Below are 54,916 nucleotides of genomic sequence, written 5' to 3'. Positions count from 1 at the left end.
GATCGCAGTGGCCCCGGCAGCCGCCCCCGTGGGCCGAAGGGTCCGCGCCGGGGCGAGTAAGGCCGCGAACACGTCTCGCGACGGAGAGCCTTCGGGCTCCCGGTCGTCTACGGGGCAGGTCTGGTGACGGAGAGCCCTCAGCCTCCCGTTGCGCCGTCAGAACATCGCCCGTGCCTATCGCCCGCGACAGGCGGGCGGCACACCAGCCGCCCGGCCTGTCTTGACGCGGGGCGGCGCTCCCGCGATCTTCGGGGAAAGGCAGCGGGAGGGGAAAGTCACGGATGTCTGAACGCTTCACCCGCGAAGAACTGCTGGAAGCTGCGGCGCTTGTGCAGCGTCAGCTTTCTCCCACCCCGCAGATCGGCTGGCCCCTTCTGTCGCAGGCGACCGGCGTGGAGGTCGTGGTCAAGCATGAAAACCACCTGCCGACCGGCGCCTTCAAGGTCAGGGGCGGCATCACGTACGTGGACTGGTTGCGCCGCACCCAGCCCACCGTGCCGGGTCTTTGCACCGCGACGCGCGGAAACCATGGCCAGAGTCAGGCCCGCGCCGCGACAGCGGCCGGCCTGCGGGCGCTGATCTACGTCCCGCACGGCAATTCACGCGAAAAGAATGCCGCCATGCGAGCCTATGGCGCGGAGGTGGTGGAGTTCGGACGGGATTTTGACGAGGCGCGGGAGGAAGCCTATCGCGTGGCCGCGCGCGACGGGTTGGCGGTCGTGCCGCCCTTTCACAGGGAGCTGGTGCGCGGCGTGGCCACGGCGGGGCTTGAGTTGCTGACGGCCTGCCCCGACCTGCACACCATCTATGTTCCCATCGGCGCAGGCTCGGGCATCGCCGGGATGATCGCGGCGCGGGATGCGCTCGGCCTTGGCACGCGGATCGTCGGCGTGGTCGCTGCGGGCGCGCCCACGGTGAAACTGTCGCTGGACGCCGGCAGGCCGGTGGCGACCAACCGGGCAGAGACGATGGCAGACGGACTTGCAGTGCGGGTTCCCGTCCCCGAGGCGCTGGCCATCATCGCGGAAGGCGCAGAGAGGGTCGTGTCCGTGACGGATGACGAAATCGCGCAAGCGATGCGGCTTTACTTCCGCACGATCCATTCCGTCGCCGAGGGGGCGGGCGCCGCGCCGCTGGCCGCGTTGCTTGCGGAGCGGGAGCGGATGGCAGGGCACCGCGTGGGAGTGGTCCTGTCGGGCGGAAATGTGGACAGCGACCGCTTCGCCACGATTCTCGAAGGCGGCGTTCCACCACCCTGAGGCGGCTTGATTTCGCCGCTGGAATCCATAGGTGTGACAGGTTCACGACGGAATGACCCCATGATCCGCTACACGCTGAAATGCGACCGGGACCATGCCTTTGAAAGCTGGTTCCAGTCCGCGGGAGCCTTTGATGCGCTGGAAAAGGCGGGGCAGCTCGCTTGCCCGAGTTGTGGGTCGTCCGCGATCGGCAAGGCGCTGATGGCCCCTGCCGTGAAACCGGCGGAGCAGGAGGCCCGCCCCCTCACCCCGCAGACGGAGCAGGAGAAACTTCTGGCGGAGGTTCGGCGGCATCTGGAGGAGAACTCCGAATATGTCGGCATGAATTTTGCGAGCGAAGCACGTGCCATCCACGCGGGCGATGCGCCGGATCGCGCGATCTATGGTGAGGCACGGGCCGACGAGGCGCGCAGCCTGATCGAAGACGGCGTGCCCGTGGCGCCCCTGCCCTTCCTTCCCACGCGCAAGGCCAACTGACCCGGGGCCGGAGCAACGGCTCCCTGCAAGACGGCATCCGGCTCGCAGGAAGCCCAGCCATCAAGCAAGTCATCGGCCAATCCCGGAGCGCGCCCCTGTCCTTCCTGCCCAAGCGTAAGGCCAACTGACGCCCGTCCGAAGCCACCGGAACAAGACCCACGGGCACGACGACCTGCGTCGGGCTCGCAGGGAGCCAAGCCATCGGGCAAGTTAGGCAGTCCCCCGGCTCCACACCTGGCAGAGACGCGATCCTGCCCCGGCTGCAAGGATCGCCACGTTTGGCAACGGCAACGGCAACGGCAACGGCAACGGCAACGGCAAGGTCTGGCAAGGCGGGAAACCGGACACCATCGGAATCTCGCGCCAGTGGCTGTCATTGCCTGACCGCCCGGAAGGAAACCGTGCCGGAGAAGGCCCGCAGCGACTTTCGCCCGCCTTTGCAGAAGGGCCGATGGATCGCAGCGCAGGCTCCTCCCCCCAATGGTCCCTTGCCCTTGCTCCGCCGCTCACTTATGACCCCCGGCTGACGGGCGCGGGAAGACGAACGGGGGGCAGGATGCCGCTTCTGGTGATGAAATTCGGGGGAACCTCGGTCGCGGATCTCGCGCGGATCAGGAATGCCGCCGAAAAGGTCAAGCGCGAGGTGGAGCGGGGCTATGACGTGATCGTCATCGTCTCCGCCATGTCGGGCAAGACCAACGAGCTGGTCGGCTGGGTGGAGCAGACCTCCCCGCTGTTCGACGCGCGGGAATACGACGCCGTCGTCTCCTCCGGCGAGAACGTGACGGCGGGCCTGATGGCGCTGACGCTGCAGGAGATGGACGTTCCGGCACGCTCCTGGCAGGGCTGGCAGGTGCCGATCAACACGACCTCCGCCCATTCCGCCGCACGGTTCGTGGACATTCCGCGCCGCAACATCGACCAGAAATTCGCCGAAGGCATGAAGGTCGCCGTGGTCGCGGGTTTTCAGGGGCTGTCGCCCGAAGGGCGGATCACCACGCTGGGCCGGGGCGGCTCCGACACGACCGCCGTTGCCTTTGCCGCGGCCTTCGACGCGGAGCGCTCCGACATCTATACCGATGTGGACGGGATCTACACGACCGACCCGCGGATCACGTCTAAGGCACGCAAGCTCGACAGGATCGCGTTCGAGGAGATGCTGGAACTCGCCTCGCTCGGCGCGAAGGTGCTCCAGACCCGTTCGGTCGAACTGGCGATGCGCTACAAGGTGAAGCTGCGGGTGCTCTCCAGCTTCGAGGATACTGAAAGCTCCGGCACCCTGGTCTGCGACGAGGAGGATATCATGGAATCGCAAGTCGTCTCTGGCGTGGCCTACAGCCGCGACGAAGCCAAGATCACCCTCTTCACCATCGAGGACCGCCCCGGCATCGCCGCAGCGATCTTCGGCCCGCTGGCGGATGCGGGCGTGAACGTGGACATGATCGTTCAGAACATCTCCGAAAAGGACTATGACGAGGCGCATCCGGGCGCGGTTACCGACATGACCTTCTCCGTCCCGGTGAACCAGGTCGCACGGGCGCGCAAGGCGATGGAGGATGCCCAGACGAGCAGCCTCATCAACTACGACGAACTCATCATCGACGACGAGGTGGCCAAGGTCTCCGTCGTCGGCATCGGGATGCGGAGCCATGCGGGCGTGGCGGCGAAGATGTTCGAGGCGCTGTCGGCGCATGGCGTGAACATCAAGGTCATCTCCACCTCGGAGATCAAGATTTCGGTGCTTATCGACCGGAAATACATGGAACTTGCGGTTCAGGCGCTGCATGATGCCTTCGAGCTGGAAAAGGCCTGAGCCGCGACCGGAGTGCGATGCCCGACCTGAGCGAGAGTGATAGCCGCAAGCTGTTGCGGCGCCTTCGCGATACCCTGGCGCTTCCTGCGGCGGGGCAGGAACGGCTGGACCGGGTGACGAGCCTCATCGCCTCCTCCCTCAAGACGGAGGTCTGCTCGGTCTATCTCTTCCGGGATGACGACACGCTGGAGCTTTGCGCCACGCAGGGCCTCCGCCCGGAAGCGGTTCACCAGACGCGGATGCGCCTTGGCGAAGGGCTTGTCGGCCGCGTCGCCAAGACGGGCAAGTTCATCAACACCGCCAATGCGCCCGCCGAGAAGGGCTTCCGCTACATGCCGGAGACGGGGGAGGAGATCTACTCCTCCTTCCTCGGCGTGCCGCTGCAACGGCTGGGCGACCGGCTGGGCGTGCTGGTCGTGCAGTCGAAACGCGCGCGCGAATTCTCGGAGGATGAGCTCTACGCGCTGGAAGTCGTGGCGATGGTTCTGGCGGAGATGTCCGAACTCGGCGCCTTCATCGGTGAGGGGGAGGCGCTTCAGGCCCCGCATCAGGGGCCGGAAGTGTTCCGCGGCGCCACCGGGCAGGAAGGCGCGGCCGAGGGGCGGGTCTGGCTTCACGAACCCCGCGTGGTTATCACCAACCCGGTCAATGACGATCCCCGCCGGGAAAAGGCCCGCCTGCGCGCCGGGGTGGACCGGCTGTCTGCAGATGTGGACCGGATGATGCAGGCCATCGGCGCGGCGGACAAGGAACAGCAGCAGGTGCTGGAGGCCTATCGCCTCTTTGCCAATTCCCGCGGCTGGCGGCGCCGGATGGAGGAGGACATCGACCGCGGCCTTTCCGCCGAGGCCGCGGTGGAGAAGGAGCAATCCACCATCCGCGCGCGGCTCCAGCAGTCGCAGGACCAGTATCTGCGCGAGCGGCTGGACGACATAGACGACCTCTCCAACCGGCTTTTGCGCATCCTGACCGGACAGGGACAGGAGACCGGCGCCGAGATGCCGGAAAACCCGGTGCTCATCGCGCGCAACATCGGTCCGGGCGAGCTTCTGGAATATGACCGCAAGCTGAGAGCGGTCGTGCTGGAAGAAGGCTCGGTCGGCAGCCATGCCGCTATCGTCGCGCGCGCTTGGGGCATCCCGCTCGTCATCCGCGCCGAAGGCATCGTCACGGAGGCGCTGAACGGCGACCCGATCCTTGTGGACGGCGACTCGGGCGTGGTCCACCTCCGCCCGGAGGAGACGATCGCCGCCGCCTTCCGTGACAAGATCGCCATGCAGGCAAAGGCGCTCGAACGCTATGCCGACCTGCGCCCCCTGCCCGCGCTGACCAAGGATGGCAGGCGGATCGCACTGCACATGAATGCGGGTCTGATGGCCGACCTGCCCTCCCTCACCCATTCCGGCGCCGAAGGGGTGGGGCTGTTCCGCACGGAGTTGCAGTTCCTGATCCGCAGCCATGTACCGGGACGGGAGCAACTGGCCCGGCTCTACTCCCGCGTGATGGATGCGGCGAAGGGCAAGCGCGTGGTGTTCCGCACGCTCGACATCGGGTCGGACAAGGTACTGCCCTACATGAAGCCGCAGGACGAGCCGAACCCCGCGCTCGGCTGGCGGGCGATCCGTGTCGGGCTGGACAAGCCGGGCGTGCTCAGGATGCAGTTGCAGGCGCTGATCCGCGCGGCGGCGGGGCGTCCGCTCAGCATCATGTTCCCCTTCATCGCGGATCCGCGCGAATTCTATGAAGCGCGCGAGCTTCTGATGCGGGAGATGGCGCGGGAGGCGCGGCTGAACCGCGTCCTGCCCGCGCGGCTGGAAATCGGCGCGATGCTGGAAACACCGAGCCTCGCCTTCGCCCCACGGCAATTCTTCGAGCAGGTGGATTTCCTGTCCATTGGCGGCAACGATCTGAAGCAGTTCTTCTTCGCCGCCGACCGGGAGAATGAGCGGGTGCGCCGCCGCTATGACACGCTGTCCAGCGAGTTTCTGGGGTTCATCGCCCGGATCGTGGAGCGCTGCCGCGAGATCGACACACCGCTGTCCTTCTGCGGTGAGGATGCGGGACGGCCGGTGGAGGCTGCGTGCCTCGCCGCCATGGGGCTGGACATGCTGTCCATGCGCCCCGCCTCCATCGGGCCGGTGAAGCATCTGCTGCGCCGCACCAACCTCACCGACCTCGCCGGTGTGATCGCAGAGGCGCAGGCGGAGGGCGCGCAGAGCGTGCGGCCCATGGTGATGAGCTACCTTGCCGGGCTGAAGGACTAGCACGGGGCGGGAGGTGCCCTGTCGCTGAAATGCTGCTTGGGGGGAGCCGCCCGCGGAGCGAGCGGCCTGTGCGGCCATCCCCAGATTGTTGAGCCGCCGCTTTCGGGGCCAGCGCCCCCAAGATCCCCGCCACCTGCCGGTCACCGGAGGCAAACCTCCCCGCGACCCGTCAGGATAGCCGCTTCGGCTCCATCGCGGCGGCAAACGCGGCGGCGACCGCCACCGGGTCGTTGTCCCGTGCAAGACGTTTCAGGCCAAAGCGCACGCGGGCCATCTCCTGATAATAACCGACAAAGGCGAAGTTGATCGAAGCGCCCGCCGCAGCCCCGATCAGCGGCACGCTCTGCGCCGCGATCTTCTGGCCGAGCACCACGGAGAACGGGGCCGCCGCGCTGGCGATGAGGCGCTGCACCGTCGGCCCCGTGATGGTGAACCGCGCGGTGAGAAATGCGGTATTCACACCGTCATCGAGCTTCAGCGGCCCGCCGCTGGCAAACACCTGAAGGCAGTCGAGCAGCGTGCGCTCATCGCCGGGATCGAAGCCGTTCTCCGCCGCGATCCGCTGCAGGCCCCGGAAGATCACGGTGATGGTGACGGGCAGTTCCATGATGGACGTGCCGATGCCGCCCATGCCACCCACCGCGCCGGAGAGCGTCGCAGCCGCCCGGTGCGCGCCCGCCCCGAACGGACCCTTTCCACCGCCGGTGCGCGCGGCAAGCCTGTAGGCGCGCTCCAACCCCTTGCGGGTGATCTTTTCGATGCGATCCTTCACCCCGTCGGGAAGGCGTTCCAGCCCGTTCTCCACAACGCCGCCGGCTGCGTTGACGAGGCTCAGGAGGAGCGAACCCGCCTCCTGCTGGCGGCGAGCCAGCGCCTCGATCTCCGCCTTCACATGCGGGGGGAGATCATAAATGCGATCCCCCGGAAGGTCTTCCACGGGAGAGGCGGATTTCACGGAGTCGTCGTCGCGCGCGTGTGTCATGGCTGGGAATCTGGCCCGCCGCCGCCCCGCTTTCAAGGGCGGATCACTCGGGAATGACGGGGCCTTCATGCCGCGTGACTTCTCCGCCGACGCCGTTCCAGCCGCTGCGTGCGAGGTCAAAGCCCAGCACGCGCTCCGGGTTGGTCGGAGGCGGCATCACCACATCGGCGCGGCGGGAAAAGCCGAAACGGCGGTAATAGGGCGCGTCCCCCACCAGCAGAATGCGGCTCCAGCCCATGCGGCGCGCCTCGCCCATGCTCTCGCGCATCAGAAACCCGCCCAATCCCTCCGATTGCCGCGTGGGGTGGACCGCGACGGGGCCAAGCAGCAGCGTTGGGCGCCCGCCCACCAGCACCGGCCAGTAGCGGATCGCGGCCGATACGTTCTCCACCTCGTCCCGCAGCAACAGGCAGAGCGGCGCCACCGGCTGAACCCCGTCGCGCAGCCGGTAGGAGGACAGCGCCGTCCGCCCCGGCGCGAAGCACAGGTCATAGAGCGCTTCCACCTCCCACAGATCGTCCGGGGTTTCCTCCGTCAGCCTGAACATGCGCGCTGCCCCTTCCCGCCGCCCGCCGATTTCGGGCTGGCAATCGTTTCCCGACGCTCTAGGAAGGATCCACGCTGAACGCAACGGAGACTCTATGTTCTATACCCCCGCCGAAGGCCATGGCCTGCCGCATAATCCGTTGAACGCCATCGTCACCCCGCGCCCGATCGGCTGGATTTCCACCCGTGGCGCGGACGGGTCCGAGAACCTCGCGCCTTATTCGTTCTTCAACCTCGTGGCCTATGTCCCCCCGCAGGTCATGTTCGCCTCCACCGGCCGCAAGCCCGACCGGGAGGAAGGCAAGGACACGCTGTCCAACATCCGCGAAACCGGTGTCTTTTGTGTGAACATCACCGGTGAGGCGCAGCTCGACGCCGTCAGCGCCTCCTCCGCCGCCTTCGGGCGTGAGGTGGACGAATTCGCCGCGACCGGCGTCGCGCGGGAGGATTGCGTGACGATCCCCTGCTCCCGCGTGGTCGGCACGCCCGCAACTCTGGAATGCCGGATGACGGAGATCGTGCCCCTCCGCGGCCAGAACAACTTTCTGGTTCTGGGCGAGGTGACCGGCATCCACCTGAACGACGCCTGCCTGATCGGCGGACGTTTCTCGCCCGAGGTGTTCCATCCCCTCGCCCGCATGGGCTATCGCGATTACGCCGTGGTGCGGGAAGTGTTCGAGAAACTCCGGCCCGGCGAGAGCTGAAAACGTCGGAAACGCGGGCCGCAGCGCGCCCATCCGGGCTTGCACAGCCGGCGCGCTTGGGTCTTTCTGGCGCGCATGGACGGCGCTGACGAATCCCTCCCGCATTTCCGGCTTGAACTCCGCCTCATCGCGCAGGGCACCTTGCGTGTCGCGGGCGTGGACGAGGTCGGGCGCGGGCCGCTCTGCGGGCCGGTGACGGCAGCCGCCGTGCGCCTCAAGCCCGATTGCATTCCGCCGGGGCTGAACGACTCCAAGAAGTTGACGCGGGACAAGCGGGAGGAGCTGGCCCTCCGCATCATCGACTGCGCCGACGTGGCCATCGCCCATGCGACGGTGGAGGAGATCGACACCCACAACATCCTTCGCGCCAGCCACATCGCGATGTGCCGGGCGCTGGCGGCCCTGCCGGGCGGCTGTGATCACGCCCTGATCGACGGCAACATGCTGCCCCGTGACCTTGCCGTCCGGGGGGAGGCGATCATCGGCGGCGATGCGATATCGCTCTCCATCGCCGCGGCCTCCATCGTGGCAAAGGTGGAGCGGGACAGGATCATGGTGGATTTGGCGCAACAGCATCCGGGCTATGGATGGGAAAGAAACGCCGGATACTCCACTGCCGCGCATCTGGAGGCGCTCCGAACACTGGGGCCGACCCCACATCATCGGCGTTCCTTCAGGCCAGTCCACAACATCCTGTATCAAGACCTTTCAGCAACGCCTTGACTCAATAAACAAATTGACGGCGATTCGCTGATTCGCCATTTTTTGCCTAACGGAACGGCCCCAAGAAGGCCGTCGTACAAGAGGCAAGAGTAATGACGAAGACCGCCAGCCGACAGGCCGCCAGCCTGCCGCTCAATGAGATCATCGCCGGGGACTGCATCGAGGCGATGAATGCCCTCCCCGCAGGGTCCATTGATCTGGTCTTTGCCGATCCGCCCTACAACCTGCAACTCCGCGGCGACCTGCACCGGCCCGACAACAGCCGCGTCGATGCGGTGGACGACGCCTGGGACAAGTTCTCCAGTTTCGAGACCTACGACCGTTTCACGCGGGAGTGGCTCTCCGCCGCCCGGCGGTTGCTGAAGCCCAACGGGTCGATCTGGGTCATCGGCTCCTATCACAACATCTTCCGCGTCGGCACCGCCCTTCAGGATGCCGGGTACTGGGTGCTGAACGATGTCGTCTGGCGCAAGACGAACCCGATGCCGAACTTCCGCGGCAAACGCTTCACCAATGCCCATGAGACGCTGATCTGGGCGTCCCGGTCGGAAGGCGCGAAATACACGTTCAATTACGAGGCGCTGAAGGCGCTGAACGAAGGCGTCCAGATGCGGTCGGACTGGGTCATCCCGATCTGCACCGGCGGCGAGCGGCTGAAGGACGATACCGGTGCCAAGGCCCACCCCACGCAGAAGCCGGAGGCGCTGCTCCACCGGGTGCTGATTGGCACGACCAATCCCGGCGATGTGGTGCTGGACCCGTTCTTCGGCACCGGCACGACGGGCGCCGTGGCAAAGATGCTGGGGCGCGATTTCATCGGCATCGAGCGGGAGGCCGCCTATATCGAAGCGGCGAAGGCGCGGCTCGACCGCGTCCGCCCGCTGGAAAGCGCCGCGCTGGAAGTGTCCGGCTCCAAGCGGGCGGAACCGCGTGTGCCCTTCGGGCAACTGGTGGAGCGCGGCATGCTCCGCCCGGGCGAACAGCTCTATTCGGCGAACGGCCGTTCGGCCAAGGTGAGGGCAGATGGCACCCTCATTGGAAACGATGTGAAAGGCTCGATCCATCAGGTCGGCGCGGCGCTGGAAGGCGCGCCCTCCTGCAACGGTTGGACCTACTGGCACTTCAAGCGCGAAGGCCAGATGATCCCGATCGACCTCCTTCGCCAGCAGATCCGCGCGGAGATGATCAGCGACCGCTGACCCTCCGTCCCCTGTCGCCAGTGCCGCCGGCGGACCGATCGCCGTGGCACAACTGCCCCGCCATGCTGCCATGGCGGGGTCTTTTCATTGACCCTCCGCCTTCCCATGTCTGAACTCTCACCGGTCGGGAGAGATCAGCCATGTTCACTGCAACAACCTATTTCAGCCTGCCGCGCGCCGCGGAACGCCTGCCGGAAATCGCCATGCTGTTCGCCGGAGCCGGAGAGGTCAGCCATGACCGCAGCCGCGCCGATGCCCTGATGCCCTTCGGACACCTGACCTTCCGCGCTGCCGAAGGGGGGCTGGATGTCGCCCTCGTCTCGCCTGACCCGCGCGCGCTGGCGCAGGGGCGAAAGATGGTGGAGCATCACCTGCGCCGGGTTGTCTTTCCGCTCCGGTTCGAGGGGCTCGCCTGGACCTCTCCCGTGGCGCTTGCCTGATCCGCGCGGATCAGGTCATAGGCCTTGCGCATCACCGTGGGCAGATGCGCGGGGCTGAGCAGCACGAAGCGCCCGCGCATCGGCTCCGTCGCCTCGGGCAGTTCCGCCACGCGCAGGGAGAGGCGCAGGTGGAAATGCGTGAAGGTATGCAGCACCTCTCCGCCGGGATCGCGCCATTCCGCAGCAATAGGGGGCGCGTCCTGCGGCTCCTCCACCGTCCAGTCCGTACCGGGAAACCCCAGCATACCGCCCAGCAGCCCGCTTTCCGGCCGGGTCTCCAGAAGCCATGCTCCGTCCGCCCGCCGTGCGAGATAGAGTATACCCCGCCGCACCGGCTTTGCCGCTTTCGGCAGCTTGCGCGGCAGTTCGGCCTGCACCCCCTCCGCACGGGCCACGCATGGCTCCCGCCACGGGCAGATGCCGCAGGCAGGGCTTCGCGGAGTGCAGATCGTGGCGCCCAGATCCATCACCGCCTGGGCATAGTCACCCGGCCGCTTCCCCGGTGTGAGCCGCGCGGCCAGCGCCGTCAGCTCGGGCTTCGCGGAGGGCAGCGGCGTTTCCACCCGGAACAGCCGCGCCATCACCCGCTCCACATTGCCGTCCACCACCACCTCCGGCGCGTCGAATGCGATGGAGGCGACGGCGGCAGCGGTATAGGGGCCGACACCGGGAAGCGTCAGAAGGCCCTCCCGCGTTTCAGGGAAGCGCCCGGCATGATCCGCCACGACGGCCCGCGCGCCCTTCAGCAGGTTCCGGGCGCGGGCGTAGTAGCCAAGTCCGGCCCATTCCGCCATCACCGCCGCATCCTCCGCCACCGCCAGCGCGGCAACATCCGGCCAGCGGTCGGTGAAGCGCCGAAAGTAGTCGCGCACGGCCACCACTGTCGTCTGCTGGAGCATCACCTCGGACAGCCAGATGCGATAGGGATCGGGCCGGACGCCTGCCTTCCTCTCGGCCGGTCCGATGCGCCAGGGCATGACGCGGGCATGACGGTCATACCACTCCAGAAGCGCTGCCGAGAGATCGCTTGATGTCCAGTCCTGTCTCACGTCACGCAAAATTCCGTCAACTCCGTCGCTTCCACTGGTGCGTCGCTGCTTCGCTGCCTTAGAATAGGGTTCAGACCCGGAAAACAAAGATGCCGCGCAAGACGAAACCGCCCTTCTCTTCCCCCTCCCGCCGGATGCGCGGGTTCGAGCCTGCCGCGGGCCTTCTGGGCGAACGCATCCGGCAGGCGGGGGAGAAGCGTGGCTTCGCTGTCGCGCGGCTTCTCACCCATTGGGCGGAAATCGTCGGGCCGGAGATCGCCGGAATGGCGCGGCCCGTCAAGATGTCCTACGGCCAGCAGGGCCTCGGCGCAACGCTGACGCTGCTGACGACGGGAGCACAGGCGCAGATGCTCCAGATGCAGCTGCCCTCGATCATTGCGCGGGTGAATGCCTGCTACGGCTACTCCGCCGTGTCGCGCATCACGATCACCCAGACGGCACCCACCGGTTTCGCCGATGGACATGCCGCTTTTACCACCCCCCAACTCCCGCAAAAGCCCCAGCCCGCGCCGGAGATCACGCGCCGCGCAGCGGAGGCCACGGGCGGCGTGCGGGACGAGGGGCTTCGCGCCGCGCTGGAGCGGCTCGGGCAGAACGTGATCGCCCGCGCTCCCGCCAAAGACAGCACATTCGGAAAATGAGGAAGACGATGAAGACCACCCTTTCCGCCCTTGCGATGGCAACCCTCGCCGGTGCCTTCTGGTTCGGCGCGGCGGCGCTTCCCGATACGGGCGCTGCCCGTGCGCAGCCTGCCGACACCGCCGCCCCGGCCCCGGCGGCGGATCCCGCCCGCGACATCGTCATGGGCAACGAAGATGCGCCGGTGACGATCATCGAATACGCCTCCTTCACCTGCCCGCACTGTGCGGCCTTCTCCAACGACGTGTTCCCGGAGATCAAGAAGGAGTATATCGACACCGGCAAGGTGAAGTTCATCCAGCGCGAGGTCTATTTCAACCGCTACGATCTCTGGGCCGCGATGGTGGCGCGCTGCGGCGGAGACATGCGCTATTACGGCTTCTCCAAGACCTATTTCGCCAAGCAGCGCGATTGGGCCGGGTCGGACGATCCCGCGGTCGTCGCCGAAAACCTGCGCGGGATCGCGCGGGCGGGCGGGCTGAACGACGAGCAGGTCAATGCCTGCCTGAACGATCAGGCGACGGCAGAGGCGCTGGTGAAGGCCTATTCGGAGCGGTCGCAGGCGGATGGCATCAACTCCACCCCGACCTTCATCATCAATGGCGAGAAGCACTCCAACATGTCCCTTGCCGACATGAAGGCGGTTCTGGACAAGGCCGTGGCGGAATAAGACTGCCCGCCGCTTGACAGTCAGGGGGCGCCGGGCTTAGGGCCGTTACGGAACCGTTACAAGCCCTGCACCCATGCCCCCTGAAGTCTTCGGCCTCGTTCTTGTCGCCGCGTTGATGCACGCGGCGTGGAACGCCATCGTCAAGGCTTCGGGCGACAAGACACTCACGGCCGTGATGGTCGCCGCCGCGGCTGCGATCATTTCCCTGCCCGTCATGCCGTTCCTTGCCGTTCCGGCGCGGGAAAGCTGGCCGTTCCTGGCCCTCTCCGTGACATTGCAGGTCGCCTATTACTTCCTCGTGGCGCGAGCCTATACGGTGGCCGACATGAGCCAGACCTACCCCGTCATGCGCGGCACCGCGCCGCTCATCGTGACCCTCGTCGGCATGGTCCTGCTCGGGGAGCATCTGGGCGGAATCGCGCTGTCCGGCATCCTCGTGATCGCGGGCGGCATCCTCAGCATGGCGCTGTGGTCCGGCGGATCGACCAACCGGGCGGGGCTGCGCTATGCGCTGATGAACGCCTTCGTCATCGCGGGATACACGCTTTCGGATGGCTATGGGGCGCGGCTTTCAGGGGCACCCGTCGCCTATACGATGTGGGAATTCGTCCTTACCGCCGCACCGATGCTCGCTTGGGCGTTGCTGCGTCGCCGCTCCTCCTTCTTGCGTCAGGTGAGAGAGGGATGGCACTGGGGCCTGCTGGCGGGGTTTGGGACGCTCGTCTCCTATGCCGTGGCGCTCTGGGCAATGACGCTTGCACCGGTGGCGGTCGTGGCAGCCCTCCGCGAGACGTCGATCCTGTTCGGAACCGCGATAGCAGCCCTCGTCCTGCGTGAGAGGATCGGCCCGCAACGCCTTGTTGCGGCTTGCATGATCGCCGTTGGGGCCGGTCTGCTCCGCCTCGCCTGATTACGCCAGAAGCCGCACCAGATCATCACTGTGCAAGGGCTCTATCTCATCGGGCGCCCAGTCCGCAGGGGGGGCTTCCGTGGCAAGGGTGGAGAATTTGTACTCGCAGATCAGCTCCCCGCTTGCGGAGATGGAAGCCACGATCAGGCAATGCCGAACGAGCTTGTGACCCTCATACAGATCGACCGCGCCCCGCAGGTGGACAACCCCCTCCGCCGCGATCGAAAATCCGCCTTCCCACGTGTGCAATACCGGATAGATGCGTCCGGCCACCTTGGCGCGGAGGCGGCTCTTGACCCTCCGCTCCATCGGGGTGGGCATGTCCCGCAGGTTTCTTGCAAGTTCGCTTGGCAGCAGATCCATGAGCATCCCTCCACAGACATGAAATAATGTGAAGCATTTCCCGTGAGCTTCAAGTTACTGTCCCATGAAGTTTTCACGACGGGAGACACTGAATGGGACAGCTTGTTGACGGCATATGGCAGCCGGGCTGGTATGATACCAAGTCAACGGGAGGCGCGTTCAAAAGGTCCACCTCCGGTTTCCGCAACTGGATCACACCGGACGGCAGTCCCGGACCAAGCGGAGAGGGCGGATTTCCTGCCGAAAGCGGGCGCTACCACCTTTATGTGTCCTATGCCTGCCCCTGGGCGCACCGCGCGCTGATCTATCGCGCGCTGAAGGGCCTGACGGAGCATATTGGCGTTTCCGTCGTGCATCCCGACATGCTGGACGACGGCTGGACCTTCGCCACCGACTTTCCAGGCGCCACCGGGGATACGCTCTATGGTCTTCCCTTCCTGCGCGACATCTACACCAAGGCGAAACCGGATGTATCGGGGCGCGTGACGGTGCCGGTGCTCTGGGACAAGCAGCGGGAGACGATTGTCTCCAACGAATCCTCCGAAATCATCCGCATGTTCAATTCCGCCTTCGACGCGATCACCGGCAATACGACAGACTACTGCCCGGCGTCCCTGCGGAACGAAATCGACGATCTGAACGCGGTCATCTATGACGGGCTCAACAACGGCGTCTACAAGGCCGGTTTTGCCACCAGCCAGCAGGCCTATGATCCGGCAGTTAAGGGCGTTTTCGAGACGATGGACGCGATGGAGGAGCTGCTTTCGCTCCGCCGCTTTCTGACCGGATCGCAATCGACGGAGACGGACTGGCGGGCCTTCACCACGCTCATCCGGTTCGACCTCGTCTATCACCTGCATTTCAAGTGCAACCGTCGGCGGCTGGCGGATTATGCCAACCTCTGGCCCTACACGCGTGAGCTGTATCAGGTGCCGGGCGTGCGGGAGACGGTGCGCTTCGACCATATCGTGCGCCACTATCACTACAGCCACGACACGATTAATCCCTATCGCATCCTGCCGATCAACCCGGTGCTGGATTTCGACCGCCCCCCGGAACGGGAGCAGGTCGGGCGCTAAGCTTCAGCCCTCGCCCAGCCAGTGCTTGCGGAGCCAGCGCGTCGGCAGGACGCGCTTGCCCAGCCCCCCCGCCGTATAGCCCTGCATGGCCTCCTCGATCTTGGGGCGGCCGTGGAAGGCGACGATCCGCGCATCCCGTGGCAGACGCGGCTCAAGGACCAGGTTCAGCGGCCGCGGCGGGCGGCAGGCGCGCTTGAAGCTGACGATCCATTGATCCGGGAAGGGCGCGAAATAGCCCGCTTCCCATGCCGTGCCGGACGTATAGCTCTGCTCCGACCCGACATAGCGCCGGATCTCCCCCTCCGGGTCGCGGGCCATGGCCTCGTAAAGCGCGGGGTGGATCGCCGGATCCATGCGGAGCACCGAGCCATGCCCGCGTGAGGCGCGCGAGCCGGTCGTGGTCCATTCCCGCCGCATGCAGACCTTGCCCGGCTCCCATGTCATCAGATCGTCGAGCGACCCCGTCACCACCACGTCGATGTCCAGGATGAGCAAAGGCCCGCTCAACCCCGGCACAGCCCCTTCCCGAAACAGCGACAGCTTGCGGAGCGCGCCATGATAGCCGTGCTTGCGCATCTCCGCGAACATGGCGGGAAAAAACGGCTCCTCCGCCAGTGGCAGGACCTCGATCGCCGCATCCAACCCGATGGCATCATCCGTCATGCAGAAGAACCTGAGCGGTCCCGTGACATTGCGGCGGACGCCCGCATACAGGCGGTTCACATACTCCGGCCCATAGGCAGTGCCCCATTTCATGCAGGCGACATGGGTCGGCGTGACCGGAGCGGAAGGGGTTTCGGACATGGACTACCTGTAAAGACGGGGCTACCTGCAAAAACGGGCAGCCATCAGCGGGCCGGACCTACCCCTACCCGCTCGGCCAGTGGTTGGCCACCGCGGATCAGGCCGGGAAGGGCTTCTCGAAATACACGCGGTCGAAGCCATCCTCCTGCCGCCGCCCGGTTTCGACATAGCCGAGCCGGGGATAGATCGCCAGATTCTCGGCCATCTTCGCGTTTGTATAAAGGCGCACCCCCGCCATCCCCGCCGCCTGCGCCTCGCAAAAGGCGATGAGCGCCCTGCCCACTCCCTGCCCCGCAGCTTCCGGCGAGACCGCCACATTCTCCAGCAGCATGTGGTCCCACTGCGGGTAGAAGACGATGAAGCCCAGCGGCCCGCGCTCCCCGAGCGCCACATGCACCTGTCCTGCCGCGATCTGACTGCCGAAATCGGCGGTCATCGGCGCGGGTTTTCGCCCGATCGACGGCACATAGCGCGCATAGGCCCGCTCCGCACAAACCCGGATCCACGGCTCATCGTCGATCTCAGCGCGCCGGATGACAAGGCGCGTCACGGGATCACTCCTCCCAATAGACCGCCGTCAGGTCATTAGCGGGGGTGGGCGAGTTTTCCCAAAGGCCGTGGATCTTCGCATTCGCGACACCTGCCTTGGGAAGCTGGAACAGGAAGCCGTTGACGAAATCCTCCGCGATCATCGTCTCTGCCTTTTTAAGAAGGGCAGAGCGCGCCTCCCGCCCGGTGGTTGCGGCGAGCGTATCCATCAGCGTCACGAATTCCGGCTTGGCATAACCGAAGTAGTAGTCGGGGCGGGCATAGATGTTGATGTCCATCGGCTCGACATGGGCGACGATGGTCATGTCGAAATCCTTGCCCTTGAACACCTGTTCCAGCCATTGCGCCCATTCGACGTTGGTGATCTCCGTCTCGATCCCCACCGCGCGGAGTTCGGCGGCGATGATCTCTCCCGAGCGGCGGGCATAGGCGGGCGGCGGCAGCGCGAGCCTGAGGTGCAGCCCCTCCACCCCGGCCTCCTTCAGCAGGGCCCGGGATTTCTCCGGGTCATAGGCCGAAAGCCCGGTGAGATCGACATAGTCGGGATTGTGCGGGGCGAAATGCGTGCCGATCGGAACACCGTAGCCGAACATCGCGCCGTCGATCAGCTCCTGGCGGTTGATGGCATGGGCAATCGCCTCCCGCACGCGGATATCGTCCAGCGGCGCCTTGCGATTGTTGAGGCCAAGGATGACCTCCCCCTCCGTCGTGCCAACCAGCACCTTGAAACGGGGGTCGCTTTCGAACTGCACCAGCGTCTCGGGCGCGGGGAAGTTCGGGAAGGCATCGACATCGCCGGACATCACGGCGGCAAAGGCCGCGGTCGGATCGGCGATGAACTTGAACGTCGCGGATGACAGCTTGGCGGGCGTTCCCCAGTAGTCCACGTTGCGTTCGATGGTCACATGGTCGCCCTTCGCCCATTCGACGAATTTGAACGGACCGGTGCCCACGGGATGCGTGGCGTTGGTGGCCGCGGTTTCCTCCCCCACCATGACGGCATCGCCCCAGGCGAGGTTGAAGGGGAAGTTGCCGTCCGGGGACTTCAGCGTGATACGGACAAGAAACGGCTCCGGCGCCTCCACCTTGTCGATATTCGTGAACAGCTGCTTCTGCGCGTTGGTCGAATCCGGCCCCCTCGCTCTGTCGAGGCTGAACACCACATCCGCGGCGTTGAAATCCGTCCCGTCATGAAACTTCACGTTGTGGTTGAGTGTAAAGGTGTACACCTTCCCGTCGTCGGAGACTTCCCATTTTTCCGCCAGCGACGGCACGATGGAACCATCCGGCGCGAAACGGGTCAGCCCTTCGAAGATGTTGGCGTAGGTCACCTCGTCGATGGCGGCGGCCGCACCGGCGGTCGGATCCAGGTTGGGCGGCTCCAGCGCCATGCCAAGGGTCAGCGTATCCTGCGCCGCCAGAGCCGTTCCCGCAGACAGGACAAGCGCCGCGACGGCGAGTTTCAGGCGTTTCATCATGGCCGCGTTCCCTCACCTCGTTCTCGCGCGCATCAGACACGGGTTACCGCAGCCGATCAAGCGGATAACCGCCTACCGTTCCACAGCGCCCTCGGCCAGAGGGCGCCGCTCACGATCCGGCGAGATCAGCGGAGCAGATCGCCCAGCGTAAGCGCCATGACCCGTGCGGAGTCCAGCATGTCGTCCACCCCGACCCATTCGTCGGGCTGGTGGGCCAGATCCAGTATCCCCGGCCCATAGGCGATGCAGTTCTTCAGCCGGCCGATTCGGTCGATGTGCTTCTGATCGTATGTGCCGGGAGAGCAGACGAATTCGGGATGCGTGCCCAGAACGGTCGCCACCGCCGCGGCGACGCTGCGCACGACCGGCGCGCCCTCGTCCGTCATCGACGGCAGCACTTCGAACAGGTCGCGGATCTCATAGTCGAAGTTGGGCCGCGTGGCCTTCAGCCGGTCGAGCAGGCCCCTGACCTCCCCCTTCACCTCGCCCAGACCTTCTTCGATGAGAAAGCGACGGTCGATGATGATGCGGCAGCGATCCGCGACACAGGGCGCGGGCAGGCCGGTGAAGCCCGGAGGCTGCTCCGCCTCACCCCCATGGATAGAGTTTATGTTCATCGTCGATTGCCGCGCGCCCTCCGGCACCACGGGCATCTCCGTCCGCTTGGAGGCGAGGAGCGGGTAGAGATGCGCCTCTATCTCCGCCAGTACCGCCGACATGTGCCGGATCGCGCTGTCACCCAGAAACGGCATGGAGCCGTGGGCAATCCGGCCCTTGGTCTCGATCTCCGCCCACCAGACCCCCCGGTGGCCAAGGCAGATCCGGTCCTTGTTCAACGGCTCGGGGATGATGACATGCTGCACCCGCTCCGGGCTGAAATAGCCGCGCTCCGCCAGCCAGGCGACGCCGCCGTAACCCCCGGTCTCCTCATCCGCCGTGGCAGAGATTTCCACCGCTCCGGCAAAGTCGGGACAGGTATCGACAAAAGCCTCGGCCGCGATGACGGAGGCCGCCAGCCCCCCCTTCATGTCGCAGGCCCCGCGGCCATAGATGCGCCGCCCGTCCAGCTCGCCCCCGAAAGGATCGCGCGTCCAGCCGTGGCCGACCTCCACCACGTCATGATGGGAGTTGAAATGCACGCAATCGCCTTTGCGTGCGCCCTCGCGCCGGGCCACCATGTTCCAGCGCGGGAAGGCATCGCTGTCCCCCGGCGTCCCCTCCGCCCGCAGAAGCTCCACCCTGAAGCCGCGCACGGCCAGCCGGTCGGCCAGAAACGTACAGATGTCGCGGTAATTCCGACCCGGCGGGTTGAGCGTGGGGATACGGATCAGTTCTTGCGTAAGTGCGATCAGCTCCCCTTCCCGCGCCGCGACGGCGGAAAGCAGACGATCGGAGAGCGGGGGGCTGGGTGTGTCATGGCTGGTCATCCCGCCACGGTAGTCCGGGAAAAACCGCCGCGCAATCGGGGCATTGGCGGTTGTCGGATGCGTGATATCGTGCCCGTCATGGCAACGCTTCTGATCCTGCTCCGCGTCGCCGTGTGGTCCTTTCTGATCGGCACGGCGCTTTATTTTTCGGTGGTTTTCTATCTCCGTTCGCTTCATCGGCAGCGGCTGGAAGAACGCTGGCAGATCCTGTCGGCGCCCAAACCGGCGCGGCGGGAATTCGTGCGGCGCGGGATGCGGCTTTACGACAGTTCCGCCCGGGCGCGGCGATTGCTCGCAATTTACGCGCTGCCACTCGCGGTTATCGCTTTTCTGATCTACTTGGTGAATGTGAACTGAGCCGGAGGGACCGCCTTGCGCTACATCAAGTGGACGCTCATCATCGTCATTGTGGGGCTCATCGGCTCCTTCCTGCACTACACGCTCCCCCGCCATGACACCGTGCGAATCGTGGGTACGGAGAACCGGCGCGTGGATTTCGGCGACAATTCGTTCTTCTGGGCCAGCCCCCCTGCGGGGGAAACGGCCCAGGGCACACGGGACGTGCGCTTCATTCAGGCCATCAAGCCGAACGGGCGTGCCATCGTCTATCGCAACGAGGATACCGGCTGGGGCTGGCCGCCCTATTTCAAGATGGACAGCGCCAACCTTCAGGCCCGCGCGCAGGACCTGATCTCCAGTGCCAACGATCCGAAGTGGGTGTCGGTCACCCGTTATGGCTGGCGGAACGAGTTCTTCTCGATCTTCCCCAACGCCATGGCGATCCGGCAGGTCTCCGGGCCGGATGCACGGGTCATCCCATGGGCGTCGATCATCATCCTGACGATCCTGTTCCTGCTGGTGGTCTGGATCGTGGTTCTCTGGCGGCGGTTTCGGCAAAGGACCATCGAACCGGCTATGAGCCGCTTCGATGATGCGATCGACCGGGCGGACGCCAATCTGGATGAGGCACGGGACAGCGTGAGCCGCGGCTGGCAGCGCTTCACCGACCGGTTCCGCGGAAAGAACTGAGCACGGTCAGTAACCCGCGCGCCTGTCCACGAGGTGAAGGAGAGGTTCCCCCGCCTCTCCCCGCCGGATATTCTCCGCCGCCACGCGGGCCGCGGTCGCAGGGCGTGTGGCCGCGGCTATATGCGGGGTGACAAGGACTTTCGGGTGCGCCCAGAACGGATGCGCCGGCGGCAGCGGCTCCTCCCGGAAGACATCCAGCACTGCCCGGCCAAGATGACCTGAATCCAAGGCGTCGAGAAGCGCCTCGTCCATGATGAGGCGGCCACGCCCGGGATTGATGATGCTGGCCCCCTTCGGCAGCAACGCAAGACGCGTGGCATTCAGAAGCCCGTCCGTCTCCGGCGTGAGCGGCAGCAGCGTGACGAGGATCTCCGCCTGCGAGAGCACATGGGCCAGCCCCTCCGCACCGGAATGCATCTCCACCCCCGGCACATCATGGGGGCGCCTGCTCCAACCCAGGGGCCGGAAGCCAAGCGCGCCCAGCGCCCCGGCGACCGCCTGCCCCAGCTCCCCCATCCCGAGGATCGCCACCTTCCGCTCCGCAGCGAGCGGCGGCACGATCCGCCGCCACCGCCCGTCCTGCAGGCAGTCGTCCATCCTGAGATGCAGGCGGAGCACATGGCCCGTCACGTATTCGATCATCCCCTGCGTCAGCGCGGGATCCACCATCCGTACGAGCGGCTGCGTGAGCGTGGCATTGCCCGTGATCCGCTCCACCCCCGCCCAGAGGTTCTGAACAAGACGGCAGTTCACGAATGGCGCGTAATCCGAAATCCGCCCGGCGGGCGAGGTCACGATGTAATCCACGCGCCCCGGATCGGCGGGAATCTCGGCGGTGAGTTCCGCCTCGACGCCCGCCTCTTTCAGCGCGGCGGGCAGCGTCTGTTGGTAGGCGGCCCATTCGTCAGGGCTGCCGGCAAACAGGATCAGGGGCATGGGTTACCTCGGCTTGTGGATATGCGCGCTCTGCACCAGGCCATAGGCCCAGAGCAGAACCAGCATCACCGTCCCGCCATAGGACACGAAGGGCAGCGGCGCCCCCTTCGCGGGCGCAAGGCCCATGACCATCGACATGTTGACGGTGATGTAGATGAACAGCGTCCCCGCGATCCCGATGGTCAGCAGCGAGCCGTAACGGTCCTTGTTGGTGACGCCCGACGACATGGTGAAGAACAGCAGCAGCGCATAGAGCGTGAGCAGCGACATGCCCCCGACAAAGCCCAGCTCCTCCGCCAGCGATGTGAAGATGAAGTCGGTGTGCTTCTCGGGCAGGAAGTTCAGGCGGCTCTGCGTGCCCTCCATGAACCCCCGCCCGGCCCAGCCGCCGGAGCCGAGCGCGATCTTCGCCTGCGTGATGTGATAGCCCGCCCCCAGAGGGTCGTTCGACGGGTCGAGAAACGTGTCGATGCGGCGGAACTGGTAGTCATGCAGCAACTGCCAGGGCGTGCCGCGGCTGTTGAGCACCAGCGCCACCGCGCCCACCACAAGGCCGATGACCACGGCAAAGTAAATCCAGCTCACCCCTGCCGCGAACATCAGCAGACCGCCCCCGGCAATCAGCATGGTGGAAGTTCCGAGGTCGGGCTGTTTCAGCACCAGAACCGTCGGCAGCACGATGATGAGCAGCGGGATCAGCACCCAGAGCGGGCGCGACACCTTCCGCACGTCCAGCCAGTCGTAATAGGCGGCGAGCAGCATGATCATCGCGATCTTCATGATCTCCGACGGCTGTACCATCATGAAGCCGAGGTTGATCCAGCGGGTCGCACCCATCCCGGTGTGGCCGAACAGCTCCACATAGACCAGCATCAGGAAGGCGGCCATATAGACCGCGCCCGACAGGTTCCTCCACAGCCAGATCGGCACGAAACCCACAAGGAACATGATGACGATGCCAAGGCCGAAGCGCATCATCTGCGGCTCCGCCCAGGGGTGCAGCGACCCTCCCGCGACGGAGTAGAGCATCAGGAAGCCCATGGAGCAGATCGCGCTGATCAGCACCACGAGCGGCCAGTTGATGTGGAGGAATTTGCGCAGGCCCGTCGGCACCTGCTTCAGGTTTGACGCGAGATAGGTCATGCGCGGGTCGTCCGGGGGGGTGGCGCGACAGGGGTGGGCGCGGGATCCGCCCCTTCCGCGGGAGGGGCGACGGCAGTGGGGCCAAGACCGCCACCCAATGCGAACTTGATCATGTCCCGCGCGATGGGGGCGGCCACGGCAGAGCCGCCTCCGCCATGCTCGACGACGACGCTCACCGCGATGCGCGGGGCATGGACCGGGGCATAGGCCACGAAAAGCGCATGATCGCGCCGGTTCCAGGGAAGCTGGTGGTTGCCCAGCACGCCGGAGGCCCGCTCCGCCGCCGAGATGTTGCGAACCTGCGCCGTGCCGGTCTTGCCCGCCATCAGCATGGCCTCATCGGCGATGCGGGCACCCCGCGCCGTGCCGGTGCGGCCGTTCATCACCTGATCCATCCCCCGCCGCACCTGTGCGAGATGTGCCGGAGAAAGGCCCAGTTCCTCGCCCCCCGGCACCGGCTGCTCAATTCCGTCGATGGACTTGATGAGCCGCGGCAGCACGTTCCGCCCCGTGGCAATCCGTGCCGTCATCACGCAGAGCTGGAGGGGGGAGCTGAGATTGAACCCCTGCCCGATGGAGGCGTTGATCGTGTCCCCCACGAGCCAGCTTTCGCCGCGTGCCTGCCGCTTCCACGCCTGCGTCGGCGCCAGTCCTTCCGCCACCGCGGAAAGCGGAAGGTCGTGGCGGACGCCAAGCCCCAGAAGCCGCGACATCTCGCTGATCTTGTCGATCCCGACGCGCTGCGCGATCTCGTAGAAGAACACGTCGCAGGATTGCGCCAGCGCCTCCACCAGCGACAACCGCCCGTGCCCCCCGTGCCGCCAGCAGTGGAACCGGCGCCTGCCATAGGCCAGATACCCCGGGCAATAGACGCTGTCGGACGGGTCGAGCATTCCCGCCTTCATCGCGGCAAGCGCGGTCACCATCTTGAAGGTGGAACCGGGGGGATAGGTGCCCTGCACCGTCTTGTTGGCCAGCGGGCGGTGGTCGTTGGACATCAGGGCGCGGTAGTCGGCCACTGAGATCCCGCGCACGAACAGGTTCGGGTCGAAGGACGGCGCAGAGACCAGCGCCAGCAGATCGCCGTTGTGCACGTCCATCACCACGGCGGCGGCGCTTTCCTCTCCCAGCCGGTCGAGCGTGTAGCGTTGCAGCCGGTGATCCACGGTGAGCTGCACGTTGCCGCCCGCGTCTCCCTCCTGCCGGCTCAGTTCCCGCATGACGCGACCGACGGCGTTCACCTCGATCCGCTTGGAGCCGGCGGTGCCGCGCAGCACATCCTCCATGCGCTGCTCGACGCCGTTCTTGCCGATCTGGAACTTCGGTATCTGCAGGACCGGATCGCGGCTTTCCAGATTGGCCAGATCGTTCTCGCTCACAGGGCCGACGTAACCTGCTACATGGGCGAAGTCGCCCCGGAGCGGGTAGAAGCGCGACAGGCCCACCTCCGGCGTGACGCCCGGAAGCGCCGGGCCGTTCACGGCGACCTCGGAGAATTCCTTCCACGACAGCCGGTCCGCGACGGTGATCGGCACGAAGGCCGACCGGCGGCGGATCTCGCGCAATGTGCGCTCTATCTCGTCCTCCGACATGGGGATCACGCGCGACAGGCGGTTCAGCACCTCGCCCACGTCGCCCGCATCCTCCCGCACGATGACGACACGGTAGTTCTGCTCATTGCCCGCGATGATCGTGCCGGTGCGGTCGGCGATGAGGCCCCGCGTCGGCGGGATCAGCCGGATGGAGACGCGGTTCTCCTCCGCCAGCATCCGGTACTGGTCGGCCTGGTCGATCTGGAGATAGCGCATCCGCCCCGCAAGCAGCGCGAGAACGCTGACCTGCAAGCCGCCAAGGACCAGCGCCCTGCGAGTGATCCGGCGGTTGCTTTCCTCCACATCCTTGTCATTGCGCTTCATGCGCGTCTCCCCAACCTGTCCTGCTCGGGGTCATGCAGGGCAAAGACGAACCGCGTCGCGAGCACGACCACGGGATAGGCGATCATCGTTGTCAGCACGCGCAGCATCTCGGCGGCGAGCGTGGCCTGCGGCACCAGCGCGGCGGCGAGCACCAGCCGCTCCAGCAGCGTCATCGCCACGAGCACCGCCGCGACCATCGCCCATTCCACAGGAAACGGCAGCCCCCGCAAAAGCGCAACCCGCCCCCGGATGAATTCCGTGCCCAGCAGAACGATCGCCGCCCACAGCCCCGGCGGGCGGTGATAGAGCAGGTCCTCCAGTAGGAACACCGCGATGATGAGCGGCGCGGGCACGAAGTCCGGCCGGCGCAGGATCCAGGCGAAGGCCAGCGCGATCATCAGGTCGGGCCCGGGGAGTGTCGGCGGCAGCGTGCTCAGCGGCAGGATGCGGATGACATAGAACAGCGCCGCGAAGCCCACGAAGATCGCCCTGTAGATCCACCGCTGAAGGGCCAGCGGATCAGCCATCCGTCCGCGCCCCCTGCGTCTGCGTTCCCCCGCTTCGTGCTCCTTGGGCATCCGGGGGCGGGGGCGGCGGCCCGAAGGGCTGATCGGGCACGATGATGAGCCCGCCGGGATCGGAAAGCTGCTCCGCGAGATGGCTGCGCAGCACGCGCAGGAAGTCGAGCCGCTCGTAATCCGCCGAAAGCCGCACGCGGAGCCGCCGGTCCGGCCCCTGCGCCACCTGCCCGACCAGCAGGTCCGAGGGGAATACCCCGCCATCCCCGGACGAAACCACCCGGTCGCCCGGCCGCACCAGATCGGGCGCCTCGATGAAGTCCAGCGGCGGAGAGGCGGTGTTGTCGCCCGACAGGATCGCGCGTTGACCGGAGGGCTGGATCGTCACCGGGATCCGGCTGTTGGAATCGGTGAGCAGGATCACGCGGGATGTGGTCTGCCCCACGCCGGAAATCCGCCCGACAAGCCCCAGCCCGTCCATCGTCGCCCAGCCGTCCATGATCCCGTCGCGCGCGCCCACGTTCAGCAGCACCGACTGCCGGAAGGGCGAGCCGGAATCGGCCAGCACCACGCCCGTCACATGGGTGAGCTTCGGGTCGAGCCGCACCTGGTTGAGCCCGAGCAGCTTGGCGTTCTTCTGCTCCAGTTGCAGCGCAGCCTCCTTCCACGCCTTCATCTGCTGAAGCTCGCGCCGGAGCTCCTGGTTCTGCTCGTAGATACGCGCGTAGGAGCGGAAGTCGTCGATCATGTTCGCGGTCTTGGTCACCGGGACCAGGGCCCAGTCGAGCGACGGCACCACGCGGTCGATCAGCGCGGCGCGGAAGCTCTCCACCCGCGGGCTGTCGATGCGCCAGACCATGAACAGCCCCATGAGCAGCACAAATGCCGTGCCGATCAGGAGTCTCCTGATCGGGCGCATGTATTCGACATGGCCGTTGCGGTCTCTTGCCACCGATGTCCCCCGGCGCGGTCGTTGAGCCGGGCTCTCCGGCCCCGGCCTCAGCTATCGTAGTCGATCACATGCCGAAGCTGTTTCTCATACTCCAGAGCCTTGCCCGTCCCCAGCGCGACACAATTCAGTGACTGGTCCGCGATGGAGATGGAAAGCCCCGTCTGCTCCCGCAGGCTCAGGTCCAGATCGCCAAGCAGCGCGCCGCCGCCGGTGAGCATGACGCCGCGGTCCACGATGTCTGCGCCAAGGTCGGGCGGGGTCGCCTCCAGCGCGATCATCACCGCGTCGCAGATCTGCTGCACCGGCTCGGCCAGCGCCTCCGCGACATGCGCCTGATTGATCTCGGTCTCCTTCGGCACACCATTCAGCAGGTCGCGCCCGCGCACCAGCATGGAGGCGCCGCGCCCGTCGTCAGGCATCCGGGCCGTGCCGATGGAGGTCTTGATCCGCTCTGCCGTCGCCTCGCCGATCAGCAGGTTATGGTTGCGCCGGAGATAGGAGATGATCGCCTCGTCCATCCGGTCGCCGCCCACCCGGACGGAGCGCGCATAGACGATATCGCCCAGCGACAGCACGGCCACCTCGGTGGTGCCGCCGCCGATATCCACGACCATGGAACCGGTGGGGTCGGTGATCGGCATGCCCGCGCCGATCGCCGCCGCGATCGGTTCCGCGATCAGGCCGGCGCGCCGCGCGCCCGCCGAAATCACCGATTGCCGGATCGCCCGCTTCTCCACCGGGGTCGCGCCATGCGGCACGCAGACGATGACCTTCGGCTTGGTGAAGGTCGTCCTGCGGTGAACCTTGCGGATGAAATGCTTGATCATCTCCTCCGCGACGTCGAAATCGGCGATCACGCCCTCGCGCATCGGGCGGATGGCCTCGATGGAACCGGGTGTGCGGCCGAGCATCAGCTTTGCATCCTCGCCAACGGCAAGAACCTGCTTCTTGCCATCCTTGACGTGGTAGGCCACCACCGATGGTTCGTTGAGGATGATCCCCCTGCCCTTGACGTAGACGAGCGTGTTCGCCGTCCCGAGGTCAATCGCCATGTCGGACGAAAACAGACCCGCAATACCCATGCCCTGAGACTTTCCGTGTGCAACCCTAGAAGATGAAGGCCGCGAGTCTACCCGCACGGCGGCCAGTCCTTCGTATAGAGCCCACATGACTTGAGCGAAAGGGGCGGCTCGGGCCGACAGGCGCGTTTCCGCACGTCGTGATCGCCTGCAGCGTTGGCGGAACCTTGCCGTTTCCACCGCAGGATGCAAGCGGGGCGGCGCCGGTTGATCGGCACCGCCCCTTTTCCGCTCGTCCGGCTCGTCAGGAGACGGCGCGGACCTCCTCTTCCGGCTTGGTCTTCTGGCGACGCACGATCAAGTTGTTCAGCGCGTTCACATAGGCCTTGGCGGAGGCCAGCATCGTATCGGTATCCGCCGCCTGCCCGGTGACGATCTTGCCGTCCTCCTCCAGCCGGACACTCACGGTGGCCTGCGCATCGGTGCCCGCGGTGATCGCGCTCACCTGATAGAGCTTCAGCCGCGCCTGATGCGGGAACAGCGCCTTGACCGCGTTGAAGGCCGCATCGACCGGGCCGTCGCCCGTCGCCTCCACCGACTTCTCCTCGCCCCGGATGGCCAGTGTCAGCTCCGCCGATTGCCCCTCCGTGCCGCAGACGATGCGCAGGCGGCGGATCTGGATCGCCTCGTCCGCAGCCTCGTTCGCTGTCTCCGTCACCAGCGCGACCAGATCCTCGTCGAAGATCTCCTTCTTGCGGTCCGCCAGCGCCTTGAAGCGCACGAACACGTCGTTCAACTGGTTGTCGGAGGTCTGGAAGCCCAGATCCGCCAGCTTGGTGCGCAGCGCCGCCCGGCCCGAATGCTTGCCCATCGCGATGTTGTTCGCGGTCAGGCCGATATCCTCGGGCTTCATGATCTCGAACGTCTCGACGTTCTTCAGCACGCCATCCTGATGGATGCCCGATTCGTGCAGGAAGGCGTTCTTGCCGACGACCGCCTTGTTGAACTGCACCGGGAAGCCGGAAACCTGCGCGACGACGCGGGACAGGTTCATGATCTTCGTCGTGTCGATGCCGGTGCGATAGGGCATAATGTCGTTGCGCACCTTGAGCGCCATCACGACCTCCTCCAGCGCGGTGTTGCCCGCGCGCTCGCCCAGCCCGTTGATCGTGCATTCGATCTGCCGCGCGCCGGCTTCCACCGCAGCGAGGGAGTTCGCCGTCGCCATGCCCAGATCGTTGTGGCAATGGGTGGCGAAGATCACCCTGTCCGCGCCCGGAACACGCTCCAGCAGCATGCGGATGAGCTCGGCGCTCTCGCGCGGTGCGGTGTAGCCCACGGTGTCGGGAATGTTGATCGTCGTGGCACCGGCCTTGATCGCGGTCTCCACCACGCGGCAGAGGTAATCCCGCTCCGTCCGGGTGGCGTCCATGGGCGACCACTGCACATCCTCGCAATGGTTGCGGGCGCGGGTGACGGTGGCGTGGATCTTGTCGATCATCTCGTCCTGCGTCAGCCGCGTGATGTCGCGGTGGAGCGGCGAGGTGCCGATGAACGTGTGGATCCGGGCGCGGGGCGCATGCTTGACCGCCTCCCAAGCCCGGTCGATATCCGTGAAACTGGCGCGAGCGAGGCCGCAGATCACCGAATTGCGCGCGTTCTTCGCGATCTCGCTCACTGCGGCGAAATCACCTTCCGAGGCGATGGGGAAGCCCGCCTCGATCACGTCCACGCCCATCTCGTCGAGCAGCGCCGCGATCTCCAGCTTCTCCTCATGGGTCATGGTCGCGCCGGGGGATTGCTCCCCGTCACGCAGCGTGGTGTCAAAAATCAGAACGCGGGCCTGATCGGCGGAAGCGGTGGCGGTCATGGGATGTCTCCTGCTGTCTTGCGATGCCTGTCGGGTGTCTGGCGCGCGGATACCTCTGAGCGGTCGCGCCTGACGGCACGCTCAGAGGCAGCTAAGGAGAAGGAGCCCGCGAGGCGGCAGGGCGCAGGCTGCGCCGCTGAAAACAAGGATATGCCGGTTCGCGTTCATGCGGCGGACTATACCCGGCCAGCGGGGAAAGAAAAGCGAAAGTTTCGCGTCATCCGCGCAGTTTTCTCCAGTTGGCGCCGTTCCAGAGCGGCGGTTTTCTGCTATCTTTCCAGCATCCGCCCCCGAAAAGCCATTTGGAGGCGCCCCCATGCGTATTGCTGCTCTCGTCATTCTCGCCGGTTCATTCGCCGTGCCCTGTGCTGCGACGACGCTGACCTTCGACGATATTCCGGGATGGCAGGGCGGTCCCGCCCCGCTCGTCTGGCAGGAGGGCGGGGCAACCGTCTCAGCCGATGCGAATTCCGACGGTGTCGTCTGGTATTCGCTGCCGGGCGCGGTCCATCTGGACGATTCGGGCACGTCGCTGACTGGCGGCGTCGATGTCGCCGTCGGTAGGCAGTTCCACGCGCTGGGCATGAGCGTCTTCGGCTACCCACAGGCGAGCTACGTCGTGACGCCGGAGGAGTGGGACATGCGCCCGGTGCCCTATGACAATATCGCGGTCGAAGGGTTCCGAAACGGGCTGTCCGTTGCCTACACCCGCTTTTCCACGGGGCTGACGGGCGGGGCGTTCAGCTTTGCCTTTGGAGGGGATTTCCGGGGCATCGACATGCTCCGCATCGCGGCCATCGGCCCCTGGGGCCAGAGCGTCGATGGACAACCCATCGAATGCGGTGACGCGCCTTGCGGGCATGTCGATCTCGACAGCCTGACCATCGCCCCCGTCCCGCTGCCCGCCGGGCTTGCCCTCGCGCTCGGCGGGATGGGGGCGCTGGCGGGGATGCGGCTGCTGCGCCGCCGCGACGAGGCGTAACGCTGCCGGACCGGAAAGCCGTTCCGCCAAAGGGACAGCGGCCCGCGAGACCTGCCTGTCGCGGCTATTGCGCGGGCTGTTCGGAACTTTCTGCGGGGGGAGCCACCGCCTCCGGCAGGTTCAGCTCCCCTGCCGTCCACATACCGCTCACCTCGCGGCCGGAGGCATAGCGGAACACGCCCTGTCCGTTGCGGCGACCGTCGCGGAAACTGCCGGTATAGACATCGCCGGAGGGATAGGTGGCCACGCCTTCCCCCGACATCGCGCCCTCCGCCCAGGCCCCTTCATAGCGGAAGCCGTCGGGCCGGGTGAATGTGCCGGTGCCCTCCCGCTTGCCCGCGTGGAAGGTGCCCTCATAGGCCGAGCCGTCGGGATAGCGCGCCGCGCCCTGCCCCTCCGGCTGGCCGTCGATCCAGTCGCCCTCATAGGTCTGCCCACCGGGATAGGTCATGCGGCCCTTGCCCTCCGGCTTGCCGCTGACAAAGCTGCCTTCATAGACCAACCCGTTGGCCTGCGTGAGCTTGCCGGTGCCCGCGATGCTCCCGCCTGCCCAGTCGCCCTCGTAGGTGGAGCCGTCGGCATAGGTGATACGCCCCTGCCCTTCCGGGCGGTCGGCGACAAAGGCCCCTTCGTAGATGGAACCGTCGGGATAGCGGGCCGTGCCCTGCCCCTCTCTCCGGCCGTCTTTCCAGTCGCCCTCGTAGCTTTATCCGTCGGCCTGCCGGAAGGCGCCGTGCCCATTGCGCCGGTCGGCGGAGAAGCCGCCCTCGTACCGGTCGCCATTGCCGTAGAGCACACGGCCCTCGCCCTCCCGCTGACCGTTGACGAAAGCGCCCTCATACACATCGCCGGAGGGTTGCAGCAGCCGCCCCTGCCCCTCGATCCGCCCCTCCGACCACGCGCCGTCATAGACCATGCCGTCGGGCAGCGTCAGACGGCCCTGCCCCTGCCGCCGGTCCGCGACGAAGGCCCCTTCGAAGATCGAACCGTCGGGGTAGTCGATACGGCCGTCGCCCTCCCGCCGGCCCTCCTTCCACGCTCCGTCGTAGCGCGTACCGTCGGCGGACTGCATGCTCCCCCGGCCATCGGGCCGCCCGGCAAGGAAATGTCCCGAATAGACCGCGCCATCCGCATGGCGCAGGATACCCTCCCCGGTCATCTCGCCCGCCGTCCAGGCGCCCTCATAGGTGCTGCCGTCGGCGAACACCATGCGGCCCTGCCCCTCCGGCCGCCCGTCGGCAAAGGCCCCCTCGTAGATCGAGCCGTTCGGATAGCGTGCGCGCCCTTGCCCACGGATCTCTCCATCCACCCAGTCGCCGGTATATTCATAGCCGTTCGGCAACTTGTAGCTGCCCTGCCCGTGCTGCCGACCGGCGCGAAACGTGCCCTGATAGAGAGAGCCGTCGTCATACTGCTTGGTGATGACCGGCCCCGTGCCTGCGGGGGCGGCCTGCTCCCCCTGCGGTGGCACGGGCGGCGGGGCGGACGGGGGCGCCGCCTGCTGCGATCCGGCGGGAAGCGCCACCAGCGCCGCGATGAGAATGCCACCTGCGGTTGCTGCGATACCTCTCGGAGCCAAGCCCGTTCCTCCCGGTGATGTCCGCTGAATTTCTGCCCTTGGCGATGGCTGGGGCGGATCGGGCAGACCGTAGCGGAGCCGTCACCGCGCGACAAGACCACCGCGCCCTGTTGGCTAATGGCCGGTGAAGCGCCTCCCCGCTTTCCCTCCGGCGCGCAAGCGGCTAACTGGAAACATCAGCGCACGACCAACGATCGGGGACACCGCATGACCGCCGCCGCATTCCGACTGACGCTCGCCCAGCTCAACCCTACGGTCGGCGCGATCGAGGCCAATGCGGAGAAGGCTCGCCGCGCCTGGGAGGCGGGCAAGGCGGCGGGGGCGGACCTTGTCGTGCTGCCGGAGATGTTCCTCATCGGCTACCAGCCGCAGGATCTGGTGCTGAAACCCGCCTTCACCGACCATGCGATGCGGGTGCTGGAGCAGCTCGCCCGGGACTGCGCCGACGGTCCCGCGCTCGGCATCGGCGCGCCCTGGCGGGAGGATGGACGGCTCTACAACGCGTGGCACGTGCTCTCCGGCGAGCGCATGGCGCATGTGCTGAAGAAACACCGCCCGAACGAGGAGGTGTTCGACGAGATGCGCCTCTATGCCGAAGGCAATGTGGGCGAGGGCTATGTGCTGGACGGGCTGCGCCTCGGCACCCCGGTCTGCGAGGACGCCTGGCACGAGGATGTCGCGCGCCTCCTTTCCCGCGCGGGGGCGGAGGTGATGGTGGTGCCCAACGGCTCCCCCTATCACCGGGGCAAGCAGGCGACGCGCATCGGCCTCATGGCCTCCCGCGTGGCCGAAACCGGCCGGCCGCTCGTCTATCTCAACATGGTGGGCGGGCAGGACGACCAGTTCTTCGACGGGGCCTCCTTCGTGCTCAATCCGGGCGGGGAGCTCGCGCTTCAGATGCCCTTCGGAGAGGAAGCGATCGCCCATGTCGATCTGGTGCAGCGCGAGGACGGCTGGCGCGCCCTGCCGGGAGAGGTCGTGCCCGTTCCCGACGACTGGGAGGCCGACTACCGCGTGATGGTGGAGACGCTGCGCGACTACCTTGGCAAGTCGGGCTTCAGCCGGGTGCTACTGGGCCTGTCGGGCGGGGTGGACAGCGCGCTGGTCGCGGCCATCGCCGCCGATGCCATCGGCCCGGCGAACGTGCGCTGCGTGATGCTGCCCTCGCGATATACCTCCGCCCATTCGCTGGAGGATGCGGCGGGCGTGGCCCATGCGCTCGGCTGCCGTCTGGACGAGGTGCCGATCTCCGGCCCGGTAGAAGCGGCGGGCACGGCGCTCGGCCCGCTGTTCGAGGGACTGAAGCCCGATCTGACGGAGGAGAACATCCAGTCCCGGATGCGCGGCCTGCTGCTCATGGCGCTGTCGAACAAGTTCGGCGAGATGCTGCTGACCACGGGCAACAAGTCCGAGGTGGCCGTGGGCTACGCCACGATCTACGGCGACATGGCGGGCGGCTACAACCCGCTGAAAGACCTCTACAAGACCCGCGTTTTCGAAACCTGCCGCTGGCGGAACGCCCATCACCGGGGCTGGATGATGGGGCCTCCGGGCATCGTCATTCCGCCCCGCGTCATCGACAAACCCCCCTCGGCCGAACTCCGCGACGACCAGAAGGACGAGGACAGCCTGCCCCCCTACCCGGTGCTGGACCGGATGCTGGAGATGCTGGTGGACGAGGATTGCTCCGTCGCCGAAGTCGTCGCCGCCGGGTTCGACGCGGAAACGGTGCGCAAGGTGGAGCGTCTGGTCTATCTCTCCGAATACAAGCGTTTCCAGTCGGCGCCGGGAACCCGGCTGACGAAGCGCGCCTTCTGGCTGGACCGCCGCTATCCGATCGTCAACCGCTGGCGCGATCCGTCGTGATTGCCGCGCCTGCGCCGATCCTCTACCTGACCGCCGCCATCGCGGAAATCGCGGGCTGCTTCGCGATTTGGGCATGGTGGCGGATGGGTGCGCCCGCGTGGTGGCTGGCGCCGGGGATTGCCGCGCTCTTTGCCTTCGGCTGGCTTCTGGCGCTGACGCCCGCGGATCACGCGGGGCGGAGCTATGCGGCCTATGGCGGGGTCTATGTCGCGGCGAGCCTGATGTGGCTGTGGCTGGTGGAGGGTCAGCGCCCCGACAGCTGGGATCTGGCGGGCGTGGCTCTCGTGCTTGCCGGATCGGTCGTCATCCTCGCCGCCCCGCGCTAACTTCCCTGCCGGCCCCGGCAGCCCGGCCTGCGCGAAGCAGGACACGCATCTCACCCCCCCTGCACCGCCCGAGGCGCTACCGGAGCTGCCCCGTCTGGAGCTTCCGCAACGTGGTCATCACCACCCGCTGCCGTTCCGAATTCGGCGGGTGGGAGCCGAGGAACCGGTCGCCCGGATCGGGGATACGGCGGAAGAACTGCGCGCCGCGCGCGGGATCGAACCCCGCACGATAGGCCAGAACCGTGCCCAGCTCGTCTGCCTGAAGTTCGTAGTTCTTGGAATAGGTGCGCGCGCCCATGCTCGCGCCCATGCCCTCCGCCTGCTTGATGCCTTCCGCATCCGCGCCGGAGAGCGTGGCCAGCGTGCCGAGGATCATCGCCCCCGCCGCCGCCTGCTGCTGCGCGCGCGGCAGATGGCCGAGGATGTGGTGCCCGGCCTCATGGCCCATGATGAAGGCGATCTCATCCTGATTGCGTGCATCGGCGATGAGCGCCAGCGTGAAGGCCAGCACCGGGCGCCCCTCTGCGTCCAGCGTCTGGAAGGCGTTGGCGGGCTGGCCCGGACGGTCGTCCACGGCGATGAGGAAATCGCAGTCGCGCCGGGGTTGCTGGCGGCGGCATTCCGCCTCCACCACCGGCTCCATCCGGTCCACCACGACAATGAAATTATGCGCCGCCGTCCGGGCATCCAGCCGCGCACCCGCCTGCTCGTCGGGCGCGGTCTCCGTGCGCGTGGGCGGTACCGGCACGGGTATCCTGTCCCGCGCAGCGGGGGCACAGGCGCCGGTTGCCATCGCCAGAAGAAGAAGCAGAAGCGGGAACCGAGCCATCGTTACTCCGGGTCGTCTTCGCGTTATCTAGCCGCCTGACCTGCCGAGGAAAAGACCCCTCCCGCCGCGCTCGCGAAGCTGTGGCGGATGGGCCAGTGCCAATGACGCCGGTTCCGGGAAAGTCTCACCGCCCGCACAACCGACATCCGGGCACACCCGGGCATGGGCATCGAGAGGCGCGCACGGGAAGCTCACATCGGGACGCGTTCATCGGGACAGGCGCGCCAGGTCGCCCCGCATCGGGCGGCGCGCGCGCCGGACGCCGCATCTCCGGCATCCCGCTCGGCGAAGAACTCTCCGCGAGGAAGCAGGGGGCGCTCCCCGGGACCATATCCATTCCGGCGATCGAGCGAACGCTCCGCGTGCAGGCAGGGGGCGCCAGAGGAGCACCGACCGTCCCGTCCAGGAGCGGGCACGGTTGTCCTTGCAGACCGCGATTCTGATCGGGTGCACCACCGGAGGATCGGCATGTCCGGCAGCGGTGATCCGGCAGCGGAAAGGAACACGAGCGCCGAGCGATGTCTCCGTGCTCTGCGCCGGAGACGGGCGTGACGCGCTGTCTCGCCATGGAAGGAGGCGATGCCCCGCGCGCCCGAAAGGCCGATGGGATGAACCGTTCCTCCATGCGCGGCACAGCCCGGGGCACTCTCTCAGCCTGCTGCTCTGAGGTGCTATGCCTATGCCCGAGACAGCGGAAATCGGCCCCGGAATGACGCGAAATGCGGTTTTCCGGCTGTTTCATCAGGTCGCGGACGATTTCAACGCCCAAGGATCTGAAAGCCTTTTGCAGCGGCTGGGGCAAGCCCTCCGCAGAAATCGCCCAGCCCGGCCAGCCGAAGCAGCTTCGCAGAACGCGACGCGGCAAAGCCCGGGAGCTGCATTGTCAGCGTACGGAACCACCAGATCAGTAGCTACCGGCGAACAGGGGCGACGCCTGCGGGCCGGAACAGAACCCCGTGGCCCGCCACCCGCCGCTCAGCGGATGGGACGGAGGCGGTAAACCCCTTCGGGCAGGTTCAGCGCGGCGGCAAGGTCGCGGATCTGGGACATGGAGAAGGTGATGGAGACGACCTCATCCTTGCGGGGGTCGTATTGCTCCACCGTCACGCGGTCGTCGAAACCGTTGCAGACCACGTCCTCCTGCAGGGGGGCGCTGCCTTCATCGACCAGCGTCACCACGGTCGCATCGAAATCGTGCTCGATCGTGAACATGGAGCGATGATAACGGGGGCTGACAGCCAAGGAAAGCCCCCGCGTCCATCTCGTTCTTTCCGCATTCTGCCCCCGCGCGCGCCCATTCTTTCGGTTGAGCTTGAGGCGGGGGGCGGCAGCGGATACCAAGGCGGGAAGGAGACCTTGATGCCCGTATTCCTCGACAGTACCGACGCCGCGTTCGACACCGCCTTCCAGAGCTTCCTCGCCACCAAGCGGGAGGATGCGCCGGACGTGGATGCAGCGGTGGCCGATATCATCGCCGATGTCCGGGCGCGGGGCGATGCTGCGGTGATCGATCTGACCCGGAAGTTCGACCGGCTGGACCTGACCCCGGAAACGCTGGCTTTCACGGCCGGGGAAACGGACGCGGCCATCGCCGGGATCGACGCGGAGGAACGCGCGGCGCTGGAACTCGCCGCCCGGCGGATCCGCGACTACCACGCGCGGCAGCTCCCCGGCGACGAAAGCTGGACCGATGAGGCGGGCGCGACGCTCGGCTGGCGCTGGACGGCGGTCGGAGCGGCGGGGCTTTACGTGCCGGGGGGGCTGGCCTCCTACCCGTCCTCGGTGCTGATGAACGCCATCCCGGCGCGGGTGGCGGGGGTGGAGCGGCTGGTGATCTGCGCGCCCACGCCCGGCGGCAAGGTGAACCCGCTCGTCCTGCTGGCCGCGCGGCTCGCAGGGGTGGAGACGGTCTATCGCATCGGCGGCGCGCAGGCCATCGCCGCGCTGGCCTACGGCACCGAAACCATCCGCCCGGTGGACAAGATCACCGGCCCCGGCAATGCCTATGTCGCCGCGGCCAAGCGGCGTGTCTTCGGCAAGGTCGGGATCGACATGATCGCCGGCCCTTCGGAAATACTGGTGATTGCCGAAGGCGACGCCGATCCCGACTGGATCGCGCTCGACCTGCTCAGCCAGGCCGAGCATGATGCAAGCGCGCAATCCATCCTCATCACCCCCGATCCCGCGCTGGCACGCGCCGTGACCGCTTCGGTGGAGCGGCTGATCCCCGTGCTGGAGCGGCGCGACATTGCGGGCGCAAGCTGGCGGGACTATGGCGCGGTCATCACCGTGCCGGACCTCGCCACCGCCGCACGGCTGGCCGACCGCATCGCCCCGGAACATCTGGAGCTTTGCGTGGCGGAGCCGGAGGCGCTGGCCGCCGACATCTCCAATGCAGGGGCGATCTTCCTTGGCGCATGGACGCCGGAGGCCATCGGCGACTATGTGGGCGGGCCGAACCATGTACTTCCCACGGCCCGTTCGGCGCGCTTTTCCTCCGGCCTCTCGGTGCTGGATTTCATGAAGCGCACCACCCTTGCCCGGATGACGCCGGAGGCGCTGGGGCGCATCGGCCCGGCTGCGGAACGGCTGGCGCGCTCCGAAAGCCTGGAGGCGCATGGCCTCTCCGTCCGGGCCCGGCTCGACCGGCTGAATGGAGGCTGAGATGATGCGCCTCTCCCATATCGAGATCGACGATACCGGGCTGCCCACGCCTTCGGCGGAGATGGAGCAGGAACGGCGCGTCGCCATCTTCGACCTGCTGGAAGACAACAGCTTCACCCTGCCCGCCCGGGATGGCCGCGACGCACCGCCCGGGCCTTACCGGCTCCTGCTCTGCGTGCGGGACGGACGGCTGGTGTTCGACGTCTCGGATGAGGCAGCGGCCCGTCTGGCGGAGTTTCACCTGTCCTTCGGCCCTTTCCGGCAGGTTGTGAAGGACTACTTCCAGATCTGCGAAAGCTATTACGACGCGGTCCGCCGCCTCGGCCCCGCCCAGATCGAGGCCATCGACATGGCCCGCCGCGGCATTCACAACGAGGGGGCGCGGCTCCTTCAGGAGAGGCTGGAGAGCAAGGCGGTCGTCGATATAGACACGGCGCGGCGGCTGTTCACGCTGGTCTGCGTGCTTCGGGGGAGCTGAGAGCGTGACGGGCGCGACATTGACCTCCGTGCTCTTCTGCTGCGACCACAATTCGATCCGTTCCCCCATGGCCGAGGCCATGATGAAAAAGTTCTACGGCCGGCGGCACTATGTCCAGTCGGCCGGGGTGCGCAGCGATCTCGACATCGACGGTTTCGCCATCGCCGTCTGCGCCGAGATCGGCATCGACCTTGCCCGCCACCGGGTGCGCAACTTCCAGCAGATGCATGACTGGGGCGATGACATGTCCACCTTCGACATGATCGTGGCGCTTTCCCCCGCCAGCCAGAGAACGGCGCTGGAGCTGACGCGCTATTACCATCTCGACATCGAATATTGGCCGATCATGGACCCGACCGGCCTTGGCGAATCGCGAGAAACCAAGCTCGATGCCTATCGCCAGACCCGCGACCAGATCCGCGAACGGATGATCGAGCGATTCGGCCCGACGATTGAGTGAAAGGGAAATCATGACAGACGCCATCGCCACGCTGCGCCGCTATTACGAAGCCTTCAACAACGGTTCGCTCGACGGGATGCTCGCCGAGCTGTCCGACGCGTTCGTGCATAACGTGAACGAAGGCTCTGCCCGCCCCGGCAAGGAACTCTTCGCGGAATTCGGCGCGCACATGGCCGAATGTTACAAGGAGAACCTGACCGACATCGTCCTGTTCGCCACTCCCGATGGCACGCGGGGTGCGGCGGAATTCGTGGTGAACGGCACTTACCTCAAGACCGACGGCGACCTGCCCCCCGCGCATGGCCAGACCTATGTCCTGCCCGCGGGCGCGTTCTTTTCGCTGCAGGACGGCAAGATCACCCGGGTGACCACCTTCTACAATCTCGCAGACTGGATCCGTCAGGTCTCCGCATGAGGGTGGAGCGCCTCACCGGCAGCGCGCTGGAGGGCGCGCTTGACGATGTGGCGCGGCTGCGCATCGCGGTGTTCCGGGACTGGCCTTATCTTTACGACGGCGATCTTGCCTACGAGCGGCGCTATCTGGAAGCCTATCGCAACAGCCCGCGCGCGGTGGTGGTGGGCGCGCTCGACGGCGCGCGGATCGTCGGCGCGGCCACCGGCACGCCGATGACCGATCACGCCGACGATTTCGCCGCCGCCTTTGCCGGGCGGCCGGAGCCGCTCGACCAGATCTTCTACTGTGCGGAATCGGTTCTGCTGCCGGACTGGCGCGGGCATGGCATCGGCCACCGCTTCTTCGATGAGCGGGAGGCCCATGCCCGCGAACACGGCTTCGTCTGGAGCGCCTTCTGCTCTGTGATCCGCCCGGCAGATCACCCCATGCGACCCACGGATTACCGCCCGCTCGATGGCTTCTGGCGTTCCCGGGGCTATGAGCCGTTGCCCGGTGTCATCGCCCGTTTCCGCTGGAAGGACATCGGAGAAACAGCGGAGACGGAGAAGCCGCTCCAGTTCTGGATGCGCCGCCTCTGAATGGCTGCTGAAAAGCATTCCGTGGTTGCTCTCGGGCAGAGATCTTCCCCCAGTGTTGAGGAACGCCCCGGAAACCGCAGGGTTTTGGCGCGTGACCGGACCGATTTTCTGCCTTTCACTGCAAGCCCGGGAAGGTGCCCGACTTTTGGTCCGCAGTGGGGCGGAAATCGTTCGCAATCTCACGAAGCCCAGCCGGAAATCCACATACTTCGGGGCATTCCCGGGCCGTTTCCCCAGCGCATGGCCTGAGAACTTTTTCCGCACCTTGCTAGCCCTCCAGCACGGCGACGAGGCCTGCGTGCCGGGAGCGGCAGACCGCCCCGGCCCATCGGTCGCGGTTCCATGCCTGCCACACGGCGGCGGCCGTCATGTCGCCGCCGGGCGCAGTGAGTTCGGGACAGGGCTGCAGGAGCGAGGGCGGCACCGGCTCATTGCGCGGGGAAGAGCTGCCGCATGCGGCCAGCGTCGAACACGACAGCACGGTCATCCATATCGCGCGCATCATCCACCACCTTCCCCAAGGCGAGGTCCAGCCCCGCTTCCGCCCGCAGTCGTTCCATCTCCGCATGGCGCAGGGCGGCGGACCGCAAGGCCGCCTGTTCCGCCGCTGCCGCACGCGCCCGGAGAGCCGCCGCCGTCGCCAGCCGGTCCCCCGCCCACATGCCCGCGAGCAACAGCGCAATCGCGGCACTCCCCCCCGCCCAGTAGCGCAGGCTCAGCATCCGCCCTGTATCCGCACGCTGGCGGCGCCTACCGCTGTCGCCATCACCGGATGCCAGACGCCGGGCGCGAGCGGCAGCGTCGTCACCGTCTCTCCGCCAAGGGTGGTGAGCGTGACGGTTCCCTCCTCCGCCAGAAGGATCGCGCGGGTGACGTAGGCCAGCGGCTCCCCCGGCAGGATGTCGAAAATATGCAGCAGCGGCGCGGTGAGGCCGGGGGCCTGGCTGGCAAAAAGGTTCTGGGTCATGGCTTCTCCTGAAAGCTGACTTTTCGGATGCCGTCACCCTGCCCTATGGATGCTGACATTCCGCTAAGGCACCGCGCGTTGCACCGCATCCGTCTCGCCGGTCGCATTGAGGGAGGGTGGAAGCGAGCCGGAGCCGCTGTGGCGCTTCATCTGCGGGGGAGGCTGTGGCACGCAGTGGCCGCTCAAGCACCACCGCCCGATTGCGGACCGGCGTGAGACCGACGCTTTGCGCGATGAGGGGAGCACCCGCGAACACTCATGGCGAAGAGGGCGGGGGAACGTCGCCCGCGCTTTGCGCGTCCGGCGGGAATGCCGCGCCCGACCGGAAACGGAAAAGGCCATCCATTCGCGGTCAGCAGGCTGCTGAAAAAACTCCGAACCCTCGTGTCCTCGCTGTGCACATCGGGAAACAGCCCGAAATGATCCGAATTGTGCAGATTTCCGGGTGGACTTCGCCCAATTGCGAACGATTCCCGCCCCCGCAGACCCAAAGGCTTTTCAGCAGCCTCTTAGTCGCTCCCTCCGCGCGGACGCTCCAAACTGTCCCTGCCGCGCCGTAATGGGCCCGCGTCGTGCGACAGGCCGCCCACCCCTCCATGAGTGGTCGAGACGCGCAGGATGGGGAGCCACAGCGAGGATGCCGGTCGGGCGATCAGGATGCCATGGCCAGGCAGAGGACTGCGCCCGCCTCGCTCTGACGTGCGGCGTCGCGCCCGGCAGAGAGGGGCCTTGCCGGTTGTCGCCCGTGTCCTGCGGGCGACGCCCGTGCCGCAATCGCAAGGTGGCAGGTTGACGCAAGAACAGACTGTTGCACCATAGCGGCAGGAGCAGGGGCGGCCATGGGTCCGCCGGATGACCTGCCCGCAACAATGGGAAAGGCCATGACACATGCCTACGCCTCTTGATAACCCGCGCGACCGGCTGGTGCTGCCCTTCCTGGGGCCGGTCTATGATTACATCGCCCAACCCGGCGTCTGGGTGCTGATCCGCATCATCACCGGCGCCATGCTCGTCATGTCGGGCTGGCCGAAGATACAGGCGCCGTTTGCCATGGCGGGAATGATGGGCGGGCTCGTGCCATTCGGCCCGGGATGGTTCTGGTCGCTCGTCGTCTCGCTGACGGAATTTCTGGGGGGCGTTCTCATCGTGATCGGGCTGTTCACCCGGCCCGCTGCCGTCGCGGCGACGATCCTGCTGCTCGTCACCCTGTCCTTCCACCTGAACAATCCCTACGGGACCAGCTTCCTTACTCCCGAAGGCGTGGCCTTCATGACCGGGGAGGGGGCGCAGTATTTCACCGACGCGGCGCGGGCGCAGCTCGCTCCTGACGGGGGCGTCTCTTTCCTGTCCGGCGTCCAGCAGAAGGCGGAGTTCACCTCAACCTTCTGGGCCTGCCTCACCGCCCTCTTCGCGGCTTTCGGCGGCGGCTACCTGTCGCTGGACAAGATGGTGCTGAAGCGGGAATTCTGACCTCCCTCGCGCGGCGGGCACCTGCCCGCCGCCCGGCGGCCCTCCGAACGACCCGGCCCCTCCATCAGCCCGCCCTCAGGCGACCGGGGTGGGCACCGGGAGGGGGCGGCGATCCTCCCATTCCCATGGAACGGTGAAGGTACTCAACACCTCGGCCACCGCAGGTTCCTGCACCTCGCCAGTCCGGTGCAGGCGGGCGACAAGCCCACGGCGACGATCCTCCACCACCTCGGCAACCTGCGCGGACATCCCGGCCTCGGCAAGGGCTGCGTCCAGCACCCGCGTGATGGCGAGGCGGCGAAGATCGGGCTTGAACACCTTGCCCACCGCCGTTTTCGGCAGTTCGTCCAGAATGCCTATGAACTTGGGCACGGCGGCGCGTTCGTGGATATGCGCACGCGCATAATCCAGCAGTTCCGCAGGCGTCACCTCCGCCCCCTGGATCAGCTCCACATAGGCGGCGGGGAGCTCGCCCGCGAAGGCATCCGGCTGACCGATCGCACCGACAAAGGCCACGGCAGGATGGCCGGCAAGGGCCTCCTCTATCTCCGCTGGGTCAATGTTGTGACCGCCCCGGATGATGAGATCCTTCTTGCGGCCCGTGATCCACAGGTAGCCATCCCCGTCCAGTCGCCCGAGATCCCCCGTCCGCAGGTAGCGGCGATCCGCGTAAAGACCAAGGTTCCGCCCCGGCTCCGTATAGGTCGATCCTTCAAAGACGCCGGGATTGGAGACACAGATCTCCCCCACTTCCTCGGTCGCACATTCGCGCGTGATGTTGCCGTGATCGTCAGCGTGCAGGATGCGGACTTCGGTATAGGGAAACGGCAGGCCCACGGAGCCGATCTTCTTCACGCCGTCCGGCGGATTGACGGAGACGAGACAGGTGCATTCCGTCAGGCCGTATCCCTCCACGATCTGCACGCCCGTCGCGGCCTCGAACCGCTTGAACAGCTCCTGCGGAAGCGGTGCGGAGCCGGAGAAACAGCCGCGCAGGGTGGAGATATTGGCATCCACGGGCCGTTGCATCAGGGCGGAGATCGCCGTCGGCACGATGACGAGGTACGTACCCTTCCACCGCTCGATCAGCTTCCAGAGGTTGTCGAACACCCCCTCCCCCCGGTAGCCCGCAGGCGTCGGCAGGACGATCTGCGCACCGGAGGAGAGCGTGGACATGAAGATCGGATAGGCCGCAAAAACGTGAAACAGCGGCAGCGGGCACATCAATACATCGGTGTTCTTGAACAGCAGCGTGGCGCCCAGCCAGCCGTTGTAGATCATGCCCGAATAGCGGTGCTGGGCCACTTTCGGCAGGCCGGTGGTGCCACCGGTGTGGAAATAGGCAGCGACCCGATCCTGCCCCGGATCAGCGAAGGAGAGCGTGGCGCTTTCCTGTGCGACCGCCTTGGTGAAGTCCACGATGCGCGCCTGATGGCGGCGTCCGGCCTTCGGGCGCAGGAAAGGCGCGATCCAGCGTTTCGGCGCTGGCAGGTAGCGCAGCAGATCCACCTCCACCACCGCCTGAACGGAGGGCGCGGCCGCCACGGCTTCGGCGACCTTCTGGGAGATGTCGGACTTCGGGATGGACTTCAGCGTGACGACGACCTTGGCCTTCGTCTCCCGCAGAAGACCCGCCATGTGCTCTGCATCGAGCAAAGGGTTCACCGGGCTGATGATCCCGGCCACCATGCCGGCGACGAGCGTTACCGCCGTTTCCAGCGCATTTGGCAGGATAAACGCCACCACGTCGTTTTCACCCACGCCGAGCTTGCGGAACAGGTTCGCCGCGCGGTTCACCTCATCGCGGAATTCCCGCCATGTCAGGGTTTCGGCGGGATCCTGCGGACCGGAGGAGAGCTGAAAACCGATCGCGGGGCTGTCCCCGTAGCGAGCCGCGGTGCGCTCCAGAAGCTGATGGATCGTCGCGGGCACATCACGCGCGCTCCAGGGCATCTCCGCTTCGAGCGCGTTGCGGTCGGCTATGGTGGCATAGGCACCCATTCGTTCGATCCTCCTTGACTGACAGCCCCTCCGCTATCGGCTGGCAGGATGCAAAAGGAACGGGGGGAAAGGCAAGGGCGGGAGCGGCCCGGCTACGCCACGTTAACCCCACCCCGACAGGCTGCACCTTCTGTCGGAGCGGGGCAACGCAAGGTTACTGCGGAATACGCAGCACCTGTCCGGGATAGATCTTGTCGGGATGGCTGAGCATCGGGCGGTTCGCCTCGAAAATCTCGTTGTAGCGGTTGGCGTTACCGAGTGTCGCCTTGGAAATGGCCGAGAGCGTGTCGCCCTTCTTCACCGTGTAGAACACCGGCTCCGGGCCATCGTCATCATCGGTCTCGACCTTCGACACGCCCGCGACGTTGCCGACGGCGAGGATCACCTTCTCCTTCTCCTCCGGTGTCGCGGCCTTGCCCGTCACCTTGACGGTATCGCCTACCGTCTGGATCTGGAGGCCGCTGTCGTTCAGGCCAAGGTTCTTGACCTCGGTTTTCAGCGCTTCGGCATCGGGAGCGGTGGTTGCCGCCTCCGCCTTGCCGCCGCCGAAAAGCGACTTGCCAGCATCCTTGACGAAATCCCATACACCCATGGTTTTCCTCCGGTTTCCGGCACCGTTCGGCGGTGCCGTTCTCCCGACAATCTGTAGCTGGATGCGCGGAGGGCAAGCCCTACTCCGCCGCTTGCAGTCCTTCGGCGAACTGGAGACGTGCGAGCCGCGCGTAGAGCCCGCCTTCGGCCACGAGCGTCTCATGGGTGCCCTCTGCGACAATCCGCCCCTCGTCCAGCACGACGATCCGGTCGGCGCTTCTGACGGTGGCAAGGCGGTGGGCCACGACGATGGTCGTGCGCCCCTCAGACAGCCGGGCAACGGCGCGCTGCACCGCACGCTCGCTTTCGGCGTCGAGGGCGGAGGTCGCCTCGTCCAGCAGCAGAACGGGTGCGTCGCGGAGAATGGCGCGGGCAATGGCGATCCGCTGCCGCTGGCCGCCCGACAGAACCACGCCCCGCTCGCCAAGCCAGGTGTCATAGCCATCCGGCAGGGCGCTGAGGAAGTCATGCGCGGCGGCGGCCCGGGCGGCGGCGGCCACTTCCTCGTCCGTCGCATCGGGCCTGCCGAAACGGATATTGTCCCGCGCGGTCGCCGCGAAGATCACCGGATCCTGCGGCACGAGCGAGAGTGCGGCGCGGAAGTCGCCCCGCGCCATGTCGCGCAGGTCGATCCCGTCAAGCGTCACGCTGCCTGCATCCGGGTCGCGGAAGCGGAGGAGCAGCTGCAGCACGGTCGACTTGCCCGCCCCGGACGGACCGACGAGGGCCACCATCTCTCCGGGCCGGACGGTGAGGGTGAAATCCTCCAGCGCCGACCGTTGGGAACGGGTGGGATAGTGGAAGGACACGTCGCGGAAGGCGACCTCTCCCCGGACGGGGCGCGGCAGGGGAACGGGCGCGGCGGGATCCGTGATCTCGTCCTCCGTCGCCAGCAGTTCCAGCAGGCGCTCGGTCGCACCCGCGGCGCGCTGCACCTCTCCCCAGGTCTCCGACAGCGAACCGACGGCCCCCGCAACCAGAATGGCGTAGATCACGAACTGTACGAGGGCGCCGATGCTCATCGCATCGGCACGAACATCGCGCGCCCCGACCCAGAGAACCCCCACCACGCCGGCAAAGACAAGGAAGATGACGATCATCGTCATCACCGCCCGCGTGCCAATGCGCCGCTGGGCGGAGGCATAGGCCTTCTCCGTCACGCGGGCGAAGGCGGCGCGCGTCTCCGGCTCATGGCCGAAGGCCTGCACCGTCTGCACGGCGGTCAGCGCCTCGGAGGCATTGCCGGCGGAGGCGGCGATCCAGTCCTGACTTGTCCGCGATTCCGCCCGGAGCCTGCGCCCCAGCGTCACGATGGGCACGATCACCAGCGGCACGATGAGCAGCACGAGCCCCGTCAGCTTGGCCGATGTGAACAGCATCAGCAGGGTGCCGCCCAACACGATGATCGCATTGCGCATCGCAACGGAGATGGAGGAGCCGATCACCGACAGGATCACCGTCGTGTCGGTGGTGATGCGGGAGAGCACCTCTCCGCTCATCACCCGCTCATAGAAACCGGGGCTGAGGCTGATGACCCTGTCGAACACCGCCTTGCGGATATCGGCGACCACCCGCTCCCCCAGCCGGGTGACGAGATAGTAGCGCAGGCCCGTTCCCACCGCGAGCAGGGCGGCGATGCCGAGAAATGCGGTGAAATAGGTGTCGAGCAACAGCGCATCAGACCCGAAGCCATCGACCACCCGCCGGACGGCCATCGGCAGGATCAGCGACACGCCCGCCGTCAGGATCAGCGCCAGCACCGCAGCGACGGCCAGAACACGGTAGGGCCGGATGAACGGCACCAGTCCGCGCAGGGAACCAACCCTGCGGGATTTCGCCCGGTCCGCCCCGATTGCCGAATTGCCGCGCGCCATGCTGTCTCCTTTGCTCCCGTTTATGCCCAGACGCGCCCTGCGGCAAGCAGGCCGGAAGTCTGATACGCGACAGCCCGCCGGAAACGTGCCTGGCGGAAATGCCTCCTGCCCGAAAAGCCCGCCCGCTGAAACGCCCCCCGACCGGAAACGTCCTCTCGCAGGCGACTTAAAAGGGCTTTTTGGTCTGCGTTGGAGCGGAGATTCTTCCCAATCAGGCGAAATACAGCCGGAAATCAATCCGGTGGCATTCCCGGGCCGATTTTCCGATTTCCGGCGCACGGCATGACAGTTCGGACTGTTTCAGCGGCCTTTTAACGCAGCCGGCTCCCATGGCACCTGTTCCGCCAACCCAAGCACTCGGGGTCGCAGGCACCGCAGAGCCACCGCGGGGCCCGGACGGGCTTGAAGGCGGCACGGGGGTCGGGCAGAAGGGAGCATGGCCCGCGCCCCCTCCCCCACCTTCGCCTGCACCGCCTGCGGTGCGACCTATTCCAAATGGTCGGGCCGCTGCGACGCCTGCGGCGCGTGGAACACCATCGTGGAGGAGGCGCCGCTTTCCGCCGCGCCGAAAGGGCTGGGCAAGCTTCGCGGGCGCATGGTGCCCCTGGGCGACCTTGCCGCGCGGGAGCCTCCACCCGCCCGCACCGCCTCCGGCATGGGGGAGCTTGACCGGGTGCTGGGCGGCGGCCTGGTCCCGGCTTCCGCCGTGCTGGTGGGGGGCGATCCCGGTATCGGCAAGTCCACCCTGCTGCTTCAGGCCGCCGCCAGTTTCGCGCAAGCGGGCCTCTCGGTCATCTATGTCACGGGCGAGGAAGCGCCCGCGCAGGTCAGGATGCGGGCGGAGCGGCTGGGGCTTGGCGGCGCGCCGCTCCGGCTGGCCGCCGAAACCGCGCTCCGCGACATCATCGCGACGCTGGAGGCGGAGAAGCCCGACCTCGTCATCGTCGATTCGATCCAGACCATGTGGTCCGATACGGTCGAGAGCGCTCCCGGTTCGGTGGCGCAGGTTCGGGCGGCAGCGCATGAGCTCGTCACCTTCGCCAAGCGGCGCAACACCGCCGTCATCATAGTGGGCCATGTCACCAAGGAAGGGCAGATCGCCGGCCCCCGCGTGGTGGAGCACATGGTCGATACCGTGCTCTATTTCGAGGGCGAGCGCGGGCATCAGTTCCGCATTCTCCGCGCGGTCAAGAACCGCTTCGGCCCCTCGGACGAGATCGGCGTGTTCGAGATGACCGGCACCGGTCTGGCGGAAGTCGCCAATCCCTCCGCCCTGTTCCTGTCGGAACGGGAGCGGCCCAGCCCCGGCTCTGTCGTCTTCGCGGGGATCGAGGGAACGCGGCCCCTGCTGGTGGAGATACAGGCGCTCGTCGCCCCCTCGCCCCCCGGAAGCGCGCGGCGCAGCGTCGTCGGCTGGGACGGGGGGCGGCTCGCCATGATCCTCGCCGTGCTGGAGGCGCGCTGCGGCATCCCCTTCGGCGGGCTGGACGTCTATCTGAACGTCGCGGGCGGGCTGCGAATCTCCGAACCGGCCGCGGATCTGGCCGTGGCGGCGGCGCTTCTTTCCGCGCGGGAGGATGCGGCGCTGCCCCCGGAGACCGTGGTTTTCGGAGAGATCAGCCTCTCCGGCGCGCTCCGGCCGGTGTCCCAGACGGAAAACAGGTTGAAAGAAGCGCGGAAACTTGGTTTTTCACGAGCCATCGCGCCCGCCCGCAGCGTAGAAAGCCCCGAAGGGGATGACGGGCTGCGCGGTTTCGCCGATCTCGCCGCCTTTGTGGGCGAGACGTTCGGCGCAGGATAGACGACAGCGGAGCAGGGACAGATGCAGGGCTTCACCATCATCGACGCGGTCGTGGCCGCCGTCATCGTCGTCTCGGCGCTTCTCGCCTATTCGCGCGGTTTCGTGCGGGAGGCGATGGCCATCGCGGGCTGGATCGTGGCGGCGATCCTCGCCTACATCTTCGCCCCCGCTGCGGAACCGCTGATTCGCGAAATCCCCGGCCTGAACAAGTTTCTCGCCGACAGCTGCGAACTGTCGCTGATCGCCGCCTTTGCCGCGGTCTTCGCGGTGGCGCTGGTGCTGGCCTCGCTGTTCACGCCGCTGTTCTCCGGGGTCGTGCAGCGCTCGGCGCTCGGCGGGCTGGATCAAGGGCTGGGATTTTTCTTCGGGGTTCTCAGGGGTCTGCTGCTCGTGGCGGTGGCCTTCGTGGTCTATGACCGTGCGATGTCGGGCACGTCGATCCCGATGGTGGACAACTCCCGTTCCGCGCAGATTTTCTCCTCCGTGCAGGGGAATATCGACCGGTCGATCCCCGCGGATGCGCCGGGCTGGATCGTCTCGCGCTATGAGCAGTTGGTCGGGAGCTGCGGCGCGCCGGTCGTCACGCCCGATCTTCCCGCGACCCCTGCGCAGAACTGAAGACCGGCTGTGCACTTTCAGGGGGATGACTTCGGCGTCCCGAGTTACTATGTGGGGCACGACGTTCCCCCCCGCCCCGGATTCGGAGGACGCGCCATGCGCGACGAGCAGCACAGCCATCCGTTCGACGACGATAAGCTGAAAGAAGAATGCGGCATATTTGGTGTCATCGGTGTGACCGATGCAGCCAATTTTGTCGCCCTCGGCATGCACGCCCTCCAGCACCGCGGACAGGAGGCGGGCGGGATCGTGACGCATGATCCCGCGACCGGTTTCAACTCCGCCCGCCGATTCGGCTACGTGCGCGACAACTTCACCGATGCCGAGGTGATGAAGACGCTGCCCGGCTCCATCGGCATCGGGCATGTGCGCTATTCCACCGCCGGTTCGAAGGGCAACACGGCCATCCGGGACGTGCAGCCGTTCTTCGGCGAGTTTTCCATGGGCGGCGCGGCCATAGCGCATAACGGCAACCTGACGAATGCCGCACAGCTGCGCCGGGAACTGATCGAGCGCGGCTCCATCTTCCAGTCCTCCTCCGACAGCGAATGCATCATCCACCTGATGGCGCGCTCCATCCAGCGGGACATCCCCGAACGGATGAAGGACGCGCTGCGCCGGGTGGAGGGGGCGTTCTCCGTCATCGCCATGACGCGGACGAAGCTGATCGGCGTGCGCGACCCACTGGGCGTGCGGCCGCTGGTTCTGGGCCGGATCGGCGACGGCTGGGCCCTGTCTTCGGAGACCTGCGGGCTCGACATCATCGGGGCGGAATTCATTCGCGAAGTCGAAGCGGGCGAGATGATCGTCATCTCCGACAGCGGCGTGATCGAGAGCTTCCGCCCCTTCGCGCCGATGAAGCCGCGGTTCTGCATCTTCGAGCATGTGTATTTCTCCCGCCCCGACTCCATCCTCGGCGGACGCTCGGTCTATGAGACGCGCCGGCAGATTGGCGTTGAGCTGGCGCGCGAGGCTCCGGTGGAGGCCGATCTGGTCTGCCCGGTGCCCGACAGCGGCACCCCCGCCGCGATCGGGTTCAGTCAGGAAAGCGGCATTCCCTATGCCATGGGCATCATCCGCAACCAGTACATGGGCCGGACCTTCATCGAACCCACCGAGCAGATCCGCAACATGGGCGTTCGCCTGAAGCTCAACGTCAACCGCGCGCTCATCAAGGGCAAGCGGGTGATATTGGTTGACGATTCCGTCGTCCGCGGCACCACCAGCCGCAAGATCAAGGAGATGATCCTCGACGCCGGTGCGGCGGAGGTGCATTTCCGTATCGCCTCTCCACCCACCGCCTGGCCCTGCTTCTACGGCGTCGATACGCCGGATCGGGACAAGCTTCTCGCCTCCCACATGACGGAGGACGAGATGCGGGATTATCTCGGCGTGGATTCGCTCCGCTTCATCTCCCTTGACGGTCTCTACCGTGCAGCGGGAGAGGCCGCGGGCCGCGACAAGGCGCAACCCCAGTATTGCGATGCCTGTTTCTCAGGCGATTACCCCGTGTTCCCCGCCGATATGGTGGAGAAGGGCTTTCAGATGAAGACCGCCGCCGAATGACGAAGATTGCCTTGGTGACAGGCGCCTCCCGCGGTCTTGGTGCCGCGATGGCGGAAGCTCTCGCGGGTGACTATCACATCGTCGCCGTCGCCCGCACCATCGGCGGGCTGGAGGAGCTGGACGACCGTATCCAGCAAAAGGGCGGCGCGGCGACGCTCGCTCCCATGGACATCACCAACGACGATGCGATGCGGCAGATGTGCCTGTCGATCTTCGAACGCTGGGGCAAGGTCGATCTCTGGGTCCATGCGGCGATCCACGCGGCCCCGCTGACCCCTGCGGGGCATCTCGACACCAAGGACTGGGATCGTTCCCTCGCCGTGAACCTGCGCGCCACCGGCATGCTGATCGGCATGGTGGAGCCGCTGCTCCGCGCGGCGGAGCGTGGCACGGCGCTGTTCTTCGACGATCCCCATGCGGGGGAAAAGTTCTTCGGTGCCTACGGCGCGACCAAGGCGGGGCAGATTTCCCTTGCCCGGAGCTGGCAGGCAGAAGCGGTGAAGATCGGCCCCCGCGTGCTGGTGGAAACGCCCGCGCCCATGCCGACCGCCACACGGGCGCGGTTCTTCCCGGGGGAGGATCGATCCCTCCTCACCTCCGAACTTTCAGAAGCTGCCCGGCTCTCCGCCGTTCTGTGACATTTTCGGCGCAAGCGGGAACTTTTTTCCCGTCTGAGCGTCTTTCTTCCGACTTCGCAATCGAATCGCGCATCCCTGCCCGTCTGTCATCCGGGCCGCATGCGCCAATGCGACAAGGGGGACGGAATGGCGGGACATGCGGTTTTCGGAAGCCTCTTCGGCCTGCTGATGCTGGCCCTTCATATCATGCTCACAGGTGATCCGGGTCGCGCGTTGCCGATCTGGATGGTGGGGTGCGCCACGGGGGCGGTCGCCTCTGCCGCGATCACCGGCGCCTGGGGGGTGTGGCGCCAGAAGCAGCGCGCCTGACCGTTCGCTTTACCTGACGCCTCCCCTGCTCTAATCAGGAGCGGAATAAGGGGACGGTGACATGCGAATTCTTGTGACGAACGACGACGGGATCAACGCGCCGGGCTTGAAGGTTGCCATCGCCATCGCCAACAGGGTCGCAGGGCCGAAGGGGGAGGTCTGGGTCGTCGCCCCCGCCTTTGAACAATCCGGCGTCGGCCATTGCATTTCCTACACCCGTCCCATGATGATCGCCCGTCTCGCGGAGCGCACCTACGCCGCCGAAGGCTCCCCCGCCGACTGCGTTCTGGCAGCGATCCACGACGTGATGGACGGCGCCAAGCCTGATCTGGTGCTGTCGGGTGTGAACAGCGGCAACAACGCGGCAGAGAACACGCTCTACTCCGGCACCCTGGGCGGCGCGATGGAAGCGGCTTTGCAGGGGGTGAAGGCGATTGCGCTTTCGCAATTCCTCGGGCCGCGGACGCGCGACCTTGCCGATCCGTTCGATGCGGCAGCCGAATTCGGGGCGGGCGTCGTCGGCGACCTGCTGGAGAAGGGTCTGTGGGACGGGGTGGGCTACCGGTTGTTCTACAACGTCAACTTCCCGCCCATCGGCTCGGCCGATGTGAAGGGAAGCCGGATCACCAGACAGGGTTTCCGCGGAGAGGGCCTCTTCACGGCGGAGGCGACGATCTCCCCGACCGGGCGGCGCTTCCTGTGGATCAAGGGCGGGCCGCAGCACCTGCGGACCGAAGAAGGCAGCGACGTTGCAGCCAACCTCGATGATTACATTTCCATCACCCCGCTCCGCGCCGATCTGACCGCTCACGACGCGGTGGAAACGCTGCGCGCCCGTTTCGCCTCCTGAGCGATGACGGAGGACGAGCTCTCCGAACGAAAGATGCGCTTTCTCTTCACCCTACGATCCCGTGGGGTGACGGATACGCGCGTGCTGGCGGCGATGGAAAAGATCGACAGGGGCAGCTTTGTCACCGGTGTCTTTGCCGAACGCGCCTATGACGACACACCCCTGCCCATCGCCTGCGGCCAGACCATCTCCCAGCCCTCCATCGTCGGCCTGATGACGCAGGCGCTGGAAGCCGGCCCGCGCGACAAGGTGCTGGAGGTCGGGACCGGCTCCGGCTATCAGGCCGCGATCCTGTCGCAGCTTGTCCGCCGCGTCTATACGATCGACCGGCATCGCAGGCTCGTCCGGCAGGCAGAGGCAACGTTCCAGCAACTCGGCCTGCACAACATTACCGCCTTTACCGCCGACGGATCCCACGGGTTGCCGGAGCAGGCGCCGTTCGACCGCATCCTCGTCACGGCTGCGGCAGAAGATCCGCCCGGCCCCCTCTTGGCCCAGTTGCGGGAGGGGGGTATCATGGTGCTCCCCGTCGGCCAGTCGGACGCGGTGCAGAGCCTGATCAAGGTCACGCGCACGGCAGAAGGCGTGCATTACGAAGAGCTTCGCTCCGTGCGGTTCGTGCCGCTCGTGGAGGGGCTCGGCCAGGAATGATGCCGGACGCAAGGGTCGCACAGACGGCCCCGTCGGGAAACTGAAGAGGATGACAGTGATGCCTTTCCGTTCCGCTCAGCGACCGTTGCGCCGGATCGCGCTCGCCTGCGCCGCGCTTGCCATCGTGGGGGCCTGCGGGCGACCGCTCGACTGGGACATGCGGGGCGTCATTCCCACCAATCTCGACACATCCGAAGCCGCGCGCCAGCCGACCGCCAACCGTCCGCAACCGGATGGGCGGGGCGTCATCTCCTATCCGACATATCAGGTGGCTGTGGCCCGGCGGGGCGACACTGTCGGCAGCATCGCGCAGCGGGTGGGCATCCCGGCCGGCGAACTGGCCTCCTACAACGCGCTTCCCAGCGAAACCGGCCTTCGGGAAGGCGAGGTGCTGGCATTGCCCCGTCGCGTGAGTGAGCCCATGACGATGACGGCGGACTCCGGCTTCTCCTCCGATACGAGCGGTATCTCCAGCGGGTCGATCGCGACCGCGCCAGTCGATGTGACGACGCTTGCCTCCGGTGCGATCGAACGCGCAGAAACCTCCGGCACGGTGCGGAGAACGCCTGCGACCAGCCAGAGCGCAAGTTCCGCCAATGTGGGCAGCGCGCCGCCCGCGGCCTCCGCCAGCCGGACAGAGCCGGTCCGCCATCAGGTCAAGCGCGGGGAGACCGCCTATTCGATCGCGCGGCTCTACAACGTCTCCGCCCGCTCTCTGGCGGAATGGAATGGGCTGGACGCCCAGATGACCGTGCGGGACGGCCAGTTTCTGATGATCCCCGTCGCGACCGGCCCCGCTCCCGCGCAGCCGGCGGCCAATCAGCCGGGCACCGGCTCCCCCACCCCGACGCCGCCGAGCGCCGCGACCCCGCTGCCGGAGAAAAACACCAAGACCAACGAGGAAATCGCTGCGGCCACGCCCGCCTCACCGAACCTCGGCGCACAGCGGACACCTGCCTCCTCCGCCCGGCTCGCCATGCCGGTGGAGGGGAGCATCATCCGCCCCTATGCGCGCGGGAAGAATGAAGGGATCGACATCGCCGCCGCCGCAGGAGCCGCCGTCCACGCCGCGACCGACGGCACGGTTGCAGCGATCACTCAGGATACCGATCAGGTGCCGATCCTCGTCATTCGCCACGCCAACAACCTGCTCACAGTCTATGCCAATATCGATGGCATCAAGGTGGCGAAAGGCTCCGCCGTCACCCGTGGGCAGGCCATTGCGACCGTGCGACAGGGCAACCCGTCCTTCCTGCATTTCGAAGTGCGCAACGGATACGAGAGTGTCGATCCGATGAGCTACCTTCAGTAGCATCAGCGGTCATTGCCGGTTTATCAGGCCATGCGCGACGGGCGCATGGCCTTTTTTCGCTCAATCGCAACGTAAGAGGCGCTTCCCCCTCGCTAAGGTTCGGAACCGGCCTACACTTTCGCAGTGGCACTCGCCCGCCACACGCCGTTTCGCTGCTGCTTCTACCCGTCCTCGCCGAAGTCCCCAGACCTGTCCGGCTCCTGCCGCTGGAGGGTCCGCTACGTGGAAGGAATGTGCGATGAAGCTTTCCCGCCTGATCCTGTGCGCTGCTCTTCTTGCCCCGTCGCCCGCGCTCGCTCATAGCTGGTACAGCGCGTATTGCTGCTCCGGGCAGGATTGCGCGCCGATCCCCGCCTCTGCGGTTCACGCCACCAAGGACGGATGGGAAATCGACCTGAGGGCCGGCCAGTATCCCCTCATGGATGCACCGTTCCACGCCGTGATCCCGTATAACAGCCGGACACTTCAGAAGAGCCAGGATGAGGACTTTCACCTCTGCGTCGTCGCGAATCGCGCGCGCTGCCTGTATGTGCCTCCGCTCGGGCAGTGATCTGGCGAACACGGGGGATTTGCCGAATACGGGATTTGCCGAACACGGGGGATTGGCCAAACACGGGGGCGCAGAGCAGCTCTCCACCCTGCACCCCCAACACCCCGGCGTCTGTGCGTAGCACGTCAGGACTACGCAAAGGATAGCGCGCCTGCGCCCACGACAAGAGCGGATCGACAACGGGCCTTGCAGAGCCGCCGTTGCAGGAAAACCGCCCGCAAGCAGCATGGTCCGAAATGCCGTTGCAAGGGCTGTATCTCCACTTTCGAAGGCACCTGAGGCAAGCAGCGGGAGTCTGGGCGTGGCAAGTGGCAGCAAAACCGGATCAAGGCCGATATCGGTCGCTAACTCTCCATCGCGATTGGCGAGAGGCTTGGGTTTGCACCGCGGACCGTGAGCTGCCTCACCGAGGCCCGCGCCATCACTGATGCAAGCAAGACAAGCGCATCAAAGGCGCCCCATGAAACTCCCAAGCATCCGATCACGCGACAAGGGATATAAACGGGAGAAATCCGACCACACAGCCAAGGTCGTCCAGATGCGGCGCACTGTGGGAAAAGACCCGACCTGACAGGTTGGAAGAAAGTTCTCCGCCCGCTTCCAAGCCAGACAGAAAACTCAATCATATTGCTGGTTCGGTGGTACCGCCTCCCCGGCTCGAACGGGGGACCCCCAGATCCACAATTTGGACTTTTCTGTTTGTGATCATAGGTAGTTGGATGCCGAGAGCGGATCTGACGCGGCGCTACGACGCGCTGTGCGCCCATTATCGAATGGCGCCCA

At 66.5% G+C, this 54,916-nt stretch carries 58 protein-coding genes and 1 pseudogene (1 of these 59 cut by a window edge); 33 read left to right on the top strand and 26 right to left on the bottom strand.

Translation table 11 applies throughout. The features are described 5' to 3' along the window. From RT513_RS04455 to ptsP, 5 genes are all read left to right on the top strand, one after another. Window positions 1-60 carry the 3' end of a pseudouridine synthase gene (locus tag RT513_RS04455; protein WP_290688270.1) on the top strand. The gene continues 1,923 nt to the left of window position 1, outside the view, so 60 of the gene's 1,983 nt are visible here — the last part of the coding sequence; its start codon lies off the left edge, out of view; its stop codon occupies window positions 58-60. A gap of 221 nt (window positions 61-281) precedes the next feature. Continuing rightward, window positions 282-1,259 carry a threonine dehydratase gene (locus RT513_RS04450; RefSeq protein WP_290688272.1) on the top strand — a complete coding sequence of 326 codons (978 nt, stop codon included), beginning with the start codon at window positions 282-284 and terminating at the stop codon, window positions 1,257-1,259. 60 nt (window positions 1,260-1,319) lie between these two features. After that, window positions 1,320-1,736 (top strand): DUF1178 family protein, encoded by a 417-nt coding sequence (locus RT513_RS04445; RefSeq protein WP_290688274.1) that lies wholly within the window; start codon window positions 1,320-1,322, stop codon window positions 1,734-1,736. A 556-nt stretch (window positions 1,737-2,292) separates the two neighbouring features. Beyond that, window positions 2,293-3,549, top strand: a complete 1,257-nt coding sequence (locus RT513_RS04440) for an aspartate kinase (protein WP_290688357.1) — start codon at window positions 2,293-2,295, stop codon at window positions 3,547-3,549. 17 nt (window positions 3,550-3,566) lie between these two features. Continuing rightward, window positions 3,567-5,813: a phosphoenolpyruvate--protein phosphotransferase gene (ptsP, locus tag RT513_RS04435; RefSeq protein WP_290688276.1), complete on the top strand. Its 2,247-nt coding sequence runs from the start codon at window positions 3,567-3,569 to the stop codon at window positions 5,811-5,813. Window positions 5,814-5,982: 169 nt separating this feature from the next. Here the strand turns inward: ptsP and RT513_RS04430 are convergent, their stop codons facing one another. Both RT513_RS04430 and RT513_RS04425 read right to left on the bottom strand, forming a co-directional pair. Beyond that, window positions 5,983-6,795, bottom strand: a complete 813-nt coding sequence (locus RT513_RS04430) for an EcsC family protein (protein WP_290688278.1) — start codon at window positions 6,793-6,795, stop codon at window positions 5,983-5,985. Window positions 6,796-6,838: 43 nt separating this feature from the next. After that, window positions 6,839-7,342 (bottom strand): GNAT family N-acetyltransferase, encoded by a 504-nt coding sequence (locus RT513_RS04425; RefSeq protein ID WP_290688280.1) that lies wholly within the window; start codon window positions 7,340-7,342, stop codon window positions 6,839-6,841. Window positions 7,343-7,436: 94 nt separating this feature from the next. On the opposite strand from RT513_RS04425, the gene RT513_RS04420 reads away from it, so the two are divergent. The 4 genes from RT513_RS04420 (at window position 7,437) to RT513_RS04405 (ending at window position 10,407) form a co-directional block, all read left to right on the top strand. Next, entirely contained in the window at window positions 7,437-8,045 is a 609-nt protein-coding gene (locus tag RT513_RS04420) for a flavin reductase family protein (protein ID WP_290688282.1), read from the top strand. 75 nt (window positions 8,046-8,120) lie between these two features. After that, complete coding sequence (locus RT513_RS04415) at window positions 8,121-8,768, top strand: ribonuclease HII (protein WP_290688284.1); 648 nt, start codon at window positions 8,121-8,123, stop codon at window positions 8,766-8,768. A 92-nt stretch (window positions 8,769-8,860) separates the two neighbouring features. Next, on the top strand, window positions 8,861-9,967 hold the full coding sequence (locus RT513_RS04410; protein WP_088215142.1) for a site-specific DNA-methyltransferase: 1,107 nt from the start codon (window positions 8,861-8,863) through the stop codon (window positions 9,965-9,967). 140 nt (window positions 9,968-10,107) lie between these two features. After that, complete coding sequence (locus RT513_RS04405) at window positions 10,108-10,407, top strand: DUF2218 domain-containing protein (protein WP_143413144.1); 300 nt, start codon at window positions 10,108-10,110, stop codon at window positions 10,405-10,407. On the opposite strand, the gene RT513_RS04400 is transcribed toward RT513_RS04405, so the two are convergent. Continuing rightward, window positions 10,335-11,465 carry an A/G-specific adenine glycosylase gene (locus RT513_RS04400; RefSeq protein ID WP_409518394.1) on the bottom strand — a complete coding sequence of 377 codons (1,131 nt, stop codon included), beginning with the start codon at window positions 11,463-11,465 and terminating at the stop codon, window positions 10,335-10,337. The two genes, RT513_RS04405 and RT513_RS04400, sit on opposite strands and share 73 nt — an antisense overlap. Window positions 11,466-11,545: 80 nt before the next feature. Here RT513_RS04400 and RT513_RS04395 point away from each other — a divergent pair, with 80 nt between their 5' ends. From RT513_RS04395 to RT513_RS04385, 3 genes are all read left to right on the top strand, one after another. Beyond that, window positions 11,546-12,097, top strand: a complete 552-nt coding sequence (locus RT513_RS04395) for a DUF721 domain-containing protein (protein WP_256947284.1) — start codon at window positions 11,546-11,548, stop codon at window positions 12,095-12,097. A gap of 8 nt (window positions 12,098-12,105) precedes the next feature. Further along, the gene (locus RT513_RS04390; RefSeq protein WP_290688288.1) at window positions 12,106-12,765 is read left to right on the top strand and encodes a DsbA family protein; all 660 of its coding nucleotides are present in this window, start codon (window positions 12,106-12,108) and stop codon (window positions 12,763-12,765) included. 73 nt (window positions 12,766-12,838) lie between these two features. Further along, a complete protein-coding gene (locus RT513_RS04385; RefSeq protein WP_290688294.1) occupies window positions 12,839-13,675 on the top strand; it encodes an EamA family transporter in 837 nt (278 codons plus the stop codon). On the opposite strand, the gene RT513_RS04380 is transcribed toward RT513_RS04385, so the two are convergent. Further along, window positions 13,676-14,038: a hypothetical protein gene (locus tag RT513_RS04380; protein ID WP_088215137.1), complete on the bottom strand. Its 363-nt coding sequence runs from the start codon at window positions 14,036-14,038 to the stop codon at window positions 13,676-13,678. Window positions 14,039-14,130: 92 nt separating this feature from the next. Between RT513_RS04380 and RT513_RS04375 the strand changes: the two genes are divergently transcribed. Then, window positions 14,131-15,117 carry a glutathione S-transferase family protein gene (locus tag RT513_RS04375; RefSeq protein WP_290688297.1) on the top strand — a complete coding sequence of 329 codons (987 nt, stop codon included), beginning with the start codon at window positions 14,131-14,133 and terminating at the stop codon, window positions 15,115-15,117. A 3-nt stretch (window positions 15,118-15,120) separates the two neighbouring features. On the opposite strand, the gene RT513_RS04370 is transcribed toward RT513_RS04375, so the two are convergent. The 4 genes from RT513_RS04370 to RT513_RS04355 form a co-directional block, all read right to left on the bottom strand. Continuing rightward, on the bottom strand, window positions 15,121-15,921 hold the full coding sequence (locus RT513_RS04370) for a glycosyl transferase (RefSeq protein ID WP_088215135.1): 801 nt from the start codon (window positions 15,919-15,921) through the stop codon (window positions 15,121-15,123). Between the two features lie 97 nt (window positions 15,922-16,018). After that, window positions 16,019-16,471, bottom strand: coding sequence for a GNAT family N-acetyltransferase (locus RT513_RS04365; protein WP_290688299.1), 453 nt, complete (start codon window positions 16,469-16,471; stop codon window positions 16,019-16,021). 4 nt (window positions 16,472-16,475) lie between these two features. Beyond that, the gene (locus RT513_RS04360) at window positions 16,476-17,948 is read right to left on the bottom strand and encodes an ABC transporter substrate-binding protein (protein ID WP_218821923.1); all 1,473 of its coding nucleotides are present in this window, start codon (window positions 17,946-17,948) and stop codon (window positions 16,476-16,478) included. 125 nt (window positions 17,949-18,073) lie between these two features. Continuing rightward, the gene (locus tag RT513_RS04355; RefSeq protein WP_088215133.1) at window positions 18,074-19,375 is read right to left on the bottom strand and encodes an acetylornithine deacetylase/succinyl-diaminopimelate desuccinylase family protein; all 1,302 of its coding nucleotides are present in this window, start codon (window positions 19,373-19,375) and stop codon (window positions 18,074-18,076) included. A 57-nt stretch (window positions 19,376-19,432) separates the two neighbouring features. On the opposite strand from RT513_RS04355, the gene RT513_RS04350 reads away from it, so the two are divergent. Together RT513_RS04350 and RT513_RS04345 are read left to right on the top strand one after the other, a co-directional pair. Next, on the top strand, window positions 19,433-19,732 hold the full coding sequence (locus tag RT513_RS04350) for a hypothetical protein (RefSeq protein ID WP_088215132.1): 300 nt from the start codon (window positions 19,433-19,435) through the stop codon (window positions 19,730-19,732). Window positions 19,733-19,747: 15 nt separating this feature from the next. Continuing rightward, window positions 19,748-20,404 (top strand): DUF1523 family protein, encoded by a 657-nt coding sequence (locus RT513_RS04345; protein ID WP_290688302.1) that lies wholly within the window; start codon window positions 19,748-19,750, stop codon window positions 20,402-20,404. Between the two features lie 6 nt (window positions 20,405-20,410). Here RT513_RS04345 and RT513_RS04340 read toward each other — a convergent pair whose 3' ends face one another. The 7 genes from RT513_RS04340 to RT513_RS04310 form a co-directional block, all read right to left on the bottom strand. After that, window positions 20,411-21,340, bottom strand: a complete 930-nt coding sequence (locus RT513_RS04340; RefSeq protein WP_290688304.1) for a 2-hydroxyacid dehydrogenase — start codon at window positions 21,338-21,340, stop codon at window positions 20,411-20,413. Window positions 21,341-21,343: 3 nt separating this feature from the next. Then, window positions 21,344-22,483 (bottom strand): rod shape-determining protein RodA, encoded by a 1,140-nt coding sequence (gene rodA / locus RT513_RS04335; protein WP_088215130.1) that lies wholly within the window; start codon window positions 22,481-22,483, stop codon window positions 21,344-21,346. After that, on the bottom strand, window positions 22,480-24,399 hold the full coding sequence (gene mrdA, locus RT513_RS04330; protein ID WP_290688307.1) for a penicillin-binding protein 2: 1,920 nt from the start codon (window positions 24,397-24,399) through the stop codon (window positions 22,480-22,482). Before mrdA ends, rodA begins: the two co-directional genes overlap by 4 nt. Next, entirely contained in the window at window positions 24,396-24,926 is a 531-nt protein-coding gene (locus RT513_RS04325; protein WP_290688309.1) for a rod shape-determining protein MreD, read from the bottom strand. Before RT513_RS04325 ends, mrdA begins: the two co-directional genes overlap by 4 nt. After that, window positions 24,919-25,869 (bottom strand): rod shape-determining protein MreC, encoded by a 951-nt coding sequence (gene mreC / locus RT513_RS04320; RefSeq protein ID WP_290688315.1) that lies wholly within the window; start codon window positions 25,867-25,869, stop codon window positions 24,919-24,921. The genes RT513_RS04325 and mreC overlap by 8 nt, the downstream gene beginning before the upstream one ends. Before the next feature lie 47 nt (window positions 25,870-25,916). Continuing rightward, window positions 25,917-26,951 (bottom strand): rod shape-determining protein, encoded by a 1,035-nt coding sequence (locus RT513_RS04315; protein ID WP_035713771.1) that lies wholly within the window; start codon window positions 26,949-26,951, stop codon window positions 25,917-25,919. A gap of 241 nt (window positions 26,952-27,192) precedes the next feature. After that, the gene (locus tag RT513_RS04310; RefSeq protein ID WP_088215126.1) at window positions 27,193-28,758 is read right to left on the bottom strand and encodes a 2-isopropylmalate synthase; all 1,566 of its coding nucleotides are present in this window, start codon (window positions 28,756-28,758) and stop codon (window positions 27,193-27,195) included. A 316-nt stretch (window positions 28,759-29,074) separates the two neighbouring features. Between RT513_RS04310 and RT513_RS04305 the strand changes: the two genes are divergently transcribed. Beyond that, window positions 29,075-29,740 (top strand): VPLPA-CTERM sorting domain-containing protein, encoded by a 666-nt coding sequence (locus tag RT513_RS04305; protein ID WP_290688320.1) that lies wholly within the window; start codon window positions 29,075-29,077, stop codon window positions 29,738-29,740. Window positions 29,741-29,804: 64 nt separating this feature from the next. On the opposite strand, the gene RT513_RS04300 is transcribed toward RT513_RS04305, so the two are convergent. The 3 genes and pseudogenes from RT513_RS04300 to RT513_RS04290 all read right to left on the bottom strand — a co-directional run bounded on the left by RT513_RS04300 (window position 29,805) and on the right by RT513_RS04290 (window position 31,319). Further along, window positions 29,805-30,242 carry an MORN repeat-containing protein gene (locus RT513_RS04300; protein ID WP_290688323.1) on the bottom strand — a complete coding sequence of 146 codons (438 nt, stop codon included), beginning with the start codon at window positions 30,240-30,242 and terminating at the stop codon, window positions 29,805-29,807. Window positions 30,243-30,335: 93 nt separating this feature from the next. After that, window positions 30,336-30,413: pseudogene (locus RT513_RS20795) on the bottom strand (hypothetical protein); the annotation flags it as partial. A gap of 33 nt (window positions 30,414-30,446) precedes the next feature. Further along, entirely contained in the window at window positions 30,447-31,319 is an 873-nt protein-coding gene (locus tag RT513_RS04290) for an MORN repeat-containing protein (protein WP_290688325.1), read from the bottom strand. A 207-nt stretch (window positions 31,320-31,526) separates the two neighbouring features. Between RT513_RS04290 and RT513_RS04285 the strand changes: the two genes are divergently transcribed. Next, window positions 31,527-33,185 carry an NAD+ synthase gene (locus RT513_RS04285; RefSeq protein ID WP_290688327.1) on the top strand — a complete coding sequence of 553 codons (1,659 nt, stop codon included), beginning with the start codon at window positions 31,527-31,529 and terminating at the stop codon, window positions 33,183-33,185. Beyond that, on the top strand, window positions 33,182-33,511 hold the full coding sequence (locus RT513_RS04280; protein ID WP_088215123.1) for a YnfA family protein: 330 nt from the start codon (window positions 33,182-33,184) through the stop codon (window positions 33,509-33,511). The genes RT513_RS04285 and RT513_RS04280 overlap by 4 nt, the downstream gene beginning before the upstream one ends. A gap of 76 nt (window positions 33,512-33,587) precedes the next feature. On the opposite strand, the gene RT513_RS04275 is transcribed toward RT513_RS04280, so the two are convergent. Both RT513_RS04275 and RT513_RS04270 read right to left on the bottom strand, forming a co-directional pair. Next, on the bottom strand, window positions 33,588-34,340 hold the full coding sequence (locus RT513_RS04275; RefSeq protein ID WP_088215122.1) for a M48 family metalloprotease: 753 nt from the start codon (window positions 34,338-34,340) through the stop codon (window positions 33,588-33,590). Between the two features lie 975 nt (window positions 34,341-35,315). Then, entirely contained in the window at window positions 35,316-35,552 is a 237-nt protein-coding gene (locus RT513_RS04270; protein WP_088215240.1) for a hypothetical protein, read from the bottom strand. 147 nt (window positions 35,553-35,699) lie between these two features. On the opposite strand from RT513_RS04270, the gene hisD reads away from it, so the two are divergent. Genes hisD through RT513_RS04245 form a run of 5 tightly spaced genes read left to right on the top strand, consistent with a single transcriptional unit; the run spans window position 35,700 to window position 38,935 of the window. Further along, on the top strand, window positions 35,700-37,004 hold the full coding sequence (gene hisD, locus RT513_RS04265) for a histidinol dehydrogenase (RefSeq protein WP_290688330.1): 1,305 nt from the start codon (window positions 35,700-35,702) through the stop codon (window positions 37,002-37,004). Between the two features lies 1 nt (window position 37,005). Beyond that, window positions 37,006-37,482, top strand: coding sequence for a UPF0262 family protein (locus RT513_RS04260; protein ID WP_088215120.1), 477 nt, complete (start codon window positions 37,006-37,008; stop codon window positions 37,480-37,482). A 4-nt stretch (window positions 37,483-37,486) separates the two neighbouring features. Then, entirely contained in the window at window positions 37,487-37,942 is a 456-nt protein-coding gene (locus RT513_RS04255) for a low molecular weight phosphatase family protein (protein WP_256947281.1), read from the top strand. A gap of 10 nt (window positions 37,943-37,952) precedes the next feature. Beyond that, entirely contained in the window at window positions 37,953-38,357 is a 405-nt protein-coding gene (locus tag RT513_RS04250) for a ketosteroid isomerase-related protein (RefSeq protein ID WP_088215119.1), read from the top strand. Beyond that, window positions 38,354-38,935, top strand: a complete 582-nt coding sequence (locus RT513_RS04245; RefSeq protein ID WP_290688334.1) for a GNAT family N-acetyltransferase — start codon at window positions 38,354-38,356, stop codon at window positions 38,933-38,935. Before RT513_RS04250 ends, RT513_RS04245 begins: the two co-directional genes overlap by 4 nt. 268 nt (window positions 38,936-39,203) lie before the next feature. Here RT513_RS04245 and RT513_RS04240 read toward each other — a convergent pair whose 3' ends face one another. Genes RT513_RS04240 through RT513_RS04230 form a run of 3 tightly spaced genes read right to left on the bottom strand, consistent with a single transcriptional unit; the run spans window position 39,204 to window position 39,902 of the window. After that, the gene (locus RT513_RS04240) at window positions 39,204-39,359 is read right to left on the bottom strand and encodes a hypothetical protein (protein ID WP_313533631.1); all 156 of its coding nucleotides are present in this window, start codon (window positions 39,357-39,359) and stop codon (window positions 39,204-39,206) included. 4 nt (window positions 39,360-39,363) lie between these two features. Further along, on the bottom strand, window positions 39,364-39,657 hold the full coding sequence (locus tag RT513_RS04235) for a hypothetical protein (protein WP_290688336.1): 294 nt from the start codon (window positions 39,655-39,657) through the stop codon (window positions 39,364-39,366). Continuing rightward, on the bottom strand, window positions 39,651-39,902 hold the full coding sequence (locus RT513_RS04230; protein WP_088215116.1) for a hypothetical protein: 252 nt from the start codon (window positions 39,900-39,902) through the stop codon (window positions 39,651-39,653). Before RT513_RS04230 ends, RT513_RS04235 begins: the two co-directional genes overlap by 7 nt. An 888-nt stretch (window positions 39,903-40,790) precedes the next feature. Between RT513_RS04230 and RT513_RS04225 the strand changes: the two genes are divergently transcribed. Continuing rightward, complete coding sequence (locus RT513_RS04225) at window positions 40,791-41,372, top strand: DoxX family protein (protein ID WP_290688339.1); 582 nt, start codon at window positions 40,791-40,793, stop codon at window positions 41,370-41,372. A gap of 75 nt (window positions 41,373-41,447) precedes the next feature. Here the strand turns inward: RT513_RS04225 and RT513_RS04220 are convergent, their stop codons facing one another. From RT513_RS04220 to RT513_RS04210, 3 genes are all read right to left on the bottom strand, one after another. Beyond that, window positions 41,448-43,373 (bottom strand): acyl-CoA synthetase, encoded by a 1,926-nt coding sequence (locus tag RT513_RS04220; protein WP_290688341.1) that lies wholly within the window; start codon window positions 43,371-43,373, stop codon window positions 41,448-41,450. A gap of 154 nt (window positions 43,374-43,527) precedes the next feature. After that, window positions 43,528-43,965, bottom strand: a complete 438-nt coding sequence (gene lysM / locus RT513_RS04215; RefSeq protein WP_290688343.1) for a peptidoglycan-binding protein LysM — start codon at window positions 43,963-43,965, stop codon at window positions 43,528-43,530. Between the two features lie 79 nt (window positions 43,966-44,044). After that, window positions 44,045-45,838: an ABC transporter transmembrane domain-containing protein gene (locus tag RT513_RS04210; RefSeq protein WP_290688345.1), complete on the bottom strand. Its 1,794-nt coding sequence runs from the start codon at window positions 45,836-45,838 to the stop codon at window positions 44,045-44,047. A gap of 436 nt (window positions 45,839-46,274) precedes the next feature. On the opposite strand from RT513_RS04210, the gene radA reads away from it, so the two are divergent. From radA to RT513_RS04165, 9 genes are all read left to right on the top strand, one after another. Then, window positions 46,275-47,639, top strand: a complete 1,365-nt coding sequence (gene radA, locus RT513_RS04205; RefSeq protein ID WP_088215111.1) for a DNA repair protein RadA — start codon at window positions 46,275-46,277, stop codon at window positions 47,637-47,639. 21 nt (window positions 47,640-47,660) lie between these two features. Beyond that, window positions 47,661-48,257: a CvpA family protein gene (locus RT513_RS04200; protein ID WP_088215110.1), complete on the top strand. Its 597-nt coding sequence runs from the start codon at window positions 47,661-47,663 to the stop codon at window positions 48,255-48,257. 96 nt (window positions 48,258-48,353) lie between these two features. Next, entirely contained in the window at window positions 48,354-49,823 is a 1,470-nt protein-coding gene (gene purF, locus RT513_RS04195) for an amidophosphoribosyltransferase (protein ID WP_088215109.1), read from the top strand. Then, a complete protein-coding gene (locus tag RT513_RS04190; RefSeq protein ID WP_088215108.1) occupies window positions 49,820-50,461 on the top strand; it encodes an SDR family NAD(P)-dependent oxidoreductase in 642 nt (213 codons plus the stop codon). Before purF ends, RT513_RS04190 begins: the two co-directional genes overlap by 4 nt. Window positions 50,462-50,587: 126 nt before the next feature. After that, a complete protein-coding gene (locus tag RT513_RS04185) occupies window positions 50,588-50,770 on the top strand; it encodes a hypothetical protein (protein ID WP_088215107.1) in 183 nt (60 codons plus the stop codon). 61 nt (window positions 50,771-50,831) lie between these two features. Next, complete coding sequence (surE, locus tag RT513_RS04180; protein WP_088215106.1) at window positions 50,832-51,620, top strand: 5'/3'-nucleotidase SurE; 789 nt, start codon at window positions 50,832-50,834, stop codon at window positions 51,618-51,620. A 3-nt stretch (window positions 51,621-51,623) separates the two neighbouring features. Beyond that, a complete protein-coding gene (locus RT513_RS04175; RefSeq protein ID WP_290688350.1) occupies window positions 51,624-52,271 on the top strand; it encodes a protein-L-isoaspartate(D-aspartate) O-methyltransferase in 648 nt (215 codons plus the stop codon). A 58-nt stretch (window positions 52,272-52,329) separates the two neighbouring features. Continuing rightward, window positions 52,330-53,583, top strand: coding sequence for a peptidoglycan DD-metalloendopeptidase family protein (locus RT513_RS04170; protein ID WP_256947280.1), 1,254 nt, complete (start codon window positions 52,330-52,332; stop codon window positions 53,581-53,583). Window positions 53,584-53,821: 238 nt separating this feature from the next. Further along, on the top strand, window positions 53,822-54,133 hold the full coding sequence (locus RT513_RS04165; RefSeq protein WP_088215103.1) for a hypothetical protein: 312 nt from the start codon (window positions 53,822-53,824) through the stop codon (window positions 54,131-54,133). Window positions 54,134-54,916: the final 783 nt, after the last annotated feature.

Origin of the sequence: Haematobacter sp. (assembly GCF_032102465.1) — a bacterium.
GTDB lineage: Bacteria > Pseudomonadota > Alphaproteobacteria > Rhodobacterales > Rhodobacteraceae > Haematobacter.
The sequence above is the reverse complement of the archived record's forward strand: the minus strand, read 5'-3'. Positions and strand labels throughout refer to the sequence as shown.

What these genes read in the sequence shown, in the direction of transcription:
- RT513_RS04450 (WP_290688272.1), top strand. Translation starts at nt 282, where the DNA reads ATGTCTGAACGCTTCACCCGCGAAGAACTGCTGGAAGCTGCGGCGCTT.
- RT513_RS04445 (WP_290688274.1), top strand. Translation starts at nt 1,320, where the DNA reads ATGATCCGCTACACGCTGAAATGCGACCGGGACCATGCCTTTGAAAGC.
- RT513_RS04440 (WP_290688357.1), top strand. Translation starts at nt 2,293, where the DNA reads ATGCCGCTTCTGGTGATGAAATTCGGGGGAACCTCGGTCGCGGATCTC.
- ptsP (WP_290688276.1), top strand. Translation starts at nt 3,567, where the DNA reads ATGCCCGACCTGAGCGAGAGTGATAGCCGCAAGCTGTTGCGGCGCCTT.
- RT513_RS04430 (WP_290688278.1), bottom strand. Translation starts at nt 6,795, where the DNA reads ATGACACACGCGCGCGACGACGACTCCGTGAAATCCGCCTCTCCCGTG.
- RT513_RS04425 (WP_290688280.1), bottom strand. Translation starts at nt 7,342, where the DNA reads ATGTTCAGGCTGACGGAGGAAACCCCGGACGATCTGTGGGAGGTGGAA.
- RT513_RS04420 (WP_290688282.1), top strand. Translation starts at nt 7,437, where the DNA reads ATGTTCTATACCCCCGCCGAAGGCCATGGCCTGCCGCATAATCCGTTG.
- RT513_RS04415 (WP_290688284.1), top strand. Translation starts at nt 8,121, where the DNA reads ATGGACGGCGCTGACGAATCCCTCCCGCATTTCCGGCTTGAACTCCGC.
- RT513_RS04410 (WP_088215142.1), top strand. Translation starts at nt 8,861, where the DNA reads ATGACGAAGACCGCCAGCCGACAGGCCGCCAGCCTGCCGCTCAATGAG.
- RT513_RS04405 (WP_143413144.1), top strand. Translation starts at nt 10,108, where the DNA reads ATGTTCACTGCAACAACCTATTTCAGCCTGCCGCGCGCCGCGGAACGC.
- RT513_RS04395 (WP_256947284.1), top strand. Translation starts at nt 11,546, where the DNA reads ATGCCGCGCAAGACGAAACCGCCCTTCTCTTCCCCCTCCCGCCGGATG.
- RT513_RS04390 (WP_290688288.1), top strand. Translation starts at nt 12,106, where the DNA reads ATGAAGACCACCCTTTCCGCCCTTGCGATGGCAACCCTCGCCGGTGCC.
- RT513_RS04385 (WP_290688294.1), top strand. Translation starts at nt 12,839, where the DNA reads ATGCCCCCTGAAGTCTTCGGCCTCGTTCTTGTCGCCGCGTTGATGCAC.
- RT513_RS04380 (WP_088215137.1), bottom strand. Translation starts at nt 14,038, where the DNA reads ATGGATCTGCTGCCAAGCGAACTTGCAAGAAACCTGCGGGACATGCCC.
- RT513_RS04375 (WP_290688297.1), top strand. Translation starts at nt 14,131, where the DNA reads ATGGGACAGCTTGTTGACGGCATATGGCAGCCGGGCTGGTATGATACC.
- RT513_RS04370 (WP_088215135.1), bottom strand. Translation starts at nt 15,921, where the DNA reads ATGTCCGAAACCCCTTCCGCTCCGGTCACGCCGACCCATGTCGCCTGC.
- RT513_RS04360 (WP_218821923.1), bottom strand. Translation starts at nt 17,948, where the DNA reads ATGATGAAACGCCTGAAACTCGCCGTCGCGGCGCTTGTCCTGTCTGCG.
- RT513_RS04355 (WP_088215133.1), bottom strand. Translation starts at nt 19,375, where the DNA reads ATGACCAGCCATGACACACCCAGCCCCCCGCTCTCCGATCGTCTGCTT.
- RT513_RS04350 (WP_088215132.1), top strand. Translation starts at nt 19,433, where the DNA reads ATGCGTGATATCGTGCCCGTCATGGCAACGCTTCTGATCCTGCTCCGC.
- RT513_RS04340 (WP_290688304.1), bottom strand. Translation starts at nt 21,340, where the DNA reads ATGCCCCTGATCCTGTTTGCCGGCAGCCCTGACGAATGGGCCGCCTAC.
- rodA (WP_088215130.1), bottom strand. Translation starts at nt 22,483, where the DNA reads ATGACCTATCTCGCGTCAAACCTGAAGCAGGTGCCGACGGGCCTGCGC.
- mrdA (WP_290688307.1), bottom strand. Translation starts at nt 24,399, where the DNA reads ATGAAGCGCAATGACAAGGATGTGGAGGAAAGCAACCGCCGGATCACT.
- RT513_RS04325 (WP_290688309.1), bottom strand. Translation starts at nt 24,926, where the DNA reads ATGGCTGATCCGCTGGCCCTTCAGCGGTGGATCTACAGGGCGATCTTC.
- RT513_RS04315 (WP_035713771.1), bottom strand. Translation starts at nt 26,951, where the DNA reads ATGGGTATTGCGGGTCTGTTTTCGTCCGACATGGCGATTGACCTCGGG.
- RT513_RS04310 (WP_088215126.1), bottom strand. Translation starts at nt 28,758, where the DNA reads ATGACCGCCACCGCTTCCGCCGATCAGGCCCGCGTTCTGATTTTTGAC.
- RT513_RS04305 (WP_290688320.1), top strand. Translation starts at nt 29,075, where the DNA reads ATGCGTATTGCTGCTCTCGTCATTCTCGCCGGTTCATTCGCCGTGCCC.
- RT513_RS04285 (WP_290688327.1), top strand. Translation starts at nt 31,527, where the DNA reads ATGACCGCCGCCGCATTCCGACTGACGCTCGCCCAGCTCAACCCTACG.
- RT513_RS04275 (WP_088215122.1), bottom strand. Translation starts at nt 34,340, where the DNA reads ATGGCTCGGTTCCCGCTTCTGCTTCTTCTTCTGGCGATGGCAACCGGC.
- RT513_RS04270 (WP_088215240.1), bottom strand. Translation starts at nt 35,552, where the DNA reads ATGTTCACGATCGAGCACGATTTCGATGCGACCGTGGTGACGCTGGTC.
- hisD (WP_290688330.1), top strand. Translation starts at nt 35,700, where the DNA reads ATGCCCGTATTCCTCGACAGTACCGACGCCGCGTTCGACACCGCCTTC.
- RT513_RS04260 (WP_088215120.1), top strand. Translation starts at nt 37,006, where the DNA reads ATGATGCGCCTCTCCCATATCGAGATCGACGATACCGGGCTGCCCACG.
- RT513_RS04250 (WP_088215119.1), top strand. Translation starts at nt 37,953, where the DNA reads ATGACAGACGCCATCGCCACGCTGCGCCGCTATTACGAAGCCTTCAAC.
- RT513_RS04245 (WP_290688334.1), top strand. Translation starts at nt 38,354, where the DNA reads ATGAGGGTGGAGCGCCTCACCGGCAGCGCGCTGGAGGGCGCGCTTGAC.
- RT513_RS04235 (WP_290688336.1), bottom strand. Translation starts at nt 39,657, where the DNA reads ATGCTGAGCCTGCGCTACTGGGCGGGGGGGAGTGCCGCGATTGCGCTG.
- RT513_RS04230 (WP_088215116.1), bottom strand. Translation starts at nt 39,902, where the DNA reads ATGACCCAGAACCTTTTTGCCAGCCAGGCCCCCGGCCTCACCGCGCCG.
- RT513_RS04225 (WP_290688339.1), top strand. Translation starts at nt 40,791, where the DNA reads ATGCCTACGCCTCTTGATAACCCGCGCGACCGGCTGGTGCTGCCCTTC.
- RT513_RS04220 (WP_290688341.1), bottom strand. Translation starts at nt 43,373, where the DNA reads ATGGGTGCCTATGCCACCATAGCCGACCGCAACGCGCTCGAAGCGGAG.
- lysM (WP_290688343.1), bottom strand. Translation starts at nt 43,965, where the DNA reads ATGGGTGTATGGGATTTCGTCAAGGATGCTGGCAAGTCGCTTTTCGGC.
- RT513_RS04210 (WP_290688345.1), bottom strand. Translation starts at nt 45,838, where the DNA reads ATGGCGCGCGGCAATTCGGCAATCGGGGCGGACCGGGCGAAATCCCGC.
- radA (WP_088215111.1), top strand. Translation starts at nt 46,275, where the DNA reads ATGGCCCGCGCCCCCTCCCCCACCTTCGCCTGCACCGCCTGCGGTGCG.
- RT513_RS04200 (WP_088215110.1), top strand. Translation starts at nt 47,661, where the DNA reads ATGCAGGGCTTCACCATCATCGACGCGGTCGTGGCCGCCGTCATCGTC.
- purF (WP_088215109.1), top strand. Translation starts at nt 48,354, where the DNA reads ATGCGCGACGAGCAGCACAGCCATCCGTTCGACGACGATAAGCTGAAA.
- RT513_RS04190 (WP_088215108.1), top strand. Translation starts at nt 49,820, where the DNA reads ATGACGAAGATTGCCTTGGTGACAGGCGCCTCCCGCGGTCTTGGTGCC.
- RT513_RS04185 (WP_088215107.1), top strand. Translation starts at nt 50,588, where the DNA reads ATGGCGGGACATGCGGTTTTCGGAAGCCTCTTCGGCCTGCTGATGCTG.
- surE (WP_088215106.1), top strand. Translation starts at nt 50,832, where the DNA reads ATGCGAATTCTTGTGACGAACGACGACGGGATCAACGCGCCGGGCTTG.
- RT513_RS04175 (WP_290688350.1), top strand. Translation starts at nt 51,624, where the DNA reads ATGACGGAGGACGAGCTCTCCGAACGAAAGATGCGCTTTCTCTTCACC.
- RT513_RS04170 (WP_256947280.1), top strand. Translation starts at nt 52,330, where the DNA reads ATGCCTTTCCGTTCCGCTCAGCGACCGTTGCGCCGGATCGCGCTCGCC.
- RT513_RS04165 (WP_088215103.1), top strand. Translation starts at nt 53,822, where the DNA reads ATGAAGCTTTCCCGCCTGATCCTGTGCGCTGCTCTTCTTGCCCCGTCG.